The following is a 56401-nucleotide window of genomic DNA, read 5'->3' as shown; positions in this document are numbered from 1 at the left end:
CCGACGACGCCCGAGGGCTGACGCCGGCGGCCGGGTGATACGCGACGGACGCCCGTCGACGACCCCCGACAGCGGCGCCCGGCGGCAGATGCCGGCGTCCGGGTGACGCGCGACGGACACCTGACGACGGCGCCCACCTGGTGCGTGCGGGGCACCTGGCGCCGGGGGTGCCCCTAGATTGGTCCGTATGGGTCTGCCGGTGCTGTTCGTCCACGGTTCGCGTACGTCCCGCACGATGTGGCGGGCACAGCTCGAGGCCATGGACCGTGCCGGTATCGAGGCGGTCGCGGTGGACCTGCCGGGGCACGGTGGGCGCACGGACGAGGCGTTCACGCTCGACGGTGCGGTGGCGACCGTCGCGGGGGCCGTGGACGACCTCGGGGGCCGCGCGCTCGTCGTCGGGCTCTCGCTCGGCGGGTACGTGGGGATCGAGCACCGCGCGCGGTTCCCTGCGCAGGTCGCGGGTCTCGTCGCCGCGAGCTGCTGCACCGTGCCGGCGTCCCGGCTGCGCGTCGCCTGGCGCGTCGCGGCGGACCGGATCGAGCGGCTGCCGGACAACGGTGCGGCGCTCAACCGGGCGCTCGTGCGCAGGACGCTGCCCGCGGTCGGTATCGAGGACATCGGTGCGGGCGGGTTCGCGCTCACGACCATGACGGCGATCCTCGACGAGGTGGGGCGCGCGGATCCCTTGTCAGCGCTGGCGGCGACGGACTCTCCCGTGTGGTTCGTCAACGGGCGGTGGGACCATTTCCGGTTCGGGGAGCGCGAGTACCTCGCGGCCGCGCGTGCGGGTGGCGCGCGGGCCGAGCTCGTCGTGGTCCCGGGGGCCAAGCATCTCGTGAGCCTCGACCGGCCCGTGGCGTTCACCCGGGCCGTGCTCGCGGCCCACCACGAGCTGGACCGCTAGCTCAGACGAGCGTCAGGTCCCATGCCCTGGCCCCGCCGACGAGGGCCGCCGAGTTGGGGACGATCACGACGTCGTCGCCGAGGCGTTCGAGCGCGGACGGCGTGATCTGGCGCGAGTTGCCTCCGCCCAGGTAGAGCCGGTCCCACCAGAACACGGGGCGCAGCCCGTCGACGAGCGCGACGACGCGCCGTGACCACAGGCCGTTCCCGAGCCTCCGCCGCTCGACCTCGCCGATGTACTCGTCGTACGTGGTCCCGCGCCGCACGGGGGCGTGCGACCACTCGAGGTGCGGTGCGAGGCGTCCGCCGTGGAACAGGGCCGACCCCAGCCCGGTCCCGAGCGTGAGCACGAGCTCGAGGCCTGACGCCGCGACGACCCCGGCTCCGTGCACCTCGGCGTCGTTGAGCACGAGCGCGGGCATCCCGAGGCGTTCGCTCACCGCTGCCTGCACGTCGAAGCTGGCCCACTGCTCGACCAGGGCCGGGTCGACCCTGCTGCGCGGGCCCGAGCGCGTGACGTAGTGCGGGGTGTGCACGACGACGCCGCGACGGATCATGCCCGGCATGCCGACGGTGACCCGGGCCGCGGGGGGCAGACGGTCGGCGATCTGCGCGATGACGTCGACCAGGAGGGACGGCGGCAGGGGGTAGGGCGTCGGGACCCGGACGGCGGAGGCGTGCGCGGTCCCTGCGGCGTCGAGCACGTTGGCCTTGATGCCGCCCCCGCCGCAGTCGACCGCGAGGGTGCGCAGCTCGGTGGAGTCGGGGCCGGAGGTGCGTTCGGGCATGTCAGCACAGTATCGGGCGCTAGCGTAGGTGCACGTGACGAACGAGCAGCCTGTCCGTGTCCGCCTGGACCTCGCCTACCAGGGCACGGCCTTCGCCGGGTGGGCCCGCCAGCCCGGCCTGCGGACCGTCGAGGGGGCCCTCGAGGACGGGTTGGGGCAGATCCTGCGGGGCGAGCCGCCGCGCCTGACGGTCGCGGGCCGCACCGACGCGGGGGTCCATGCGCGCGGCCAGGTGGCGCACGTCGACCTGCCGCGAGCCGCGTGGGACGCGATGCCGGGCCGCTCGGACCGCACCCCGGGGGACGCGCTCGTCGCGCGGCTCGCGGGAGTGCTGCCGGGCGACGTCGTGGTGCACCGGGCGACGCCCGCACCGCAGGGGTTCGACGCGCGCTTCTCGGCGCTGTACCGCAGCTACACGTTCCGCATCGTCGACGACCCCGCACTGCGCGACCCTCTTCGCCGCGAGTGGGTCCTGTGGAACAGGAAGCCTCTCGACGCCGGCGCGATGCACGAGGCGCTCCAGCCGTTGCTCGGGATCCGGGACTTCGCGGCGTTCTGCAAGCCGCGGCCCGGTGCGACCACGATCCGCGAGCTCCAGCACCTGTCCTGGGAGCGGGCGACGGACGGACCCGACGAGGGGCTCGTCGTCGCGCACGTCCGCGCGGACGCGTTCTGCCACAACATGGTTCGCGCCCTGGTCGGTGCGTCGGTCGCCGTGGGGGAGGGGCGTCGACCCGTCTCCTGGCCGTCCGAGGTCCTGGCGGCGAGGCGCAGGGACGCGGGAGCCGGCGTCGTGCCGCCGCACGGCCTGGTCCTCGAGGCCGTCACGTACCCGCCCGACGACGAGCTCGCGGCCCGGGCAGAACGGGTGCGCGCGGTCCGCATGGACGAGGACGTCTGGGACGCGGCGGCGGTGCGGGCTCCGGAGGCCCCCCGGTCGTAGGGGGTTACGGCTCCTCGACGATGTGGATCGCGGCCTCCTCGGCGCTCGCCGCGGCGCCGTCGATCCCGGCGTCGTCGGCGTACGTGTCGTTGTCGCGCCCGTCGAGCGCGTCGGGGTCCGCGACGAGGCGGCCGGACCGCGTGGTGTCGGGCCGGTCGAGCGGGTCGGCATCCCAGTCCTCGGGCTCCTCGTCGGCGAGGCGCTGGTCGAGCGACTCGCCGTCCTCCTCGAGGCGCTCGGGGTGCGCGTAGGTCAGGGGGGCGCGCTCGGGCGGTGCGTACCCCTCGTCGAGCACGTCGTCGACGCCGCGGTCGACCAGGGTGTCGTCGCGCTGGAGCTGGTCGGAGTCGCCCTCGGTGCCGAGGGCGGGGTCGGTCCGGGTGGCTGGGGTGTCGTCGCTCATCCCTCCACACTGTCACCGCGGGGGCGTTCCTGCAGCCTGCCGGTCCCACCGGCTGCTCGCGGCAGGCCGGCTGCCCGACGGCGGAGCGCGCCGACGTGCGGCGGTGCGCCCGGGAGACGGTCACCCTGGGTGGGCTCGCGCGTCACCGTCGGGCGCCGGGAGCGTCACCCTGGGCGGGTAGGGACGTCACCGTCGGCGGTCAGGTGCGTCACCGTCGGCGAAAGGAGTCGTCAACCAGGGCCTCGGGCAGGGAGGATGAGCCCGTGGGTCACATCGACATCAGCGACATCAGCTACTTCCTGCCCGACGGGCGCCCTCTCCTGGCCGGGGCGACCCTGCGCGTCGCGGACGGCGCCAAGGTCGCGCTCGTCGGCCCCAACGGCGCCGGCAAGACGACGCTCCTGCGCATCGTCGCGGGCGACCTGTCCGCGCACGGCGGCACCGTGGGCCGCAGCGGCGGTCTCGGGGTGATGCGCCAGTTCGTCGGCCGTATCGACGACGAGCGCACGGTCCGTGACCTGCTCGTCGACCTCGCGCAGCCCTCGATCCGCGACGCCGCCCGCGAGCTCGCCGCGGCCGAGCTCGACATCATGACGGTCGACGACACCCCGTCCCAGATGCGCTACGCCCAGGCGCTGGCCGACTGGGCCGACGCGCGCGGGTACGAGGCCGAGGCCGAGTGGGACAAGGTCACCGACGAGGTCCTGTCGATCCCGTTCGAGCAGGCGCAGTTCCGTGAGGTCCGCACACTGTCGGGCGGCGAGCAGAAGCGCCTCGTCCTCACGGCGCTGTTCCGCGGCCCCGAGGAGGTCCTGCTCCTCGACGAGCCCGACAACTACCTCGACGTACCGACCAAGCGCTGGCTCGAGGAGAAGCTCGCGGCCTCGCCCAAGACGGTGCTGTTCATCAGCCACGACCGCGAGCTCCTGGCGCGGACCGCGACGCAGGTCGCGACCGTCGAGCCCACGGCCGCGGGCGGGACGATCTGGGTGCACGGCGGTGGGTTCGGCACGTACGCCGAGGCCCGGGCCGACCGGCGCAGCCGGCTCGAGGAGCTCCTGCGCCGCTGGGAGGAGGAGCACGCCAAGCTCAAGGACCTCGTCAACACCCTCAAGAACAAGGCAGCCTTCAACGACGGGCTCGCGAGCCGCTACCAGGCCGCCCAGACGCGGCTGCGCAAGTTCGAGGAGGCCGGGCCGCCGCAGGTCCTGGCGCACGAGCAGAACGTCAAGGTCCGCCTCACGGGCGGGCGCACGGCCAAGCGGGCCGTGACGTGCGAGCAGCTCGAGCTGACCGGGCTCATGGCGCCGTTCGACCTCGAGGTCTTCTTCGGCGAGCGCGTCGCGATCCTGGGGTCCAACGGTTCGGGCAAGTCGCACTTCATGCGGCTCCTGGCGCGCGGCGGCTCGGCCCCGGACGTCGAGCACCGGCCCGTCCTCGACGGCGCAGCGGGCGGGTCGGGTGCGGGGGAGAGCGCGGTCGTGCCGCCCGTGGCCCACACGGGCCGCGCCGTGCTCGGTTCCCGCGTGCGGCCGGGGTGGTTCGCGCAGAACCACGCGCACCCCGAGTTCGAGGGCCGCACGCTGCTCGAGATCCTGCACCGCGGCGACGGGGCCCGCGACGGCATGGGCCGCGAGCCGGCGAGCAAGGCGCTCGACCGCTACGAGCTCGTCGGTCAGGCCGAGCAGCGTTTCGAGACGCTGTCCGGGGGTCAGCAGGCGCGCTTCCAGATCCTGCTGCTCGAGCTCGGGGGAGCGACGCTCCTGCTGCTCGACGAGCCCACGGACAACCTCGACCTGCACTCGGCCGAGGCGCTCGAGTCGGGCCTGGCGGCGTTCGAGGGCACGGTGCTGGCCGTCACGCACGACCGCTGGTTCGCCCGTGGCTTCGACCGGTTCGTGGTGTTCGGCTCGGACGGGCGGGTCGTCGAGACCCCGGAACCGGTCTGGGACGTCGAGCGGGTCAAGCGCCAGCGCTGACGCACGGAGGCGCGGTGAGGAAGACCACACGGACGGCGGCGGGCCGGTAGCACGACCTGCGCGCCGCCGTCGGGCTCCTAAAATGGAGCAATGGCCGTCCCCAAGATCGTTCTCTTCTACGCCTTCACGCCGCTCGCAGACCCGCGCGCGGTGCAGCTGTGGCAACGCTCCCTCGGGGAGCAGTGGGGGCTGACGGGACGTGTCATCGTCTCCGAGCACGGCATCAACGCCACCCTGGGCGGGACGGTCGAGAACCTCAAGCAGTACGTCAAGACCACCAAGCAGTACCCGGGGTTCTCGGAGATCGACGTCAAGTGGTCGGACGGCACGGGCCGGGACTTCCCGCGCCTGTCGGTCAAGGTGCGCCCCGAGCTCGTGAGCTTCGGCGCGGCCGACGAGCTCACGGTCGACCAGGACGGCGTGGTCGACGGCGGCGCGCGCCTCGACCCGCAGGCGCTGCACGAGCTCGTGGCCGAGCGCGGCGACGACGTCGTGTTCTTCGACGGCCGCAACGCGTTCGAGGCCGCGATCGGCAGGTTCCGAGGCGCGGTCGTGCCCGCGGTCGAGACCACGCGCGACTTCGTGGCCGAGCTCGACTCGGGCGCGTACGACGACCTCAAGGGCCGCCCTGTCGTGACCTACTGCACGGGCGGCGTGCGGTGCGAGGTCCTGTCCTCGCTCATGCTCGCGCGCGGCTTCGAGGAGGTCTACCAGCTCGACGGCGGGATCGTGCGCTACGGCGAGACGTTCGGCGACCAGGGGCTGTGGGAGGGCTCGCTGTACGTGTTCGACGAGCGCATGCACGTCGAGTTCGGGAGCGAGACCGTCCCGCTCGGCGCGTGCAGCGAGTGCGGCGGCGCGACCGCCAAGTACGAGAACTGCGTCGACCCGGGCTGCCAGACGCTGCGCCTGTTCTGCGCCGACTGCGCGGGCGTCGCGCGAACCCTCCAGTGCGACCCGTGCGCCGACCTGCGCCCCGGCGCGTATCCTCGTCCTCGGGAAGGTGCGAGCACCGGCCTCTCCCACGACAACCACCGGGCAACCGCCTGAACCGGCGCCAGGGCGCCCGTGCGTGCGCCGTCGGGCACGCTGCTCACCGAGGTCTGGATCACCCTCGGTGTGACGCAGCATGTTTTGACCCTGCACGGGCCGTCCAGGTAGTCTGTTGAGTCGTTGTGCTTCCCCTTCGGTATCTCGTCACTTGTGCGCCCACTCGCTCCGTGACCTGGACACCTGTCAACCGAAGGCCAAACGACTTGTCGGACGCAGGCTCCTGCGCCGAAGACACCGAAGACACGAAACGAAGGCTACGACCGTGCGTACGTACACCCCGAAGCCCGGCGACGTCCAGCGTGACTGGTACGTCATCGACGCGACCGACGTCGTCCTGGGCCGTCTCGCCACCCACGTGGCGACCCTGCTCCGTGGCAAGCACAAGGCCACCTTTGCTCCGCACGTCGACGGCGGTGACTTCGTCATCGTCATCAACGCCGGCAAGGTCGCCCTGACCGGCAACAAGCGCGAGCAGAAGCTTGCCTACACCCACTCCGGTTACCCGGGTGGTCTTCGGGCGGTCGCGTACAGCGACCTGCTGGAGAAGCACCCCGAGCGTGCTGTGGAGAAGGCCGTCCGCGGCATGATCCCCAAGACCTCGCTCGGCCGCGCCCAGTTCGGCAAGCTCAAGGTCTACGCAGGCTCTGAGCACCCGCACGCCGCGCAGCAGCCGAAGACTTTCGAGATCACCCAGGTCGCGCAGTAGGCTCCGCCTGCTCGTAGACGAGAACTTAGGACGCGAGGACACACCAGTGGCCGAGACCACCGTCGACATCGACGTGCTGGACGAAGAGACCCCCAGCAACTACACCTCTGAGAGCGCAGCCCCCACGGGCCGTGGCCAGAGCATCACCGCCCCCGCGCAGGCCCTGGGCCGTCGCAAGGAGGCCATCGCCCGCGTGCGCCTGGTGCCCGGCACCGGCCAGTGGAAGATCAACGGCCGCACCCTCGAGGGGTACTTCCCCAACAAGGTGCACCAGCAGCTCGTGAACTCCCCGCTGAAGCTGGTCGACGTCGAGGGTCGCTTCGACGTCATCGCCCGCATCAACGGTGGCGGCACGTCCGGCCAGGCCGGCGCCCTGCGTCTCGGCATCGCCCGTGCGCTCAACGAGGTCGACGCCGAGCACAACCGCCCGGCGCTCAAGAAGGCCGGCTTCCTGACTCGCGACGCACGCGTCGTCGAGCGCAAGAAGGCCGGGCTCAAGAAGGCCCGTAAGGCTCCGCAGTACTCCAAGCGCTGATCCAGCGCTTGCGCACGACGGCCCCGGTGGACACAGTCCACCGGGGCCGTCGTCTTTTGTCAGGGATGCTGACGAGCGACCGGACCGGTCGGCTCGCAGCGGGGGCGGGGCAGGCCCTGGTGCCTGTACCGTCCCGTTGAGGGAGGAAAACTCATGGGACGACTGTTCGGCACCGACGGCGTGCGGGGGCTGGCGAACAGGGACGTCACGGCCGAGCTCGCGCTCGGCCTGGGCGTGGCTGCTGCAAACGTGCTGGGACGCACCGGGCAACCCGACGGGCACCGCCCGCGCGCCGTGATCGGCAGGGACCCGCGGGCGTCGGGCGAGTTCCTGGGCGCCGCAGTGACGGCGGGCCTCGCGAGCGCCGGGGTCAACGTGCTCGACGTCGGCGTCCTGCCGACCCCGGCCGTCGCGTTCCTCACGAGCACGCTCGACGTCGACTTCGGCGTCATGATCTCGGCCTCGCACAACCCGATGGCCGACAACGGCATCAAGTTCCTGGCCCGCGGCGGCATCAAGCTCGAGGACTCGCTCGAGGACGAGATGGAGCGCCAGCTCCACGCCGAGTGGGACCGTCCGCTCGGCGCCGAGGTCGGTCGCGTGCGCCGCGACACGGGGAGCGCCGGGGCCGACTACGTCGAGCACCTCATCTCGAGCATCGGCGCGACGGGCGACGCCCTGCCGCTCTCCGGCCTGCGGATCGCGGTCGACTGCGCGAACGGTGCCGCGAGCGACGTGGGTCCCGCGGCGCTGCGCGCGGCGGGCGCCGACGTCGTCGTCATGAACGCGAGCCCCGACGGGCGCAACATCAACGAGAAGTGCGGGTCCAACCATCCCGAGCAGCTCCAGGCCGTCGTCGTCGCGTCCGAGGCCGACTTCGGGGTCGCGTTCGACGGCGACGCGGACCGCTGCATCGCGGTCGACCACCGCGGCGTCCTCGTCGACGGCGACCAGATCATGGGGGTGCTCGCCCTCGCCGAGAAGGAGAAGGGCCGCCTCGCCGACGACACCCTCGTGGTGACCGTCATGAGCAACCTCGGGCTGATCCTCGCGATGCGCGACGCCGGGATCCGCACCGTCCAGACGGGCGTCGGCGACCGCTACGTGCTCGAGGAGATGCGCGCCAAGGGGTACACGCTCGGTGGGGAGCAGTCCGGGCACATCATCCTGTCCCAGTTCGCGACGACGGGCGACGGCGTGCTGACCGCGCTCCAGCTCGCCGCACGCATCCAGGAGTCCGGCACCAAGCTGGCCGACCTCGCGGGCGCTGTGCCCAAGCTGCCCCAGACGCTGCTCAACGTGCGCGGCGTGGACAAGGCGCGGGCTGCGACCGACGAGGTGCTCCAGGAGGCCGTCGCGGCCGCCGAGGTGCGCCTCGGCGAGACCGGGCGCGTGGTCCTGCGCTCCTCGGGCACCGAGCCGCTCGTGCGGGTCATGGTCGAGGCCGCGACGCAGGCCACGGCCGACGCCGTCGCCGAGTCCCTCGCGGGCGTCGTCCGGGACCGGCTGGCCCTGTGACGGCTCGACCCGCCGACGCCGGGACGGGAACCGGGTTCGCCGGTCCCGTCGACGAGTCGCTGAGGGACCAGGTCGCGGAGCACCTCGCACGGCACGAGGACGGCGTGCTCCCGATCGTCCAGGCGGGGCACCCCGTGCTGCGTCGTCCCGCCGCGCCCTACACCGGGCAGCTCGGGGACCTCTTCCCCCGGCTGGTCGAGGCCATGCGCGCGACCATGCACGCGGCCCCGGGCGTCGGGCTCGCCGCCCCCCAGATCGGGCTCGGCCTCGCGGTCGCCGTGGTCCAGGACGCCGGCGTCACCGACGCCGAGGACGCGGGCCTGCGGGAGCGGCACCCCGTGCCGTTCCGGGTGCTCGTCAACCCGTCCTACGCAGCGGTGGGGGACGAGCAGCGGGCCTTCTTCGAGGGCTGCCTGAGCGTCAGCGGGTGGCAGGCCGTCGTCGCGAGGCACCGGTCGGTGCGCCTGACCGGGCAGGACGAGCACGGTGCACCCGTCGACGACGTCCTGACGGGGTGGCCCGCGCGGATCGTCCAGCACGAGACCGACCACCTGCGGGGCGAGCTCTACCTCGACCGCGCAGAGCTGCGGTCGCTCGCCTCGAACGACAACATGTCGCGGTTCTGGGGCGGCACCCCGGACCCCACCGAGGCGTCCGAGGTGCTGGGCTTCCGCCTGCCCTGACGCGCCCGCGGTCCGGGACGTCGAGCGCAAGGTGCCAGAGCGTCGAGCACAGGACCCCGGAATGCCGAACACGTCGTCCGGAGGACGTCACAGCATCCCTCCGGGGGACCTCCCTAGGGGTGGATCTCCTTCCGGAGGATGACGTGACCGGCCTGACGATCCGGCAGAATCGTCCTCGGAAGGTGGGGGTCGACATCAGGGCAGACTGGGGGGTTTCCCCGATGGTGTCGGGCCTCCGTATCCGTAGGCTGGTCACAGGCGTCCACACGACGTCTGTGACCAGCCTGGTCCGCCCCGCCAGCCGACGAACAGAGGACCCGTGATCGAGGCCGTTTCGACCTTCTTGGAGAACCTGGAGATCTGGGTCCTCGCACTCGCGGCGTCCGCCTGGATCTACCCCGCCCTGTACGCGTTCGCGACGATCGACGGGTTCTTCCCGCCGATCCCCAGCGAGTCCGTCGTCATCACGCTCGCCGTCGCTGCCAGCGCCTCGGGGAACCCGAACCTCGTGCTCGTCCTGGTCATCGCCGCCGCAGGAGCCTGGACGGGTGACCAGATCGCCTACTCGCTGGGCCGCGGGATCGGGACCGAGCGCATCCGCTTCCTGCGGTCCGTGCGGGGACGCAAGGCCGTCGCCTGGGCCGACCAGGCGCTCAAGGCGCGCGGTGCAGCCTTCATCCTCGCCGCGCGCTACGTCCCCATCGGCCGGGTCGCGGTCAACATGACCGCAGGCGCCGTGGGGTACCCGCGGCGCCGCTTCATGGCGTACTCGGGCCTGGCCGCCGTCACCTGGGCCCTCTACTCGGTGCTCATCGGTCTCGTCGCGGCACAGTGGCTCGGGCACCAGCCGCTGCTCGCCATGGTCATCGGCGTCGTCATGGGCGTGCTGTCCGGCGTGATCGTCGACCGGATCATGAACAGCATGGCACGCAGGCGTCGGGCCCGGGAAGCGGCCCGCGAGGCCGCAGCAGGGGCGACCCCGATCCACGGCGAGGCGGCCGACCGGCCGGTGGCGACGTCGTCGGGCGTCGAGGGCGACCAGGACGCCGTCCGCCGCGCCTCCTGACCGCCCCCGGTCCCCTCAGACCTTGCGCAGGCGGGCGCGCTGGACCGAGTGGTCCGAGCCCTTCGTCAGCACCAGGGTCGCGCGACCGCGCGTCGGCAGGATGTTCTCCTCCAGGTTCGGCGCGTTGATCGAGTCCCAGATCGACTTGGCCTTCTCGACGGCCTCCTCGTCCGTGAGCGTCGCGTAGCGCTTGAAGTACGACTCGGGGCGCGCGAACGCCGTCCGGCGCAGCGACAGGAACCGGTCCACGTACCACTGTCGGATGTTGCGCGTGCGCGCGTCGACGTAGATCGAGAAGTCGAAGAAGTCGCTCACCGCGACTGCCTGGTCGTCGGACGGCCCCGGGCGAGCCGGCTGGAGGACGTTGAGGCCCTCCACGATCAGGACGTCCGGTCTGCGGACGACGGTCTCGGCCCCCGGGACGATGTCGTAGGTCAGGTGGTCGTAGACGGGGCTGCGGACCTCGGGCACTCCCGCCTTCACGCGGGACAGGAACCGGATGAGGGCGCGCCGGTCGTACGACTCGGGGAACCCCTTGCGCTCCATGAGCCCGCGGCGTGCGAGCTCGGCGTTCGGGTACAGGAACCCGTCCGTCGTGATGAGCTCGACCCGCGGGGTCTCCGGCCAGCGCGCGAGCATCTCGCGCAGGATGCGCGACGTCGTCGACTTGCCCACGGCGACCGACCCCGCGACGCCGATCACGTACGGCGTGCGGGTCGAGTTCTCGCGCAGGAACGTCGAGGTGGCCTCGTGAAGGCCGCTGGTCGCCGTCACGTAGAGGTTGAGCAACCGCGAGATGGGGCGGTAGATCGCGTCGACCTCCGCCAGGTCGATCGGGTCGCCCAGGCCGCGGAGCTTGACGACGTCCGCGTCCGTCAGCGGCAGCGGCGTCGACTCGGAGAGCCTGCTCCACGCCGCACGGTCCAGGTCGACGTACGGGGACGCCGTCGAGAGGTCGGGCAGGCGCCCGGACCCGGACGAGGCGTCCTGATCGGTCGCGGGAGCACCCTCGAGCGGAGGGACGGGCAGGTCGGAGGAAGGAACCACTCGGACGATTCTGCCGGACGCAGGACACCACCGTGAACACGAACAGGCCGGACCACTAACAAAGAACCGCGAGATGTCGCGGCTGCGAAGGCCCCAGAACGTCCGGCTAGACTCCGAAACCATGTGTGGAATCGTGGGTTACGCAGGCCCCCTTGAAGCGTCGGGGCGACCCCTCGACGTCGTCCTCGAAGGACTCGGCAGGCTCGAGTACCGCGGCTACGACTCGGCCGGGGTCGCGCTCGTCGCGCCCGACCGGGCAGACGTCGCGACGGCCAAGAAGTCCGGAAAGCTCGTCAAGCTCGTCGACGAGCTCCAGTCGCGTCCGCTGCCCGCCGCCTCCGCGGCGATCGGGCACACGCGGTGGGCCACCCACGGCGCACCGAACGACACCAACGCGCACCCGCACGTCGCGGACGAGGGACGCCTGGCCGTGATCCACAACGGGATCATCGAGAACTACAGCGGACTTCGCCAATCGCTCGTCGCCGACGGCGCGACCTTCCTCTCCGAGACCGACACCGAGGTCGCGGCCCAGCTCCTCGCCCGTGCGTACCGCCGCACCGGCGACCTGACCGAGGCGATGGCCGACGTCGCACGTCAGCTCGAAGGAACGTTCACCCTGCTCGCCGTCCACGCCGACGCCCCGACCACCGTGGTCGGCGCACGGCACGACTCGCCGCTCGTCGTGGGCCTCGGCGACGGCGAGAACTTCCTCGGCTCCGACGTCGCCGCGTTCATCGCGTCGACCAAGGACGCGCTCGAGCTCGGTCAGGACCAGATCGTCACCATCACCCCCGACAGCGTCGAGGTCGTCGACTTCCACGGCAAGCCCGCCGAGGCCACGCGCTTCACGGTCGACTGGGACGCCGCCGCGGCCGAGAAGGGCGGCTTCACGTCCTTCATGGACAAGGAGATCCACGACCAGCCGCAGGCCGTCGCGGACACCCTGCTCGGACGGACCGACGCCGAGGGGCGCCTGGTCCTCGACGACCTGCGCATCGACGAGGCCGTGCTGCGGACCGTCGACAAGATCATCGTCGTGGCGTGCGGCACGGCCGCCTACTCGGGGCACGTCGCCAAGTACGCGATCGAGCACTGGTGCCGCATCCCCGTCGAGGTCGAGCTGGCGCACGAGTTCCGCTACCGCGACCCGATCGTGAACGAGAAGACCCTCGTCGTCGCCGTCACGCAGTCCGGCGAGACCATGGACACCCTCATGGCCGTGCGCCACGCCCGCGAGCAGGGCGCCAAGGTCATCTCGATCGTCAACACGCACGGGTCGACCATCCCGCGCGAGTCCGACGCCGTCCTGTACACGCACGCGGGCCCCGAGATCGCCGTCGCCTCGACCAAGGCGTTCTTGTCGCAGATCACCGCGGCGTACCTCCTCGGCCTCTACCTCGCCCAGCTGCGCGGCAACAAGTTCCCCGACGAGATCCGCGAGATCCTCGACGACCTGCGCGAGATGCCGCGCAAGATCCAGACCGTCATCGAGCGCGGCGAGTACGTCAGCGCCGTGGCCCGCTCCATGAAGGACGCGACGTCGGTGCTCTTCCTGGGGCGCCACGTCGGGTTCCCCGTCGCCCTCGAGGGCGCGCTCAAGCTCAAGGAGCTCGCCTACATCCACGCCGAGGGCTTCGCCGCGGGCGAGCTCAAGCACGGCCCCATCGCGCTCATCGACGAAGGGCAGCCGGTCTTCGTCGTCGTGCCGTCCCCGCGCGGGCGCGACTCGCTGCACTCGAAGGTCGTCTCCAACATCCAGGAGATCCGCGCCCGCGGCGCACGCACGCTCGTGATCGCCGAGGACGGCGACGACGCGGTGCTGCCGTACGCGGACGAGATCTTCTGGATCCCGCAGTCGCCCACGCTGCTCTCGCCGCTGCTCGCGGTCGTCCCGCTGCAGATCTTCGCCATGGCGCTCGCCACGGCCAAGGGGCTCGACGTCGACCAGCCGCGCAACCTCGCGAAGTCGGTCACGGTCGAGTAGCCGACCGCCCCGCCCTCCGACGCGAGCCCGCCGTGCCCCCCCGCACGGCGGGCTCGCTGCGTCGGGGGCCGGCCCGGACCAGCGCATAGGGTGAGCGCATGATCATCGGGGTGGGTATCGACGTGGTGGACGTCGCGCGGTTCATGGACACGCTCGAACGGACGCCGCGCCTGCGGGAGAAGCTGTTCACCCCGGCCGAGCGGGACCTGCCCGCCTCGTCGCTCGCGGCCCGGTTCGCCGCCAAGGAGGCCATCGCGAAGGCGCTCGGCGCGCCCGGCGGCATGCGCTGGCAGGACGCGACGGTCCACCGGGTCGTCGGGGGAGCACCCCAGGTCGAGATCACCGGGACGGTCCAGGCGCGGGCGGACGAGCTGGGGATCGTGACGTTCCACCTGTCGATCTCGCACGACGCCGGGATCGCGTCGGCCATGGTGGTCGCTGAGGGCTGAGGGCTGAGGGCTGAGGGCTGAGGGCTGAGGGCTGAGGGGGCTCCGCCCCGGGGCTCCACCCCGCCGCGAGGCCCCTCGCCGTGCGCTCCGCCCGCGGGGCCCCTCGCCGTGCGTCCCGCCCGGGTGGGGCGCGAGGCTGAGGGGGCTCCGCCGTCGGGCATGCGGTGCGTGTCGGTCGAGCATGCGGTGGGCGTCGCGAGACGCCTCGAGGCGGACGCCCACCGCGTGCTCGGCACCGACGGGGTGCGGGGGACGGTCAGCCCTGCAGGGCCGGGATCACCTCGCGCTCGAACAGCTCGATGCCGCTGCGGTCGTACGCGGCCTCCGCGAAGTACGTGATCGCGTACGTCATGCCCGCGCCCTCGAGCTTCTGGAGGTTCTCGACGATCTGCTCGGGCGTGCCGACGAGCGGTCCCGAGCGGAAGTCGGCCACGGTCTCCTCGGCCTTCGCGGGGACCGTCTTGGCGTAGTGCTCGCCGATCCACCGCAGGCGGTCCTCGACGTCGGCCTCGGTCGCCCCGATGACCACGTTGTAGTTGGACGAGCGCGTGATCTCGTCGAACGGGCGCCCGATCGCCTCGCAGTGCCCGCGCAGCACCTCCGACTTGTGCGTGAAGCCCTCGAGCCGTCCGTCGAAGTTCGTGTACTGCGCGTGCTGGGCAGCGATGCGCAGCGTCTTCTTCTCGCCGCCGCCCGCGATCCACAGCGGGATGCTCGGTGCGCTGGTGCCCTCCGGGCCGACGCCGTCGAGGACCTGGAGCGGCTGCGGGTGGCACAGCGCGCCGTCGACCTGGAAGTACGTGCCGTCGAGCGTCGCCGAGCCCGTGCGCCACATCTGCTCCATGACCTGCACGCCCTCGTCGAGCGCGCCCAGGCGCGCACCGGCCCCGGGGAAGCCGTACCCGTAGGCGCGCCACTCGTGCTCGTACCAGCCGGCGCCGATGCCCATCTCGGTGCGACCGCCGCTCACGATGTCGACCGTCGCCGCGACCTTCGCGAGGTAGGCGGGGTTGCGGTACGCGATGCACGTGCACATCTGGCCCAGGCGCACGCGCTCGGTCGAGGCGGCGAAGGCGGCCATGAGCGTCCACGCCTCGTGCGTCGCCTCGCCCGTGGGCTCGGGCACGGTGTGGAAGTGGTCGTAGACCCACGCCGACTCCCACGCGTGACGAGCGCCCGGGAGGCGCTCGCCGGCCAGCGCGGTGTCCGCGTGGCGCGCGAGGGACCGCATGGTCTCCCACTGCTCGGAAGGGTCGATGCCGACGAGGTCCTGACGCCAGCCTTGCGGGATGAAGAGTCCGAATCGCATGGTCGCCAATCTAGCCCGGCGGGCCGGGGGTGCGTCGCGGCGGGTGCACCGGTGGGCGCCGGGGCAGGATGGGCCCATGATCGAAGCGTTCACCGCCGCCCAGGTCCGTGCCGCCGAGGAGCCGCTGCTCGCCCGGGGGATCCCGCTCATGGAGCGTGCGGCGTTCGCGCTCGCTACGGTCGTGGCGAAGGACCTTCGGAGCGGCCCGCGCGGGCGCACGCCCGACGGCGCAGCGCGGCCTCGGCGCGTGACCGGCCGACGGGTGGTGCTCCTCGTGGGATCGGGCAACAACGGCGGCGACGCCCTGTTCGCGGGTGCCTTCCTGGCCCGGCGCGGTGTCGCGGTCGAGGCGGTGTGCACGAGCGATCGTCCGCACGCCGAGGGGCTGGCCGCGCTGCGCCGCGCGGGCGGGCGGGTCCGCGACCTCGCAGGCCCGGCCGGCCGCCCGTCCTGGTCGCAGGTCGTGGACGGGGTCCTCGCGGCCGACGTGGTCGTCGACGGGCTGGTCGGGATCGGCGCGACGGGGGCGCTGCGAGGCGCCGCCGGGGAGCTGGTCGCGGCCCTCGCGGACGAGCGGTCGCGGCGGTCTCCGGGGCGGGGCGGGGCGAGGGACGGTCTCCCGCGGGTCGTCGCGGTCGACGCCCCGAGCGGCATCGGCGTCGACGACGGCTCGGTCCCCGGGCCGGTCCTCCCCGCCGACCGGACGGTCACGTTCGGCGCGGTCAAGCCCGGGCTGCTGCTGCCGCCGGCGTCGCACCTCGCGGGGGTCGTGACGCTCGTCGACGTCGGGCTCGAGGACGTGGGCGGAGCGGCGGGGCCGCTGGTGCGGCGCCTCGAGCGTGCCGACGTCGCTCGCCTGTGGCCCGTCCCCGGGCCGACGGACCAGAAGTACACGCGCGGCGTCCTGGGGGTCGTCGCAGGCACGCCCACGTTCCCGGGGGCCGCAGTCCTGGCCGTCACGGCCGCGGTCCGCGCGGGCGCGGGCATGGTGCGCTACCGCGGGCCCGACGACGTCGCGCACGTCGTCGTCTCCGCGCGCCCCGAGGCGGTTCCCGCCGAGGGCAGGGTGCAGGCCTGGGCTCTCGGTTCGGGGATCCCGGCAGCGGGGGAGCGCCCGGCGCTGCGGGACGGCGTCGGCGGGAGGAACGCGGACGCCGGGCAGCACGATCGGATCCGGTACGCGCTCGCGGTCGCGTGCGGGGTGCTGTCCGAGGACGTGACCGGACCGAGGATCCCCGCGGTGGTCGACGCCGGAGCCCTGTCGCTGCTCCCGGACCGCTGCCCGCCGTCGGTCGTCCTGACGCCGCACGCGGGCGAGCTCGCGACCCTCCTGCGCGCTCGGGGCGAGGACGTCGACCGCGAGGGGGTCGAGGCCGAGCCGTCCCGCTGGGCGCGCAGGGCGCACGACCTCACGGGCGCGACCGTGCTGCTCAAGGGTGCGGCGACGGTCGTGGTCGGTCCGGCCGGCGCATGGTCGCAGGCCGACGGGCCTGCGTGGCTCGCGACGGCCGGCGCAGGAGACGTCCTCACGGGCCTCCTGGGCGCCCTGCTGGCGGCGTACGGCGAGCGCGTGGTGCAGGAGCCCGGCCTGGCCGCAGAGCTCGCTGCTGCGGCCGCTACGGTCCACGGGTGGGCGGGTGACCGCGCGAACCCAGGGGGACCGGTCGCGGCGCTCGACGTCGCCGAGGCGCTGCCGGGAGTGATCGCGACCCTGCTCGCCGAGGGTGACGCGCCCGCCCGCCGAGGGTGACGGTGGCACCCGCCGAGGGTGACGAGACGAGGGGCCGAGGGTGACGCACCCACCCGCCGAGGGTGACGAGACGAGGGGCCGAGGGTGACGCATGCGGATCGAGGGTGACCAGGTCGTGGTCGAGGGTGACGTCGTTGCCGCCCTCGTGGCGCGATGTCTAGCGCTCGTCGACTCTGCCCGGCGCGCGCCGGAGTCGCGCGGCCGTGTGAGGGTGCTCGTCGGGATCGCGGGGTCACCCGGAGCGGGCAAGTCGACGCTCGCCGCGGACGTCCTGGCCGCGCTCGCGGGCGGGACGGTGCCCGGCGCCCCGGACGCCGGAACGGTCGAGGGGCCACCGGCTCTGCGTGACCACCGCCCGCCTCCGGCCGGGTCGACCGGGGTGCGAGCCGTCGTCGTGCCCATGGACGGGTTCCACCTCGCGGACGTCGAGCTCGGACGCCTCGGTCGCCGGGCCCGCAAGGGCGCGCCCGACACGTTCGACGCGCACGGCTTCGTGGCCCTTCTCGAGCGGCTCCGGGCGCCACGCCGAGGAGTCACGGTCTACGCCCCCGCGTTCGACCGTGAGATCGAGGAGCCCGTGGCCGGCTCGATACCGGTGGGGCCGGAGGTCGAGCTCGTCCTGACCGAGGGCAACTACCTTCTCCTCGGCGACGAGCACGACGACGGGCGGTGGACCCCGGTCCGGGACCTCCTCGACGAGACGTGGTTCGTCGACCTTCAGGACGCGACGCGCGTCGAACGACTCGTGGCACGGCACGTCCGTCACGGCAGGACGCCCGCCGCGGCGCGGGAGTGGGTGCTCGGCTCCGACGAGACCAACGCCCGGCTGGTGGCCTCGACACGAGACCGGGCCGACGTCGTCGTGCGTCCCTGAGCGTCACCCGACCAGCGCAGACGCCTGCGCCGGGGCAGCGGCTACCGTGGAGGCGTGCCGCCCCCCACGACCTCTCACGTCCCGCCGCGCCGTCGGCGGATCCCGTTCCAGCCGCTGCCCGTGCGGGACGGGCTCAACGCGACGCGCGTCGTCCTGCCGGCGAACGGCGACGGCAGCGTGGGGGCGCCCCGGTGGGAGACCGTCCTCGACCACCTGGTCCACCGCTTCCCCGACGACGAGCCGCGCCTGCGTGAGAAGGTCGCCGCGGGCGAGGTCGTCGACCACCTGGGGCGCCCGGTGACCGCCGAGACGGCCTTCGCGCAGCACGCGCGCGTGTTCCTCTACCGGGACCCACCGGTCGAGACGCGCGTACCTTTCGAGATCGAGATCCTGTACCAGGACGACGACCTGGTGGTCGTCGACAAGCCGCACTTCCTCGCGAGCATCCCGCGAGGCGCGTTCATCGCAGAGTCCGCGCTCGTGCGGCTGCGGCGAGATCTCGAGCTGCCCGAGCTCTCGCCCGCCCACCGCCTCGACCGTGTCACCGGCGGGGTCCTCGTCCTGACCGTACGACCCGAGGTCCGCGGTCCGTACCAGACGCTCTTCGCCGAGCGACGTGTGACCAAGGTCTACGAGGCCGTCGCGGGCGTCGACCCGACGCTCGACCTGCCGCGCGTCGTGCGCAGCCGCATCCACAAGGAGCGCGGCGTCATGCGTGCCTTCGAGGTGCCCGGCGAGCCGAACTCCGAGAGCCTCGTCGAGCTCGTGGACACCCGGGGGGCCGCGCCCGGCCCGGGCCAGGGGGCACCCCGCACGCTCGGCCTCTACCGCCTCACGCCGCACACGGGCAAGACCCATCAGCTCCGGCTGCACATGAACTCGCTCGGTCTGCCGATCCTGCACGACAACTTCTACCCGACGTTCTACGACGTGCGCCCCGACGACTTCAGCCGCCCGCTCCAGCTCGTCTCGCGCTCGATCGAGTTCGTCGACCCGCTCAGCGGGGAGCAGCGGCGGTTCGAGACGACCCGCCCTCTCCAGGAGTGGCCCTAGGGCCGACGGCGTCACCCTCGGCGGGTGCGTACGTCACCCTCGGCGGGGGCCCCGGTCACCGTCGGCGGGAGGCGTCCCGCAGGCGGGTGAAGGAACCGGTGAGAGAATCGGTGACCGTGAGCCCCTTCAGCGACCCCAGGCACGGATCCGCGGACGACTTCACCTCTCTCACGGCGGCAGGCGCCCCGCGCCCCGCCGACTACTTCCCGGCGCGCGCCGTGATCGACCTGGGCGCGATCCGCTCGAACGTCGAGGCCCTCGCGTCCCGCGCGAGCACCGCGCAGGTCATGGCCGTCGTCAAGGCCGACGCGTACGGCCACGGACTGCTGCCGAGCGCCCGGGCGGCGCTCGCGGGCGGCGCGACGTGGCTCGGCACGGCCCAGGTCTCCGAGGCGCTCGCACTGCGCGCCGCGGGCATCGGCCCGGACCAGGCGCGGGTCCTCACGTGGCTCTACGCCCCGGGTGCCCCGCTCCGGGCGCTCGTCGACGCCGAGATCGACGTCTCGGTCGCCTCGCTGTGGGCGATCGAGGAGGTCGCCGACGCGGCCCGCGCGGCCGGGCGCCCGGCTCGCGTGCACCTCAAGATCGACACGGGGCTGGGGCGCAACGGGATCGTGCCGGACCAGCTGCCGGCAGCGCTCGACGCGGCGCTGCGGGCCGAGTCGGAGGGTGTGCTGAGCGTCGTCGGGATCTGGTCGCACTTCGCGTTCGCGGACGAGCCCGAGCACCCGACCGTCCTGCACCAGGTCGAGGTCTTCGACGAGGCGGTCCGGACGGCCGAGGGCGCGGGCGCCCGGTTCGAGGTGCGCCACCTCGCGAACTCGGCGGCGACCCTGACGAACCCGAGCGTGCACTACGACCTCGTGCGCCCGGGCCTCGCGGTCTACGGGCTCTCGCCGGTCCCGCAGCTCGGGACGCCCGACGACTTCGGGCTGACCCCGGCCATGACGCTCGAGGCCGAGCTCGCGACCGTCAAGCGCGTCCCGGAGGGCCAGGGCGTGTCGTACGCGCACGCCTACACGACGTCGCAGGCGACGGTCCTCGGTGTGGTGCCCCTCGGCTACGCCGACGGCATCCCGCGGCACGCGTCGGGCGCCCTGCCCGAGCGGCCGGGCGGCCCGGTGCTCGTCGGCGGGCCGATCGACGAGGCCGGCGGGGTGGACGGCACGGGCCGTGTCCTGCACGTCGCGGGGCGGGTCTGCATGGACCAGTTCGTGCTCGACCTGGGCCCGTATGCCGCCGAGGAGGCGGGCGACGTCGTGACGTTGTTCGGTCCGGGGACGGGCCTCGCGCGCGGCGGAGCCCCGACCGCGGAGGACTGGGCGCTCGCCGCCGGGACCATCAGCTACGAGATCACGACGCGCCTGGGGGCCAGCGTGCCGCGCGTCTACCGGGACGGCGACGCGTCAGGCCCGACGGCGGAGCTCACCACGGGCGGTGACGCCGCCCTCGGGGGGCCCGCCCCGGCGCGGGCGGACCGCGCACAGGACCACACGCTGCGTGACCGCACGCACGACGACCAGGAGTGGCTGTCATGACCGACCTGACCTTCGACCTGCCCGACGCGGACGCGACCCGCGCGTTCGGACTCGCCCTGGCGCGCGAGCTGCGCGCGGGCGACCTCGTGATGCTCACGGGCGACCTGGGCGCGGGCAAGACGACCCTGACGCAGGGCATCGGCACGGGGCTGGGGGTGCGCGGCCAGGTCGCGTCGCCGACCTTCATCATCGCGCGCGTCCACCCGCCGCTCGCGGACGGCCCGTACCTGGTCCACGTCGACGCGTACCGGCTCGGTTCGCTCGACGAGGTCGAGGCCCTCGACCTCGACGCGAGCCTCGACGAGTCGGTCACGGTCGTCGAGTGGGGGCAGGACCTCGTGGAGTCCCTCGCGGAGGACCGCCTGGAGATCACGATCGAGCGCCCCCGGGGCGGCGTCGACACGTCTGCCACGGCCGCGGTGCCCCGGTCCGGCGAGTCCGACGCCCCTGACGAGGCCGACGACGAGGCCGAGGCGCCCGAGGCCGGGGTCCGTCACGTGACCGTGCGAGCCCTGGGTGACCGGTGGGCCGAGGTCGACGGGCTCGCGGACGCCCTGCGTGCGGCGGTCGAGGCCGCGGCGGAGCACACCGCGACGGAGCACGCCGCAGCGGGCTCGGCCGCCGGTGCCTCGTCCGACCAGGACCTGGCCGCGAACCGGCCCGCGGAAAAGTAGGCTGGGACCGTGGCAGTTCTCGCGCTCGATACGTCAGCCGCCGTCGCGGTCGCCCTCGTCGGGGACGGCGGTGAACGGCTCGCTGTGCGCTCGGCGGACGAGCGCCGCCGGCACGCCGAGACCCTGGCCCCGCTCATCAGCGAGGTGCTCGCCGAGGCCGGGGTGGACCGCACCGCGCTGACCGCGGTCGTCGCGGGCACGGGGCCGGCCCCCTTCACGGGCCTGCGGGTCGGGCTGGTCACGGCGCGCACGCTCGCGCTGTCGCTCGGCGTCCCGGCGCTCGGCGTCTCGGGGCTCGACGCGATCGCGGCGCAGGCCGTGAGCGACCTGGGGCTGACGCCGGGCGAGGAGGTCCTCGCGACGGCCGACGCGCGCCGCCGTGAGGTCTACTGGGCGCGCTACCGCGTCGTCGCGCACGAGGGGCCGCACGCGACGCCGGTCGTCGAGCTCGTCGCGGGGCCGGACGTGGGTCCGGCCGCGGGGCTGGCCGACCAGGTCGAGGGTGCCGTGGTCGTGGGCGAGGGCGCCGCCCTCTACCCCGATCACCTGCCGCTCGCCGAGGACGCCCCACTCGTCCCCGACGCGGTCGTGCTGGCGCGGCTCGCGATCGCGCGACGCGACGCGGGTGTCGAGCAGCCCACCGAGCCGTTGTACCTGCGCCGCCCCGACGTCCAGGAGCCCGCGGCCCGCAAGCGCGCGACCGACGCACCCCCGGCCGATCGGAAGGCGAGCGGGGCGTGAGCGCGCACTACGAGGTCAAGCTGCGGCCGCTGCGCGCGGCGGACCTCCCGCGCGTCGTGCGGCTCGAGCAGGAGCTGTTCGGGCCGAGCGCCTGGACGTACGGGATGCTGGCCGAGGAGCTCGGCGCGCTGGGCCGCTGGTACGTCGCGGCCGAGCCCGTCCGGATCTACGCGGCGGGTCCGCAGGACCTCGTGGGCTATGCGGGCCTGTGGTTCGACGGTGACGTCACGCAGGTCATGACGATCGGGGTGGACCCGCAGTACCACCACCTGGGCATCGGCTCGGTGCTCCTGACGGCGCTGATCGACCGGTCGCGCCAGGTCGGGGCGAGCGCGGTCCTGCTGGAGGTCGCGGTCGACAACGACGCGGCGCTGGCCATGTACGGCAAGTTCGGGTTCGAGCAGCTCGGCATCCGCAAGCGGTACTACCAGCCCGAGGACGTCGACGCCTACACCATGCGCCTCGAGCTGACCGACGAGTCCGCACCACCTGCTCCGACGGGCGGCGAGAGCGGCGTGCTCCCCGACGAGCCGGGCGTCGCGTGAGCGCTCGGGACGTGGTGCTCGTCTCGGCACGGGCGCTGCACGACGAGCTCGCCGCGCGCACCGGCGACCTGGTCCTGCTCGACGTCCGCTGGGCGCTGGGTGTGACCGACGGCCACGAGCAGCACCTCGCGGGGCACCTGCCCGGCGCGGTGTTCGTGGACCTCGAGACCGAGCTCGCCGCACCACCGTCGCCTGCGCGGGGGCGCCACCCGCTGCCAGACGTCGCCGACCTCCAGGCGGCGGCCCGCCGCTGGGGCGTGCGCGCGGGGTCGCGCGTGGTCGCGTACGACGCCGTGGGTGCCACGTCGGCCGCACGCGCCTGGTGGCTCCTGCGCTGGGCGGGCCTCGAGGACGTCCGCCTGCTCGACGGGGGCCTGGGCGCCTGGACCGACGAGGGCTTCGCCGTCGAGACGGGCGACGTGGTCCCGGTCCCGGGCGACGTCCTCCTGTCCCAGGGCGAGCTCCCCACGCTCACGCCCGACGACGCGGCGCACCTGGCGTCGTCGGGCAGCGGGCTGCTGCTGGACGCCCGGGCGGGCGAGCGCTTCCGTGGCGAGGTCGAGCCCGTGGACCCGCGCGCGGGGCACGTGCCGGGCGCGGTGAGCGCGCCGACGACCGGCAACCTGGGGCCTGGCGGACGGTTCCTCGACGAGGCGGCGCTGCGCGATCGCTTCGCGGGCCTGGGCCTGGGCGACGGCACCCACGGTCGGGTCGGTGTGTACTGCGGCTCGGGGGTCACGGCCGCGCACGAGGTCGCGGCCCTCGCGACGATCGGCGTCGACGCCGCGCTGTACGCGGGTTCGTGGTCGCAGTGGTCGAACGACGAGACCCGCCCGGTGGCCACGGGGGCCTGACCGGACGGGTCCTGGGGTCGTGCAGGGCGGTCGCGACGAGCTGGGCGCCGGAGCAGGGTTGCGCCGCGCCGCCCGGGGGCCTCAGCGTCGTCGACGCTGCGACCGCAGGGGGCCTAGAGGGTCTCGGAGGCCTGGTCGAACGTGAGGCGCGTCTGGCGGGGGTACGTCGCACCCTCGCCGGCGGGGGTGCCGACGTTGATGACGACGAGCGAGTTCCAGCCGTTCTCGCCGAAGAACTCGGCGTCGATGCCGGCGGCGTCGAACCCGCCCATGGGGCCGACGTGCAGACCGGCGGCGCGCAGGCCCACGATGAAGTAGCCGACCTGGATCAGCGCCGACGTGCGGGACATGCCGGTGCGCGTCTCGACGCCGGCCGCCTCGAGGTTCTCCTTGGCGCCCTCCATGTGGGGGGCGAGGACCGGGAGGAACTCGTGGAAGTTGGGGTCGGCCGCGGCGACGATGGTCAGCGGCGCGGCGAGGGTCTTGGCCTTGTTGCCGTCGGCCATGTGCTCGACGAGGCGCGCACGGGCCTCGGGGTCGCGGACCACGAGGAGGCGCAGCGGGACGGTGTTCATGGCGGTCGGGCCCCAGCGGACCAGGTCGTAGGCGGCCTGGATCTTCTCGTCCGGGACCACCTCGTCCTCGAAGGCGTTGACGGTACGTGCCTCGCGGAACAGGAGGTCGGCGACCTGGGCGTCGATCTCGAGGAGGTCGTCGAACGCGGCGTCGATGGGGGTGAAGGTCTCTGTGCTCATGCCTCGGTCAACAGTTGAAGGATCAATCACTCTTCCCGGCGGGCGCCGTGACGTGCGACACATCGCCTCCGGCGGGCCCGGCCGCGGGCTGGTCACGGCCCGCCCGCGCCTGGCCGGTGCCGCGGCGCGCACGACGACCTCCCGCGCACGACTACCCTGGGAACCATGGTTTCTGGCGGTTCCTCTGACACCCTCGGCGCGCCCCTGGTCCTCGGGATCGAGTCGTCCTGCGACGAGACGGGCGTCGCGCTCGTGCGCGGACGCGAGCTCCTCGTCGACGCGGTCGCGAGCTCCATGGACGAGCACGCCCGCTACGGCGGCATCATCCCCGAGGTCGCCTCGCGCGCCCACCTCGAGGCGATGATCCCCACGATCCAGCGCGCACTGGGCCAGGCCGACGTCGACCTGTCCGAGATCGACGCGATCGCCGTGACGGCCGGGCCCGGCCTCGTGGGCCCGCTCACGATCGGCGCCTCGGCCGCCAAGGCCCTGTCGATCGGCCTGAACAAGCCGCTCTACGGCGTCAACCACGTGATCGGCCACGCCGCCGTGGACGAGCTCGTCCACGGCGAGCTCCCCGAGCGCGTCATGGCGCTCGTGGTCTCGGGCGGGCACTCGTCGCTGCTCCTCGTCGACGACATCGCGACGGACGTCACCGAGCTCGGCTCGACGCTCGACGACGCCGCGGGCGAGGCCTTCGACAAGGTCGGCCGCCTGCTCGGCCTGCCCTACCCGGGCGGCCCGCACATCGACCGCCTCGCGCGCGAGGGCGACCCGACCGCGATCCGGTTCCCGCGCGGCCTCACGGCCCGCAAGGACCAGGACAAGCACGCGTACGACTTCTCGTTCTCCGGGCTCAAGACCGCTGTGGCCCGGTGGGTCGAGGCCCGCGTCGACAGCGGCCTCGAGGTGCCCCTCAACGACGTCGCGGCCTCGTTCGCCGAGGCCGTCGCCGACGTCCTCACGGCCAAGACCATCGCGGCCTGCCGGCGGCACGGCGTCGAGACCCTCGTGGTCGGCGGAGGCTTCAGCGCCAACTCCCAGCTGCGCGACATGGCGGCCGAGCGCTGCGCCGCGGCCGGGATCGACCTGCGCATCCCGCCGATCCGCTACTGCACCGACAACGGCGCGATGATCGCCGCGCTCGGGTCCGCCGTCGTGCGGGCCGGGGTGGCGCCGTCGGGCCTGGACATCCCCGTCGACTCGTCGATGCCGCTCACGACCGTCTCGGTCTGAGCCGGGACGAGAACGGGGTCGAGGTCGCCATCCACGCGATGACGACCTCGACCCCGTTCTCGACGGCCGGGACGGCAGGGACGGCCGGGGTGAGCCCAGCGGTCAGCGCGCGGGGCGCAGCAGGAACGTGAACTCGTCGGCGTCCGCCGCGGCGTGGTGCCCTTCCTCGTCCTGGACGGCGACCGTCTCGAGGCCCGCCTCCGCGGCGAGCGCCCGGAACCCGTCCTGCGTGTACCAGTGGATCGTCCAGAGCCGCTCCTCGACCGTGCTCGCCCCGTCGAGGACCCGCTCGTAGCGCAGCGCGCTGCGCTGGGTCCGCGTGGGCTCGTCGCGGTCCTCGGCCACGACCCCGACCCGCAGGACGGCGCCGTCCTCGCGCGTCGTCTCGCGGGAGACGCCGACCGCGTCAGGGGGAGTGGGGGACGGGACGAACAGCGGGACCAGGGCGGTCCCGTCGTCGGTCAGGTGGGACCGGATGCCGCGCAGCGCCGCGAGGGCCGTGTCGTCGTCGGGCAGGAGGCAGAACGTGGGCCCCGCGAGGTAGATCGAGCGGTACGTGTGCGGCAGGTCGAGCGACTCCATGCGCTGGTGGTGGAGCGTCACGTCGAGGCCCTGGACGGCCGCGAGCTCGCGGCACCGCTCGAGCATGTCGGCCGACGAGTCCACGCCCTCGACGTCGAGCCCCAGCGAGCGCAGGACAAGGAGCGGGTCGCCGTCGCCGCAGCCCAGCTCGAGGGCCGGCTCGCCCGAGTCGAGCACGAAGCGCGCGTAGCGCTCCGGATCCTCGTAGCCGGACTTCAGGGGAGCGTAGAGCTCGGCGACGATGCCCGTGTAGAAGTCCGCAGGATCCATGCGCCCCATCGTCTCAGCAGGGGCAACGCATTTTCCGGACCGGCGCGCGGGGGCGGCAGGACCGCGAGCGCGCACGGTCGGGCGGCCCGCGCGGGCACCGTGGCGACGTGCGCGGGGTGCCGCGCGTCGCCGTCGGGCGCCTTCAGAGCGGGCGGCCCGCCCGCATCTCCGCGACGAGCGCCCGCACGACGGCGTCGAGCTCGCCCCCGTTGCGCCGCGCCACTGCCCGCTGCCGCTGGTAGGAGGCGCCCCGGCGCAGGATGAGGCGCACGTCGTCGAGCTCGGCGAGGCACCCGAGACGTGCGGCCACCGGTTCGAGCTCGACCAGCAGCTTGCTCACGGCCTCGGTCACGAGCTCCTCGTTGCCCGCACGGTCGAGGATGATGATCGCGTCCATGCCGTAGCGGGCCGAGCGCCACTTGTTCTCCTGCGCGAACCACGCCGGGATCGTGGGCAGCTCCTTGCCCTCGTCGAGCAGCGTCGACAGGTGCTCGACCAGGCAGTGGTTGAGCGCGGCGAGCGCGAGGACCTCGGTCAGGTTGGTCGCGCCGTCGCAGATGCGCGTCTCGAGCGTCCCGAAGCGTGGGGACGGCCGCAGGTCCCAGCGGACCTCGTCGAACTGGTCGATCACGCCCGTGTGCATCATGTCGCCGACGTAGCCCTCGAGCTGCTCCCACGTCTCGAACTGGAAGCCCAGGCCCGCGGTCGGGAGCTGCTGGAACATGAGCGCACGGTTCGACGCGTAGCCCGTGTCCTTGCCGCCCCAGAACGGCGACGACGCCGAGAGCGACTGCAGGTGCGCGAAGTACCCCAGCATGGCGCGCGAGATGGGCAGCACCTTCGCGCGGTCCTCGATCCCCACGTGCACGTGCACGCCGTAGATGAGCATCTGCCGCCCCCACCACTGCGTGCGGTCGATGAGGGTCGCGTAGCGCTCCTTGTCCGTGACCTTCTGCTGGGCCCAGCGCGCGAACGGGTGCGTGCCCGCGCTCATGAGCTCGACGCGCAGCGGGTCGGTCAGGACGCGGATCTCCTCGATCGCGGCCTCCAGGTCGCGGCCGGCGTCGCCGACCGTGCGGCACACGCCGCTCACGACCTCGACCGTGTTGAGGAGCAGCTCCTGGCGGATGTGCGGGTGCTGGGTGCCGTCGGTGGGCTCGACGGCGTCGAGCACGGTCTGGGCGACCTGGCGCAGGTCGCCCGAGTCCTTGTCGACGAGCGCGAGCTCCCACTCGATGCCGACGGACGAGCGCTCGGACCGGGCGAAGGGAAGGTGCACCGATCAGCCCCTCTCTCCAGGTGCGGGGGTGTCCAGGACGCTCGTGCCGTCGGGCCGGGTCAACGGCTCGACGACCAGGACCTGCTGCGATCCGCCGACCCGGGTCAGGACGACGGTCGCCTCCGCGGTACCGCGCAGGTCGAGCTGCTTGCGGAGCTGCTCCGGCACGACGGCCGTGCCCCGCTTCTTGATGGTCAGTCTCCCGACGCCCCGCTCCCGCAGGTACGCCTTGAGCTTCTTGAGGCTGAAGGGCATGACGTCCAGGACGCGGTACCCGGTCGCAAGATCAGCGCCGTCGGCGCTGCCCACGACTGCGCGCGGGGCGGGGTGGTCCGTCGTGACGTATGCGATGGTCCGGTCCAGCAGGCGGCCGCCGAGCTCCGCGGCGGCGTGTGCCACGAGCCCGGCGCGGATGATCGCGCCGTCGGGCTCGTACAGGTAGTGCCCGACGGCGCCGACGTCCGGCACGGGCTCGTCGTCGCCCTGGTCGTGGCGCAGGGTGCGCGACGTCGTGCGCCGGTCGCCGTCCGCGTCGGTCGTGGTACGCAGCACGAGGGCCGTGCGCCCGGGGCCGTCGGGGGCCAGGGGGCCGAACCACAGCGCGGCCTCGACGACGTCGCCGTCGACCGAGACCCACTGCGTCTCGGCGTCGGTGGGCAGGCCCGCGTGCGGGATGCCGGGACCGACCTTGATCCCGACCGCGGGCACGACCGAGCGCAGCGCCCACACGTCGTCGAGCGGGGGAGCGTACGAGCGCGGGTCGAAGATGCGGGTGCCCGATCGCGTGCGCCGGGCCGGGTCGGCGAACACACCGTCGACGCCCTCCGCGACGAGGTCGATGCTCAGGCCGTCGGCGTGGCGGACCTCGGCCTCGGGGAAGTGGCGCAGGTTGACCGTCGCGATCGAGGCGGTGACCTCGTCGATGTCGGTCGCGAGGACCTGGAGCCCCGTCCCGGCGAAGGTCATCGAGTCCGCGCCGATCCCGCACGTCAGGTCGGCCACCTTGGTGACCCCGGCCGCGTGGTACCGCCGCGCGTGGTGGGCCGCGACCACGAGCCGGGTCGCCTGCTCGAGGCCGTCCTGGGTGAAGAGCATGCCGTCGGCGAACGCGTCGAACTTGAGGTGCGCCTTGGCGCGCAGGCGGGACTGGGTGAGGGCCGCCGCGGCGAGCTCGGGGTCGACGCCCTGGGCGCGCAGGCCGGTCGCGAGCACCATGGCCTGGCGCTCGTCGTAGGGCGGGAGCGCGCTGAGGAGCGACCATCCCGCCGGGCTGAGCAGCTTGGTCAGTGCCGACGCGTCCATGCGTCGATCTTTCCACGCCCGGCGCGCGTTGGCACTCGCCTTGACCGAGTGCTAATGCGGACCTAGATTGAGCGTAGGTCGTCCCCACCCCCGGGTGAGGGCGACAAGAGCGACACCCGCCGGTCCGGCACCCGCGACGACGGACGGCAGGCAGCGCTCGACACCTACCCGTTGCAGTTCTCACAGCGAAACGGAGGTCCGACGTGTCGGTCCCCATCAAGCCGCTCGAGGACCGGATCGTCGTGAAGGCCCTCGAGGCCGAGACCACGACCGCATCCGGCCTGGTCATTCCGGACACCGCCAAGGAGAAGCCCCAGGAGGGCGAGGTCCTGGCCGTTGGTCCGGGTCGTATCGACGACAACGGCAACCGCGTCCCGCTGGACGTCGTCGTCGGCGACAAGGTCATCTACAGCAAGTACGGCGGCACCGAGGTCAAGTACGGGGGCCAGGAGTACCTGGTGCTCTCCGCACGCGACATCCTCGCCGTGGTCGTCTCCTGATCTTCTGATCACGGGCTGACGTCCAGCAGCACTGCTGGTGACGAAGGGCCCCGCAACCTGTCGGTTGCGGGGCCCTTCGTCGTGTCCGGTGCCGGCTGGATCTCGAGGCCGGCGCGGGCGCCGGGGACGTGTGGTGGGTGCTGACGGGTGCTGACGGGTGCTGAGGCAACTGACGCTGCTGAAGGCTGCTGACGGCTGCCGGCGGTGGCGGCATGGTCTACGTGGTGCGGTCTGCGTGGTGCGGACCGACTGGACGCGGACCGACTACGCGGACCGACTGGACGCGGACCGACGGGACGACCCGTCAGCCGGTCTTCGCGACGCCGGCCAGGATCGCTGCGCGCTCGTCCTCGCTCAGGCCGCCCCAGACCCCGTAGGGCTCACGCACCTTGAGGGACTGCTCGCGGCACTGCATCATCACCGGGCACGAGGCGCAGATCGCCTTGGCTGCCTCGGCGCGTCGTCGTCGGGTCGAGCCTCGCTCGCCCTCCGGGTGGAAGAACAGGGTGTCGTCCTGGTCACGGCACGAGCCCTGGTACTGCCATTCCCACAGTTCCATGACCGGTCCGGGGAGCCTCGAGATCTCTGTCATGGAGCACAACCTACAAGCGTTGCAGAAGTTGTTCAAGTGGCTGGGGTGGGCAACTTCGTGAACCGGTTCTTGGTGGTCTGCATCGATTTGCGTCTCGGGTGGCGCGAACCGCACTCGTTTCAGGAGTAGTTCAGGCGATCCGGTCATCACGGACTGAGACACGCCGCGTCCGAAGTGGCGAGTGAATGAACCGGTCGGCAGAATCGGGTGCATGACTTCACTCCGGTCCGCCCCGAACCCCGGCGGGCCCCGACGGAAGGCGACCGAGGCACCAGCTCTCGCCGTCGCGGCCGTCGCCAAGAGGCTGGGCGTCGCCCCGGCCACCCTCCGCACCTGGGACCGTCGGTACGGTCTCGGGCCCTCCGAGCACACCGCCGGTTCCCACCGGCGGTACACCGCCGACGACGTCGCGCGGCTCGTCGTCATGCGCCGCCTGACGCTCGAGGGGGTCGCCCCGGTCGACGCCGCGCGCGCAGCGCTCGACGCCGACGAGGCCGAGCTGGCCCTCGAGATCGAGGTCGGGCACAGCGAGGCGGACGACGACGCGGACGACGACGCGGACGACGACGCCGACGGCGCGGACGGCCCCGACGGTGACGGTGACCCCGAGCCGGGCACCGACTCCTCCTCGGCGGCCGACACCCCGCCCGGCGGGGTCCGGCTCCTGCGCTCGGTGCCGCGGTCGGCCGACGACGAGCCCGTGCGTCTCGGCGCTCCGCGCCCGACGAGCGTGTCCGACGTCGTGGACGCCGCCATCGCGTTCGACCAGAAGAAGTGCGACCAGCTCCTGCGCATCGCACCCGGCACCGACCCCGGCCACTGGTGGTCGACGCTCGTCGAGCCCGCGCTGCACCGCATCGCCGAGCGGACGTTCCTCGCGTCCCCCGGCGAGATGCCCGAGGTCGTGTTCTCCAACGCGACCCTGGCCGCCCTGCGTGAGTACACGCACGCGTCCGAGGAGGCGCTCGTCGCGGGAGGCGGGCCTCCGCCCAACCACCCGAGCCGCATGCGCCGGATCGTCCTGATCTTCGCGGCGCCGGGCGAGCAGGTGCCGCTCGCGGCGCACGCCCTGGCCGCAGCGCTCGGCGCGCAGGGGGCCATGGCGCGCATCGTCACGGGCTCGGCCACGGCGCACCGCTCGCTCGAGCTCGTCACCATGGTCCGCCCCGCGGCCATCGCGGTCGTGACCATGCAGCCCCGGCCCGTGCTCGACGTCGTGCAGACGTTGCACGAGGCCAACCCGGACCTGCCGATCTTCGTCGGCCTCGCGAACGACGAGGCCGCGGCGAGCCTGCCCTACGCCTCGACGGTCCAGCGCGTGCGCAGCTTCACCGGTCTGCTCCACGAGGCCCTCGCCGTCGTGCGGTGACCTGCACCACGCGCAGGCTCCCGGCTGTCTCCCGGCCGTCCCGTTGGCGGGACGGCCGGGAATATGCGGGAGGCCCTGAGCGTAGAATCTTGATGTGACCGACTCTCTCGCAGCCCCCGCACACGACCCCTTCGGCTTCACCGGACTGACGTACGACGACGTCCTCCTGCTCCCGAACGAGACGGACGTCATCCCGAGCGAGGTCGACACGACCGCCCGGCTGACGCGCGAGATCACCATGTCCGCACCGCTGCTCTCGGCGGCGATGGACACCGTGACCGAGTCGCGCATGGCGATCGCGATGGCCCGCCAGGGTGGGATCGGCATCATCCACCGCAACCTGTCGATCGAGGCGCAGGCCAAGGAGGTCGACCTCGTCAAGAGGTCCGAGTCCGGCATGATCACCGACCCGGTCACGGTCGGCCCCGAGGCCACGCTCGCGGAGCTCGACGCGCTGTGCGGCCAGTACCGGGTGTCCGGTCTGCCCGTGGTCGAGCCCGACGGCAAGCTCGTCGGCATCATCACCAACAGGGACCTGCGGTTCGTCAACCCCGCGGACTTCGCCGAGCGGCGCGTGTTCGAGATCATGACGCCCATGCCCCTCGTGACGGCTCCGATCGGCATCGCGCGCGACGACGCCGCCGCGCTCCTGGCCAAGCACAAGATCGAGAAGCTCCCGCTCATCGACGCCGAGGGCCGTCTGGGTGGCCTCATCACGGTCAAGGACTTCGTCAAGACGGAGCAGTACCCCGGCGCGACCAAGGATGGCGAGGGTCGTCTGCGCGTGGGGGCGGCGATCGGGTTCTTCGGTGACGCGTGGACCCGTGCGACCGCGCTCGCCGAGGCCGGTGTGGACGTCCTGGTCGCCGACACCGCGAACGGCCACGCTCGCCTCCTGCTCGACATGATCCGCAAGCTCAAGGCGGACCCGGCGTTCAAGGACGTCCAGGTCGTCGGCGGAAACGTCGCGACCCGTGCGGGCGCGCAGGCGCTCGTCGACGCCGGGGCCGACGGCGTCAAGGTCGGCGTGGGCCCGGGCTCGATCTGCACGACCCGCGTCGTCGCGGGCGTCGGCGTCCCGCAGGTCACCGCGATCTACGAGGCCTCGCTCGCGTGCCGCCCTGCCGGTGTCCCGGTCATCGGCGATGGCGGCCTGCAGTACTCGGGCGACATCGCCAAGGCGCTCGTCGCGGGTGCGGACACCGTCATGCTCGGCTCGCTCCTCGCGGGCTGCGACGAGAGCCCGGGCGACCTCGTGTTCGTCAACGGCAAGCAGTTCAAGCTCTACCGCGGCATGGGCTCGATCGGTGCCATGGCCTCGCGCGGCAAGAAGGTGTCCTACTCCAAGGACCGCTACTTCCAGGCCGACGTCGCGAGCGACGACAAGATCGTGCCCGAGGGCATCGAGGGGCAGGTGCCCTACCGCGGCCCGCTCGGGGCGGTCGCTCACCAGCTCGTCGGTGGCCTGCACCAGTCGATGTTCTACGTCGGCGCGCACACCATCCCGCAGCTCCAAGAGCGCGGCAAGTTCGTGCGCATCACGCCGGCCGGGCTCAAGGAGTCGCACCCGCACGACATCCAGATGACGGTCGAGGCTCCCAACTACACGGGACGCTGACCTCGCGGCCCGGGCAGGACCCGGGCACGGGACGAGACGACAGGACGGGCGCGACCCTTGCGAGGGTCGCGCCCGTCCTGTCGTCGGGTCAGGTCAGTCGCGGAACGTCTCGATCCGCGCGCCGAGCTCGATGAGCCGCTCCTGGAGCTGCTCGTAGCCGCGAGAGATGATGTCGACGTTGCGCAGCACCGAGGTGCCCTTCGCGGCGAGCATCGCGAGCAGGATCACGACGGCGGGCCGCAGAGCCGGCGGGCAGCTCACCTCGGCGCCCGACCAGTGGGTCGGGCCGGTGATGTCGAGCCGGTGCGAGTCGAGCAGCCGGACGTCGGCGCCGAGACGCGTGAGGTCCGTCAGGTGGATCGCCCGTCCCTCGTAGACCCAGTCGTGGATGAGGGTGTGCCCGCTCGCGCACGCCGCGATGACGGCGAAGAACGGCAGGTTGTCGATGTTGAGCCCCGGGAACGGCATGGGGTGGATCTTGTCGATCGGCGCGTGGAGCTCGCTCGGGTGGACGGCGACGTCGACCAGGCGGGTGCGGCCGTTGAGGGCCAGGTACTCGGGGGAGAGCGAGTAGCGCAGGCCCATCTCGGACAGCGTCGCGAGCTCGATCTCCATGAACTCGATCGGCACGCGCGCGACCGTGATCTCGGAGCCCGTGACGATCCCGGCGGTCAGGAGGCTCATGGCCTCGACGGGGTCCTCGGACACCGCGTACTCGACGTCGGCATCGATGTCGGTGCGTCCGTGGATGCGCAGCGTCGTGGTGCCGATGCCCTCGATGCGCACGCCCAGGAGCTCCAGGTAGAAGCAGAGGTCCTGGACCATGTAGTTGGGGCTCGCGTTGCGGATCGTGGTCACGCCGTCGCGAGACGCGGCGGCCATGATCGCGTTCTCCGTGACCGTGTCGCCGCGCTCGGTCAGCACGACGCTCAGGTCCTGGGTGCCGGGGGTCGCGACGACGGCCTCGTAGTTGCCAGAGGCCGCGGTGACCGACAGCCCGAACGGGCGCAGCGCGATCATGTGGGGCTCGACGGTCCGGGTGCCCAGGTCGCAGCCGCCCGCGTAGGGGAGGGAGAACTCGTCCTGGAGTCCGAGCAGGGGGCCGAGGAACATGATGATCGACCGGGTGCGACGGGCCGCGTCGACGTCGATCGAGGCGAGGTCGAGCTGCGCGGGCACGACGATCTCGAGGTCACGGCCGTCGGTCGACCAGGTGGCCTGCACGCCGATGCTGCGCAGGACGTCGACGATGCGGTCGACCTCCACGATGCGGGCGACGCGGCGCAGCGTGGTGCGTCCCCGGTTGAGGAGCGAGGCGCACAGCAGGGCGACCGCGCCGTTCTTCGAGGAGTTGACCTCGATGCGGCCCGAGAGCACGTGACCGCCGCTGACCCGCAGGTGGGAGTGCTTGGGTGCGCCGAACGAGATGATCTCCGAGTCGAGCGCGGCGCTGATCCGGGCGAGCATGTCGAGGCTCACGTTCTGCGAGCCCTGCTCGATCCGGTGGATCGCGCTCTGGCTCGTCCCGAGACGCTCGGCGAGCTGGGCCTGGGTGAGGCCCTTGTTCTGGCGTGCGCCGCGGATGAGGGCGGCGACCTGTGCGAGGTGCTGGGGTGCTTCGTCGACCATGGTCATGAGCCGACGATAACTCATGGATGAGATATTGGCGCGCCGGTCTTGAGGTGCCGGGTCGGCTTCACGGGATCATCACGAGGAGCCCATACGTTCTATGAGGTTTTTCGCGGACGGACGCCCGTGGCTCAGGACGGCCAGGCGGTGCTGGCCCCCGCGCCGACGTACCCCTGCCCGGCGCGCCAGGTGTTGAAGTTCTCCGCCCAGGCCCGGTGGGCCGTGATCTGGTGGCGGTGCAGCGAGTCGAGGTCCTGCTCGGCGAGCTCGGGGAAGACGCGGGTCATGGCATCGAGCACGTCGAGCGTCGCGAGGACGTCGACGTCCGCGGTGTGGAGGTTGCCGCCGTCGGTCACGCCGTAGTGCACGCACAGGTCGCCGAGCTTGCGCTTGCCCTTGCGGAAGCGGTCGAGCGAGCGGTCGAGCACGAGCGGGTCGATCACGGGAGTGACCTCCCGCCCCAGCCGTTCGCCCAGGGTCGGGAGGGCGTGGCGTGCGAGCTCGGCGTCGAGCAGCGACAGGTCGAACGCCGCGTTGAACGCGACGACCGGCACACCGATCGCGAGGTCCGCGGCGATGAGCGCCGCGATCTCTTCGAGGGCTGGTCCCGGTGCCACCCCGTGGGCGACCGCGTGCTCGGTCGAGATGCCGTGGATCGCGGCCGCCTCCGCGGGGATGGGGACGCCGGGATCGACGAGCCAGGTCCGGACCTCGGTGCTCTGCCCCGGGACGCGCCGCACGAGCGCGGCGGTCACGATGCGGTCGTTCGTGACGTCGACCCCGGTGGTCTCGGTGTCGAAGCCCAGCAGCGGTCCGGTCGTCCAGCTCATCGTCGTGCTCCTTGCGGTCGTCCTGTGGGTGGTGGCCCGGCGGTCCTCGCCGTTCGCGACCGTCCCTGGTCTCTGCTGGTGAGCATGCCAGCGGCCACTGACAGCCCTGCCGGGCGGTGCTGCTGGGACGCTGCGGTCCATCGCGTGGCGCGCGAGGGCGTGACCGCGTCCGGGGCCGGTATCCTCGTCGGGTGAGCAACGAGATCGAGATCGGTCGTGGCAAGCGCGGACGGCGCGCCTTCTCCTTCGACGACATCGCCGTGGTCCCCTCCCGGCGTACGCGTGACCCGGAGGACGTGTCGGTGGGGTGGCAGATCGACGCCTACCACTTCGACCTGCCGATCCTGGCGGCCCCCATGGACTCCGTGATGAGCCCGGCGACCGCGGTCGCCCTGGGCAACGCGGGCGGCCTGGGCGTGCTGGACCTCGAGGGCCTGTGGACGCGGTACGAGAACCCGGAGCCGATCCTCGCGGAGATCGCGACGCTCGACGCGGTGAGCGCGACGCGTCGCATGCAGGAGGTGTACGCCGAGCCGATCAAGGCCGAGCTGATCACCCAGCGCCTCAAGGAGATCCGGGAGTCCGGCGTCACGGTCGCGGGCGCCCTGTCGCCGCAGCGCACGCAGGAGTTCTACAAGACCGTCGTCGACGCCGGGGTGGACCTGTTCGTCATCCGCGGCACCACCGTCTCGGCCGAGCACGTGTCGGGCAACGCGGAGCCGCTCAACCTCAAGCGCTTCATCTACGAGCTCGACGTCCCGGTCATCGTCGGCGGGGCCTCGACCTACACGGCGGCGCTCCACCTCATGCGCACGGGCGCCGCGGGCGTCCTCGTCGGCTTCGGTGGCGGCGCGGCGCACACGACCCGCGTGAGCCTCGGCATCCACGCGCCCATGGCGACGGCCGTCGCGGACGTCGCGGCCGCGCGTCGTGACTACCTGGACGAGTCGGGTGGCCGCTACGTGCACGTCATCGCCGACGGTGGTGTGGGGCGTTCGGGCGACCTGGTCAAGGCCGTCGCGTGCGGTGCGGACGCCGTGATGCTCGGTGCCGCCCTGGCGCGTGCGACCGAGGCGCCGGGCAAGGGCTGGCACTGGGGTTCCGAGGCGCACCACCCGCAGCTGCCCCGCGGGGAGCGCGTGAGCGTCGGCACGGCCGGCACGCTCGACGAGATCCTGTTCGGCCCGGGTCGCCAGGCCGACGGCACGCTCAACCTCGTGGGTGCGCTCAAGCGTGCGATGGCCACGACGGGCTACTCGGACCTCAAGGAGTTCCAGCGCGTCGAGGTCGTCGTCTCGCCCTACCAGCCGCGCTGATGGCTCCGGGCCGCATCCGCGACGGGGTCGGGCTGACGAACGCCCTGGGCGCGGGTGCGCCCTCGGGCGTCGAGCCGGGCCCCGCGCAGGCTGACGGCGTGGTCGAGCCGTCGGGGGGCGGCGCCGTCGGTCCGTTCCGCGTGGGCGGTGTCGACTTCCGCGAGATCACGGACGACGACGTCGAGCAGGTCGTGGCCCTCTGGGAGGCGTGCGGCCTCGCGCGGCCCTGGAACGACGCGCACCTCGACGTGGCGGACGCCCGGACGGCCCCGTCCTCGACCGTCCTCGTCGCGCACGGGGACACCCCGGGCACCGTCGTCGCGACGGCCATGGCCGGGTTCGACGGGCACCGCGGTTGGGTCTACTACGTCGCCGTGGTGCCCGACCTGCAGGGCACGGGGCTCGGGCGTGACGCGGTGGTCGCCGCGGAGGCGTGGCTCGCGTCGCAGGGGGTGCGCAAGGTGCGCCTCATGGTGCGCACGACCAACACACAGGTCCTGGGCTTCTACGAGCGGCTCGGGTACGTCGACGCCGAGTGCACGGTCCTCGGGCGCGACCTCGTCTGAGGTGCCGGGGCCCCGACGAGGCCGGTCGGGCGACGACGAGCCGCCCGGCCGACCTCGGGCTCGACACCCGGCCTCGTCAGATGGTCGACCAGCCACCGTCCGACATGAGGAGCGCGCCGTTCACGTTCGCGGAGTCCTCGGAGAGCAGCCACGTGATCGAGGCCGCGAGCTGCTCGGCGGTCGCGGGGGCGGGCACGGTCGCCTGCATGATCGGCCCGAGACGCTTGGCGCCGAGCTCGGAACGGAACGGCGCCTCGATGTTTGTCGCGACGGCTCCGGGGGCCACGGCGTTGACGCGCACCCCCGCGGGGCCGTAGAAGAGCGCGGTGCTCTTGGTCAGGCCCACGACCGCGTGCTTCGAGGTCGCGTACGGGGTGCCCGAGGCACCTGCGCGGATGCTGGCCTCGCTCGCGACGTTGACGATCCGGCCGTGACCGGCCTCGACCATCGCGGGCAGCACGGCGCGCATGAGCTTCATGGGTGCGGTCACGTTGATGCGCATGACGCGCTCCCACAGGGCGTCGTCGATCTCGGCCGTGGGGACGAACGAGTCCATGATCCCGGCGTTGTTGACGAGGCCCGTGATGCGTCCTTCGCCGGCCTCGACGATGCTGGCGATCACGGCGTCGTCGGACACGTCGCCCACGACGGTCAGGAGCGGGGCTTCGCCGCTCTCGGTGGCCAGCGCGGCGAGGCGGTCGGCGTCGAGGTCGCTCGCGATGACGCGCGCGCCCTCGGCGAGGAGACGGGTCGCGGTGGCCTTGCCGATGCCGGAGCCTGCGCCGGTGACGACGACGGTCGCGCCGGAGAATCGGTTCGGGATGGTCGACGTGCTCATGATGGGGTCCTTCCGCCGGGTCGAGGTGCCTGGTCTGGCTCCTGCTACCTTTCTAGCACTCAGTGTCATAAAGATGTTCCCGAGGAGATGTGATGTCGCAGACACCCGCACGCCGTGGGCGCCCTGCCACGGTCGACCCGGCGCACGTCGCTGCGACGGCCTTGCGCCTGTTCACCGAGCAGGGATTCGGGAACGTCACGATGGACGACGTCGCGAGCGCGTGCGGCGTCGGGCGACGGACCCTCTTCCGCCTCTTCCCGTCGAAGGCCGCGATGGTCTGGGGCGGCTCGGGGGAGGCTCGCGACGCGATCACCGAGGTGCTCGACGCGAGCAGACCCGCGAGCCTGGCCGAGGCGCTCGACGTGGTGCGCGCCGCGTTCGTCGCGTCCTCGACCTTCCCCGACGACGCCCTCGAGGTCACGCGTCAGCGGCTGCGGCTCATCGGGTCGGACGACGAGCTGCTCGCCTGGGGCACCTCGCGCATCGGCACGTCGGCCGCGCTCGTCGAGTCCTTCCTGGCCCGCGCCGAGGACGGGTCCCAGCCGTCGCTGCGCGCGCGGTCGCTCGCCGCGGCGTGCTCGGCCGCGAACTTCGCAGCTCTCGTGTGGTGGGCCGAGGCCGCTCCCGAGCGGGACCCGGCCCAGGTCGTCGACGACGCCCTGGCGCACCTCCTCGACGGAGCGCGCACCTGGGCGGCGCAGGACTGACCGCAGCGGCCCGGCGCGATCCCGGCGTCGCCCGGCGCGGCCCGGCGCCCGCCGGCCCGGAGGACGTCGTACCCGGCACGCCGGGCGAGACCTGCCAAAGGGGATTGTGTGAAGGATGTTCTGCGCAGGGGTACCGCCGCGTAACCTGTCACGCATGGCAAGCGAAACATCGGACGGCAGCGCCGCCATCGACGGCCTCCTGGACCCGGAGCACCCCTCCGCCACGTACGTCCTGGAGCCCGACGTCGTCGCTCCCCTCGTGGCCCGCATCGTCACCTCCCACACGGCGGGGGAGCACCGTTCGGTCCTCCCGTTCACCGGGGCGCCGCTCGCGTCGATCCCCCTGTCCTCGGTCGAGGACGTCACGCTCGCGGTCGAGCGTGCGCGCCGGGCCCAGCGTTCCTGGGCGCACACCACGGTCGCCGAGCGCGCCGCGGTGCTCCTGCGCTTCCACGACCTGGTCCTCGAGCGGCAGGCCGAGATCCTGGACCTGCTCCAGATGGAGACGGGCAAGTCGCGCCGCAGCGCGTTCGAGGAGGTCGGCGACATCGCCCAGGTCACGCGCCACTACGGCGTGCGGGCCGCGCACTACCTCGGCGAGCGGCGAGTCGGCGGGATGCTGCCCGTCCTCACGCGCGCGAGCGTGCACCGCCGTCCGGTCGGCGTGGTCGGGGCCATCGCACCCTGGAACTACCCGCTCACGCTGGCCCTCGCCGAGGCGCTGCCCGCCCTGGTCGCGGGCAACGCCGTGGTGGTCAAGCCGGACCCCCAGACCACGCTGACGGCCCTGTGGGCCGCCGAGGTCCTGGAGGAGGCCGGGCTGCCCGGCGACCTCCTGCTCGTCGTGGCCGGCGGCGGGGAGATCGGCGCGGCCCTGACGGGGCTCGTCGACCACATCGCGTTCACGGGCTCGACGGCGACGGGGCGCAAGGTCGCCGCGCTGGCGGGCGAGCGGCTCATCGGGACCACGCTCGAGCTGGGCGGAAAGAACCCCCTGTACGTCGCGGCGGACGCGCACGTGCCGTCCGCGGCGCTGGGCGCCGTGCGTGCGTGCTTCTCCAACAGCGGCCAGCTCTGCGTCTCGATCGAGCGGCTCGTCCTGCACGAGGACGTCGCCGAGGAGTTCCTCGACGCGTTCGTCCCGCTCGTGCGCGAGCTGAGGCTCGGTACCGCGCTCGACTACTCGGTCGACATGGGCTCGCTCACGTCCCAGGCGCAGCTCGACCGCGTGGTCGCCCACGTCGACGACGCGCTCTCGCAGGGCGCCCGCGTGCTCGCAGGCGGTGTGCACCGCGCCGACATCGGCCCGTTCTTCTACGCGCCCACGGTCCTCGACCACGTGCCGTCCACGGCCGAGTGCGCGCGCGAGGAGACGTTCGGCCCGGTCGTCACGGTGACCCGCGTACCCGACGACGCGGCTGCGATCCGGGCGATGAACGACTCGGACCTCGGGCTCAGCGCGAGCATCTGGACGCAGGACACCGCGCGCGGACGCCGACTCGCGGCGCAGGTCGATGCCGGGGCCGTCAACATCAACGACGGGTACGCGTCGGCGTTCGGCTCGGTCGCTGCGCCCATGGGCGGGTTCAAGAGCTCGGGCGTGGGGCGTCGGCACGGGCGCGAGGGGATCGAGGCGCTCACCGAGGCGCAGACGATCGTGGTCCAGCGGGGGGTCTCGCGCGGGCTGAGCTTCGACACGCTCTACGCGCAGCCCGCCGACCGTGCGAGCCGCCTGCTCACGACCGCCTTCGCGGTCATGAAGAAGCTGCGCCTGCCGTAGCGGCGGGGGTCGCGTCGAGCGAGCCCAGGACGTCTGTGACCGCGGTCTCGCGCGCGCCCAGGTGCACGGGTTCCCGGCCCGTCACGGCGTCCCAGGCGGCCTTGAGCGAGGCGGGCACCTCGCGCACCCGGTACATCACGGCCTTGGCCGGCTCGACGCTTTCGGCCGACACCCCGACGCCCACCGCGTCGATGCCTGCCTGCGTGCACGAGAACAGGGCCCGGGGCAGGTGGTAGTCCTGCGTGAGGACCACGGCCTCGGTGACGCCGAAGACCTCGCGCGCCCGTACGCACGTGTCGTGGGTGTCGAACCCCGCGAAGTCGCGGACGACGCGTCCCGCGGGCACACCGTGGCCGACGAGCCAGTCGAGCATCGCGGTCGGCTCGTCGTAGTCCTCGCTCGCGTTGTCCCCGCTCACGAGGATCACCTCGACCGTCCCGCGCTCGTACAGCTCGCGCGCCGCGTCGAGGCGCCGCGTGAGGTACGTCGAGGGCGTGCCGTCGGGGCGCAGGCCCGCGCCGAGGACGAGGGCTACCGGACGCGCGCGCACGTCCTCGATGCCGCGGTGCGCGCGCAGCTGCCCGCTCACCTGGACCCACGCGACGGGGGCTGCGACCACGAGGACCAGCGCGGCGGCTCCGACGACCGCGGCGCGCCCGCGGTGGCCGCGCAGCCACGACGGTCCGGGCCGGCGGCCCCGGCCCGGCCCGGGGCCCACGGGAGTCTCAGCGGTCGTGCCGGTCGTCCCAGCCCTGCCCGACGCCGTCTCCGGGGGCGTGGCCCCGTCCGTCCCCTGCTCGCTCATGTCGGGGAGCCTACTGGCGTGAGCCTCCGCCAGGTGCGTGCCCGCGCGCGGTGAGACCAGCGAGCTCGGTCCGCAGGTTCTGCTCGGCGCGCTCCTGCCAGCGGTCGCGCCCGAGCGAGGTCCGGAAGAGCGACGGGAGCGCGAGGAGCTGCTCGAGGACCGCGGCCCGGCCCGCCACGAACTGCTCGTCGGGCACGTGGGCGTACTCCGCGCGGACCTGCCGGACGTAGCGGGCGTACCGGTCGGGCGCGCTGCCGAGGATCGCGAGGTCGGCGTCGCACACGAGCGCACCGGCCTCGTCGTCGGGGGCAGGGTCGTGCGTCGCGGTGAGGCGGACGAGCCGGGCGACCTCCGCGACGTCGTCGTGCGTGAGGTGTGTCCCGCCCGGGGCGAGGGCCCTGTCTCCGGGGAGCGACGCCGTCGGGCGGGGGAGGAGAGGGGACAGGCGGTCGACCGCGAGCGCGGCCGACGCCTCCTCGTCGTCGCCCGCGACGCCCTCGTGGACCGCGTCGTGGAACCACAGCGCGAGCTGCGCGTGCAGCGACGTGCCCGACGGCGCAGGCTCGGCGGGGGAGGGCACTCCCGGCGAGCGGCCCTCCAGGACCGCGAGGGAGTCGAGCACGTGGACCAGGTGCGCGGGCCCGTGGTATGCGCGGTGCGGCTCGTGCCAGCGGGCGACCAGGTCCTCTCCCACCTCGCGCGCACCCGGGAGCCCGCGCACCAGGGAGTCCCACCGGGACAGCAGGGCTGCGGCCTTGGCCGCCCCGCGCTCGCGGGCCGGGACGCGCAGCCCCGAGGCCCGCAGCCGCACGATGAGCTCGCGCCCCGACACGTCCTGGGCCCCTGCGGCGACGCAGTCCGCGTGACGCCCGGCCGGGACGTCGTAGTGGTCGAGGTCGAACGCGCGCCGCCCGAGCCCCAGGCGCTCGGCGAAGTCGTGCAGCTCGTCGAGCGAGGAGTCCGAGACGAGGTGGGACCACGAGGTCCCGTGGGCGGGCCAGGTCGGCGGGTCGATGAGAAGAGCCACGCCTCGACCCTAGAGGGTCGAGGCGTGGCTCGGGTCGTGCGCGGGCAGTGCCGTGCCCGCGCACGGTCCCGTCGCGCTGTGCTCGGGTGCGCGACGGACGGCGGTGGAGAGGTCAGGACTCCTGCGGCACGTCCGGCTCTGCCTGCTCGGCAGGCGAGGACGGCTCGGGAGCCGACCCTGCTGCGCCTGCGGACGCCGCCGGCGGGAACGTGACGGGCTTCCCGGCCTTCTCGGTCTCCTCGACGATCTCCACGCTCAGGCGGGCGATCGCGAGCTCCTCCATGGTCGGCACGACCATGACCAGCGTGCTCGTCCAGTCGGGCGAGATGACGCGCGGCTCCTTGCTGCGGACCGCGTTGCGCTCCGGGTCGACCGCGATGCCGAGGCCTGCGAGGCCCTCGACGACCTGGGCACGCACGATGTCGTCGTTCTCGCCCACGCCGGCCGTGAACGCGATGACGTCGATGCGACCCAGCACGGCCATGTACGCACCGATGTACTTGCGCAGCCGGTGGATGTACACGTCGAGCGCGAGCTTCGCGTCCTCGTCGCCCGCGGCGATCAGGTCGTGCAGCGCGCGGAAGTCGTTCTCGCCCGCGATGCCCTTGATGCCCGAGCGCTTGTTGAACAGGTCGTCGAGCTCGTCGATCGACATGTTCGCGTTGCGCGCGAGGTGGAAGATCACGGCGGGGTCGATGTCCCCGGTGCGGGTCCCCATGACCAGGCCCTCGAGCGGCGTCAGGCCCATCGACGTGTCGACCGCGATGCCGCCGCGCACGGCCGAGGCCGACGCGCCGTTGCCGAGGTGCAGCACGATGATGTTCAGGTCCTGCAGCCGGCGGCCCAGGACGCGCGCGACCTTGCCCGACACGTAGTGGTGGCTCGTGCCGTGGAAGCCGTACCGGCGCACGCCGTACTTCTTCGCGGTCTCCTTCTCCAGGGCGTACGTCGAGGCGGCCTCGGGCAGCGACGAGAAGAACGCCGTGTCGAACACCGCGACGTGCGGGACGTCGGGCAGGAGCTCGCGGGCGACCGCGATGCCCGTGACGTTCGCCGGGTTGTGCAGCGGGGCGAGGGGAGCCAGGTCCAGGATCTGACGCTCGACCTCGTCGTCCACCAGGACGGGGCGGGAGAACTGCGCACCGCCGTGGACGACGCGGTGACCCACGGCGTACACGTTGGCGTCGGCGAGGCGCGGCCCGACCTCGTCGAACAGCGAGAGCGCGATGCGCAGCGCCTCCGCGTGGTCGCGGACGGGCTCCTCGCGCGTGGTCGTGTTGCCCGCGAAGCGGTGCTTGATGACACCGTTCGACTCACCGATGCGCTCGATGGTCCCCGCGGCGATGGCCTCGCCGCCGACCGGGTTGACGAGCTGGTACTTGAGCGAGGACGACCCCGAGTTCATCACGAGGACCGAGCCGTGAGCGCCGTACGCCGAGTACGGGTTCGAGCGCTCGTGCTCCGGGAGGACGGTCATGCGGGTGCTCCGTTCGTGCCGGGCTCGGTGGTCGAGCCCGCCTGTGCCTGGATGGCCGTGATGGCCACGGTGTTGACGATGTCCTGGACCAGGGCACCGCGAGAGAGGTCGTTGACGGGCTTGTTGAGGCCCTGGAGGACGGGTCCCACAGCGATCGCGCCCGCCGAGCGCTGGACCGCCTTGTAGGTGTTGTTGCCCGTGTTGAGGTCGGGGAAGATGAAGACCGTCGCCTTGCCCGCGACGTCCGAGACCGGCATCTTGGACGCGGCCACGGACGCGTCGACCGCGGCGTCGTACTGGATGGGGCCCTCGACGAACAGGTCGGGGCGACGGCTGCGCACGATCTCGGTCGCGGAGCGCACCTTGTCGACGTCGACGCCCGAGCCGGACTCGCCGGTCGAGTAGGACAGCATCGCCACCCGCTGGTCGATCCCGAACTGGAGCGCCGTCGCGGCCGACGAGATCGCGATGTCGGCGAGCTGGGTGTCGGTCGGGTCCGGGTTCACGGCGCAGTCGCCGTAGACCAGGACGCGGTCCTCGAGGCACATGAGGAACACCGACGACACGACGGACACGCCCGGCATGGTCTTGATGATCTCGAACGACGGCTTGATGGTGTGCGCCGTCGTGTGACGCGCACCCGAGACCATGCCGTCGGCCAGACCCAGGTGGACCATCATCGTCCCGAAGTACGACACGTCGGGGACGATCTCGCGCGCGCGCTCGACCGTCATGCCCTTGTGGGCGCGCAGCCTCGTGTACTCCTCGGCGAAGCGCTGGACGAGCTCGGGGTCGTGCGGGTCGATCACGGTCGCCGCGTCGATGTCGAGACCCAGCTCGGTCGCCCGCGCCCGGATCGACTGCTCGTCACCCAGGATCGTCAGGTCGGCGACCTGGCGACCCAGCAGGGTCGAGGCCGCGCGCAGGATGCGGTCGTCGTCGCCCTCGGGCAGCACGATGTTCTTGCGGTCCGCGCGGGCCCGCGAGAGCAGCTCGTACTCGAACATGAGCGGCGTGACGACCTCGGGGCGCGGCACGTCCAGGCCCGCGAGGAGCGCGGCGCCGTCGACGTTCTGCTCGAACAGCGCGAGCGCCGTGTCGACCTTGCGCTGCGACTCCTTGGACACCCGGCCCCGCACCCGCGACGCGGCGCTCGCGGAACGGAACGTCCCGAGGTCCGTGCGGATGATCGGCAGGCTCGGGTCGAGGGCCTCGACCAGGCGACCGGTCGAGTCGGTCGGGTAGAAGCCGCCGTTGAGGACGATGCCCGCGAGGGACGGGAAGTTGCGGGCCTGGTGCGCGGCGAGCAGGCCGATGAGGATGTCGCTGCGGTCGCCCGGGGTGATGACCACGGCGCCGTCGACGAGTTTCTCGAGCAGGTGCTCGAGCGACATGGCCCCGACGAGCAGGTCGAGGACCTCGCGGCCCAGCAGCTCGGGGTCGCCGAGCGCGAGCTCGCCGCCCACGGCCTCCATGATCGCGGCCACGGTCGGGGCGTTGAGGAACGGGTCCTCCGGGATGGCCCACCCGGGCAGCGAGCCCGACGCCGAGTGGGCGCCATGACCCTCGGGCGTGATCGCCGTGAGCTGGGCGCGCACCTGGTCGATGCTCTCGGGCCGGCACCGGTTCGCGACGACCGCGATCGGCTGGGCGTGGTTCGAGCGGAGCTCGTTGACGCTGACCTCGGTGAGGTTCGCGATGGCCTCGGGCGTGCGGTCACGACCCGAGACGACCAGGAGCACCGGGGCGCCCAGGTTGGCTGCGATGCGGGCGTTGAACGCGAGCTCGGTCGGGCCGGCGACGTCGGTGTAGTCCGTGCCGACGATCACCACGAAGTCGCACTGCCTGGCGACCTCGTGGTAGCGGGCGACGATCTGGGCGAGAGCCGCCTCGGGGTCGGCGTGGACGTCGTCGTACGTGACGCCCATGGCCTCCTCGTAGGTGAGGTCGACGCCGTCGTGCGCGAGCAGCAGCTCGAGCACGTAGTCGCGGTCTGCGGAGCCGGGTGCGGCGGCGGAGCCGGCCCCGTCGACGGGGACGGTGGCCCCCGCGACGGAGCTCGGGGCGGTCCTCGTCACGGGCCGGAAGACCCCGACCCGCTGGACCCTACGGGTCAGCAGGTCGAGGACTCCCAGCGCGATCGTGGACTTCCCCGTCTCGCCCTCGGGTGAGGCGAGGTAGATGGATCGGGCGGTGCTGGTCACTCGTTGTCGCCTCCGGTAGCGGCGGCCGCGTCGTACGACGGGCCGCTCCCTTCTGTCGCGGTGTCGCCCGCGTCGGGCCACACCCAGTCACGGACCGAGGGGATGTCCTCGCCGTGCTCTCTCGTGTACTGCCGTGCTTCGAGGCGGGCGTCCACCATCTTCTGGCGCAGACCGGCCGCCTTCGACCGCAGCGAAGGCACGCGGTCGATGACGTCGATCACCAGGTGGAACCGGTCGAGGTCGTTGAGCATGACCATGTCGAACGGCGTGGTGGTCGTGCCCTCCTCCTTGTAGCCGCGCACGTGGATGTTCTCGTGCCCGTTGCGGCGGTAGGTCAGGCGGTGGATGAGCCACGGGTACCCGTGGTACGCGAAGACCACGGGCTTGTCCGTGGTGAAGAGCGTGTCGAAGTCACGGTCGGAGAGCCCGTGCGGGTGCTCCTTCTCGTCCTGAAGGCGCATGAGGTCCACGACGTTCACGACGCGCACCTTGAGCCCGGGCAGGTGCTGGCGCAGCAGGTCGGCCGCGGCGAGCGTCTCCAGGGTCGGGACGTCGCCCGCGCAGCCGAGCACGACGTCGGGGTCCTCGCCCGGCACCTCGGTGCCGGCCCACTCCCAGATGCCCAGGCCCCGGGTGCAGTGCGCGACCGCCTGGTCCATGGTGAGGAAGTTCGGCGCGGGCTGCTTGCCCGCGACCACGACGTTGACGTACTGGCGCGAGCGCAGGACGTGGTCGTAGGTCGAGAGCAGGGTGTTGGCGTCCGGCGGCAGGTAGACGCGGACGATCTCGGCCTTCTTGTTCACGACGTGGTCGATGAAGCCCGGGTCCTGGTGGCTGAAGCCGTTGTGGTCCTGGCGCCACACGTGGCTCGAGAGCAGGTAGTTGAGGCTCGCGATCGGGCGGCGCCACGGGATGTCGTTCGTGATCTTGAGCCACTTGGCGTGCTGGTTGAACATCGAGTCGATGATGTGGATGAACGCCTCGTAGCACGAGAACAGGCCGTGGCGGCCCGTCAGCAGGTAGCCCTCGAGCCACCCCTGGCACTGGTGCTCGGACAGCATCTCCATGACGCGACCCGCACGCGCGAGGTGCTCGTCGACGTCGGGTCCGAAGAAGTCAGCGTTCCACTGCTTGTCCGTGACCTCGTAGACGGCCTGCAGGCGGTTCGACGCGGTCTCGTCGGGGCCGAAGATCCGGAAGTTGTCCGGGTTGAGGCGCACGACGTCCGTGAGCCACTGGCCCAGGACCCTGGTCGCCTCCGAGAGGCCGCCGCCCGGCGCGCTGACCTCGACCGCGTAGTCGCGGAAGTCGGGCAGGCGCAGGTCCTTGAGCAGCAGCCCGCCGTTGGTGTGCGGGTTGTCGCTCATGCGCAGCGTGCCGGGAGGCGCGAGCCGCGCGACGTCCGTGTCGAGGCGGCCCTCGTCGTCGAACAGCTCGTGGATGCGGTACGAGTCGAGCCAGTCCTTGAGGTCCTGCAGGTGCTCGGGGGTGTCGCGCGCGCTCGCGAGCGGCACCTGGTGCGAGCGCCACGAGTCCTCGGTCTTCTTGCCGTCGATCGACTTGGGTCCGGTCCACCCCTTGGGGGTGCGGAAGACGATCATGGGCCAGGCCGGGCGCTCGTCGTTGCCCGCCGCGGCGTCGGCCTTGATCTGCGCGATGTGGTTGAGCACCTCGTCGAGCAGGACCCCGAAGCGGCGGTGGACCTCGTAGTGGTCCTCGCCGTCGAACCCGCCCGTGAAGAAGTACGGGGTGTGTCCGTAGCCGATCATGAGGTCGCGCAGCTCGTCGTCGCTGATGCGCCCGAGGATCGTGGGGTTCGCGATCTTGTACCCGTTGAGGTGCAGGATCGGCAGGACGACACCGTCGTTGACCGGGTTGACGAACTTGTTCGAGTGCCAGCTCGTGGCCAGGGGGCCGGTCTCCGCCTCGCCGTCGCCCACGACCGCGGCGACCAGCAGGTCCGGGTTGTCGAACGCGGCACCGTAGGCGTGCGAGAGCGCGTAGCCGAGCTCGCCGCCCTCGTGGATCGAGCCGGGCGTCTCCGGGGCGACGTGCGAGGGGATCCCACCCGGGAACGAGAACTGGCGGAACAGCCGGCGCAGGCCCTCGGTGTCCTGGGTGATGTCGGAGTAGACCTCCGAGTAGGTGCCCTCGAGGTACGAGTTCGCGACGAGCCCGGGGCCACCGTGGCCGGGGCCCGTGACGTAGATCGTCGACTGCTCACGCTCGACGATCGCGCGGTTGAGGTGCGCGTAGAGGAAGTTCAGGCCGGGCGTCGTGCCCCAGTGGCCGAGGAGGCGTGGCTTGACGTCGTCCCGGGTGAGGGGCTCGCGCAGCAGCGGGTTCGACAGGAGGTAGATCTGGCCCACCGACAGGTAGTTGGCGGCCCGCCACCACCCGTCGACGCGCGCGAGCGTCTCCTCGGAGAGGGGGGAGACCTCGGCGGATCGCCAAGGGGTTCCTTCTGTCGGACGCGAGGTGGTCGTAGTCATCGCACGCTCCAGCTGTACCGGGGAATGGTGGCACCTTCATACAACCTCATCGATGGGTGCAACGCATGGTTTCGACGGCCCCACGGGATGTGAGGTGCGTCGGTCGAGGCAGAAAAGGACGAAGGTCCCGACCGCTGCGTCGGGAGGTCCCGGGACGGGCGGACCGGTCCGCGGGAGTGGTCTGGGTCACGTCGGGGGTCGGGGATTCTCCCGGGCCACCCCCGCCCGGCTACCGTGGAGTCGTGTCCGACCAGGCCCCCTCTCGCCCCGGCTTCTGGGCTGTCGCCCGCAGCCCCCGCATGATCGGCTTCCTGCTGCTCTTCCTCCTCGCGGCGGGCGTGTGCGGCCGTCTCGGGGTGTGGCAGCTCGACCGCGCCTACCAGCGGGCCGAGCTCGCCGAGCAGCACGAGATCGCCGAGGCCGAGGCCGCCGGTCCCGAGGGCCTCGGCGTGCTGCTCCCCCCGCAGTCGACCTTCCCGGGCGAGCTCGTGGGACGCCAGGCCTGGGTCGAGGGCGAGTACGAGCCCGAGGGGCAGCTCCTGGTCGCGGGTCGCGCGCTCGACGGTCGCACCGGCTACCTGGTCCTGACGCCGCTGCGCGTGAGCGACGACGGCACGGGCGGCGAGTCCTGGGCCGACCTGTCCGGCCCGCCCGTCGTCCCGGTCGTCCGCGGCTGGGTCCCGACGACGGACGCGCCAGCCCTCGCCGTGCCCTCGGGCGAGGTGCGGCTCACCGCCTACCTCCAGGCCTCCGAGGCCGCCGGGACCGGCGGCCTGCCCGAGGGGCAGACCGACTCGATCTCCTCGGCGGCGCTCGCCAACGTCTGGGGCAACCCGATCTACGGCGGGTACCTCGTGCTCATGGAGTCCGACCCGGCGCAGCTCGCCGCGGCCGACGGCGGCCCTCACCTCCTGCCCCGACCCACGATCGAGGGCGGCAACGGGGTCAACGTCCAGAACGCGTTCTACGCGCTGCAGTGGTGGATCTTCGGGCTGTTCGCCGTCGCCCTCTGGGTGCGGCTCGTGCGCGACGAGGCGGCGGGCGGGCGCAAGCGCTCGGACGGCGTCGGCGGCGGGATCGCCGGTCTGCCCGACCTGCCGCGGTCGCCGGGCGGAGAGGGCCCCGGCGCCGGCGCCTCCGAGGTGTCCGGTGGTTCCGACGGGGCGGGCGCTTCCGAGGAAGCCGGTCCGGCCGAGCGCTCCGGCGGGGCTGAGCGCTCCGGCGGGGCTGCGGGCACCGGTGCGACCGGAGGGGCCGCGTCGAGCAGCGCGCCGGTCAGCCGTCCGACGGTGTGAGCTCGAGCAGCATCTCGACGGTCCCCGCGTCGTCGACCTGGACGAAGCCGAGGTTCGGCGCGGCCACGCCGTAGTCGGAGAACGTCACGGGGATCGAGCCGCTGACCTGCGCCCCGCTGCCCGTGGTCCGGGCCTCGAGCGTCGCGGTGACCTCGTGCGGGACGCCCTTGATCGTGAGGGTGCCGGTGGCCTGGACCGTCGCGGTGCCGGTCGCCAGGCCGGAGAGGTCGACGGGGGTCGTGAGGACGAAGGTCGCGGTCGGGTGCTCGCCGGTGTCGAGGATGCGCAGGAACTGCCGGTCGCGCCCGGAGTCGTCGGTCTCGATGGTCGTCATGTCGACCTCGATGCTCGCCGCGGTGAGGACGCCGCCCTCGACCGTGACCTCGCCGCGCACGTCGCTCGTGCGGCCGACCACGGTCACGTCCTGCCCGGAGAGCACCTCGTCGACGCGGTAGCCCGCCCGGGAGTCGGTGTCGACGGCGTACACGCCGTCCTGGACGCCGTCGACGGTCGAGCCCGAGGCGTCGGCAGCGGCCGAGGAGGCGTCGCTGGGCGCTGCGGAGCCGATCGACAGGGGAGCGGCCTCGGTGCCGGCCTGCGAGCGGGCGTAGACCCACGTGCCACCGAGCAGGAGGAGCGCGCACAGCATCGCGATCCCGACGGTCAGCGTGATCGTCTTCTTCATGGCCCCTCGTATCCTCGTTGAACGTTCAACCAATCCTGAGGGGTCTTCCTGGGGAATCCCTGGAAGACGGGCGTCGCGTCTGCTGTGCGTCCGGACGTGCGCCGAGGACCTCGTCGTCCCGGCAGGTCGTCGGCGTGCGCCGGGACCGGTCGGACCCGCGAGAGCGTACCGGCAGGTCAGGACCTCGCGGGACAGGGTTCAGGGCGTGGCCGGGTACACCGGTCACGCCCTGAACGTCCGTGCGAGGGGTCCGGCTACTCCTGCTGCCAGGAGCTCCAGAGCCGCGCGTAGTCCCCGCCCGCCGCGACGAGCTCGTCGTGAGGCCCGATCTCGGTGATGCGCCCCCCGTCGACGACCGCGACCCGGTCGGCGTCGTGCGCCGTGTGCAGGCGGTGCGCGATCGCGACGACCGTGCGTCCTTCGAGGACGGCGTTGAGCGAGCGCTCGAGGTGGCGGGCCGCACGCGGGTCCAGCAACGACGTCGCCTCGTCGAGGATCAGGGTGTGCGGGTCGAGCAGCACGAGCCGCGCGAGCGCGACCTGCTGTGCCTGCGCGGGCGTGAGCACGTGACCGCCCGAGCCCACCTCGGTCGCGAGCCCCTCGGGGAGCGCCTCGACCCAGTCGCGGGCGTCGACCGCGGTCAGCGCGGCGCGCAGCGCGTCGTCGTCGGCGTGCTCGTCGGCCAGGCGCAGGTTGTCCGCGAGCGACCCGACGAACACGTGGTGCTCCTGCGTGACCAGCGCGACGTGACGTCGCAGGTCGTCGAGCGGGAGGTCGACCAGCTCGACGCCGCCCACCGTGACCGAACCGCCCGTGGGCGGGTGGATGCCCGCGAGCATGCGCCCGAGCGTGGACTTGCCCGCCCCGGACGGGCCGACGACCGCCAGGCGCTCACCGACCGCGAGGTCGAGGTCGATCCCGTGCAGCACGTTGTGCCCCTCGCGGTACGCGTACTCGACGTCCCGCGCCACGACGTGCTCGTCCGTGGGCATCGCGTCCCCGGCCTCGCGGTCGCTGTCGACGAGCTTGACGCCCACGATGCGCGCGAGGGACGTCGCGGCGACCTGGATCTCGTCGAGCCAGAAGATGAGCTCCCAGACGGGCCCCGCGAGCTGGAACGCGTACATGGCGATGGTCGTCACGGCGCCGATCGTCGCGTGCCCCGTCGAGAGCAGGTAGCCACCCCACACGATGACCGCGACGGGGGCGAGCACGAACGTGAAGTCGACCGCGGGGAACAGGACGGTGCGCAGGTTCAGCGTGTACTTCTCGGCCGCGAAGGCCTCGCGCAGGTCCGCCTCGACGCGTGCCCGGCGCCGGGCACCCAGGCGCAGGGCGTCGACCGTGCGAGCACCCTCGACCGACTCGGTGATGGTGCCGTTGAGCGCCGCGTACGCCGCGGACTCGCGCTGGTAGCCGGGCGAGGCGCGCCGCAGGTACCAGCGCGAGACGACGACCATGAGCGGGACGCCCAGGAACAGCGACACGGCCACGAGGGGCGAGGTGAGCATGCTCGCGACGACCGTGAGCAGGATCGTGACGACCGCGACGATGAGGCGCGGGACGCCGAACCGCACGGCGTGCTGGATGCGGTTGACGTCGTTGGTCGTGCGCGCGACGAGGTCTCCCGTGCCGGCACGCTCGACCGTCGACAGCGGCAGCGTCGTGACCGTCTCGAGGAAGTCCTCGCGCAGCTCGGCGAAGACCGTCTCGCCGAAGATCATCGAGGACTTCTGGGCGTAGCGGATGAGGACGGCCTGGACGAGCACCGCGGCCACGCCGATCGCGATGACCTGGTTGACGTAGGTCGAGGTGGTGCCCTGGGCGACCGCGTCGACGAGCCGGCCCAGGATCCAGGGGCCCGCGAGCCCCGCGATCGCGGCGACGGTGTGCAGGACCGCGAGACCGATGAGCGGCCTGCGGTGCTCGCGGACCAGGTAGGCGGTGTGCTGGCGGACCTGGGAGGCGTCGGCGACGGGGAGCTTCATGACACGCCCTTCGAGGCGTCGGTGAGCTCGGCGGAGCCCGTGGGCAGGTGGTCGTCGTCGGGGTCGGCGGGCGTCTCGTCCATCGAGCGCCCGACGACGGCGCGGTAGCGCGCGGCCTCCTCGCCCTGGTGCGCGGTCAGGGGCCGGTGCAGGAGCTCGCGGTGCGTGCCGTGCGTGGCGACGCGGCCGTCCTCGACGAACAGGACGTCGTCGACGTGGTCGAGCACGAGCGGGCTCGCGGTCACGATGAGGGTGGTGCGCCCGCGCCGGACCTCGGCGAGGCGTTCGGCGATGCGCGCCTCGGTGTGGGCGTCGACCGCGCTCGTGGGCTCGACGAGGAGCAGGATCTCCGGGTCGGTGAGGATCGCGCGGGCCAGGGCGACGCGCTGACGCTGACCGCCGGACAACGAACGACCCTTCTCCGGGAGCTCTCCCGCGAGCCCGTCCGGGACGGAGTCGAGCACGTCCTGCGCGTCGGCGATCATGACGGCGCGCAGGAGCTCTGCCTCGAGGTTCCCTCCCCGCACGTCGATCTCCTCGCCGAGCACGCCCGAGAACAGGTGGGGCGTGGCCTCGGCGACCACGATGCGCTCGCGCACCACGTCCTTGTCGAGGTCGGAGAGCCGGATCCCACCCAGGTGCACGGGCGTGCCCGCCTCCGCGACGTCGTCGAACCGGCCCATGCGCGTGGCGATGCGCGCCGACTCGTCCGGGTCCACGCTCACGAGCGCGACGACGCGGCCGGGCGTGAGCTCGACACCGCTCGTGTCGTCGACCAGCACCGACCCGGCAGGTGGCGCGGACGCCGTGCCCGGGGTCGCGCCCGTCGCGGGGACGACCGAGAGCACCTTGACGAGCTTCTTCGCGGCCACGTGGGCGCGCGTCGTGATCTGGAGCGTCTGGGTCGCGATCTGCAGCGGCCACGACAGGAACGCCGCGTACCCGTAGAACGCGACGAGCTGGCCCGGGCTGATGTCCCCGGCCACGGCCGCGTGCGCGCCCAGGTACAGGACCAGGGCGACGAACAGGCCCGGCAGCAGGACCTGGAGCCCGTCGAGGTAGGACTGCGTGGTCGCGACGCGCACGCCCGTCTGGCGGACGGCCTGCGACTGGGTGCGGTAGCGGTCCGTGAAGACCTTCTCCCCGCCGATGCCGCGCAGGATGCGCAGGCCCGACACGGTGTCCGCGCCCAGGGTGGTCAGCCGACCCGACGCCTCGCGCTGCGCGGCCTGGCGCTGCTGGAGCGGCTTGACGAGGAACGCGAGGATGCCCGCGACGACCGGCAGCCCGAGGACCACGACGAGGCCGAGCTGGAGCGAGGTGCTCAGCATGATCCCGGCGACCACGGCGTACGCCATGAGGGAGCCCGCGAAGCGAGCCGCGATCGCGTAGACCTCGCCCACCCGCAGCGCGTCCGACGCGACCGCCGAGACGACCTCTCCCGTGGGGAGCTCGTCCGTGATCGTGTGCCCCGAGCGCGCGACGGTGTCGCCCACGAGCTGCGACGTGGTGAAGGCCGACCGCAGCCAGTTCTCGATGTCGTAGCGGTGGCCGAGCGCTGCCGCCCCCACCTGGACCAGGCCGATGCCCAGCATGACCGCGGCCCAGCCGAGCAGGACCGCACCGAAGCCCTCGTCGAGGCCCTCGTCGAGCGCACGGCCCAGCACGTAGGGCATGACGGCCTGGCACACGAACGTGACCATGCCGAGGAGGACGGCGACCAGGAGGATGCCCCACTGGCGGCGCGCGAGCCACCAGAGGAAGGCACCGGGGCCGGTGAGCGGAGGGGTGCCCGGGTCGGGGAGGGGGAGGGGTCGCACGGTCACTAACATTAGGTGTGGCCACCGACACCGGGCCACGGATTTTCGCTCAGCGTAAGGAAACCTTCCCATGACCACGCCCGACCCCGCCGGCTCGCAGAAGACCTCCGACGCCGTGGCGGACGCCCCGTCGCAGGAGGTCGTCGACCGCGCCGTCCGCAAGGCCCGCGGCGCTCTCCAGCGCTACCGCGTGATGGCCCTCATCACCGGTGTGATGCTCCTCATCCTGTGCGTCGAGATGATCGTCAAGTACGGCGTCGGTGCGTTCGTCGACGTCGACGGCGTGATGCGCTTCGTGGGCTGGATCCCGTTCGCGCACGGCTGGGTCTACGTGGTCTACCTCGTGACGGTCCTGGACCTGTGGTCCAAGATGCGCTGGAGCTGGGGCCGCCTGGCGACCATGGTCTTCGCGGGCGTCGTGCCCGTCATGTCCTTCATCCTCGAGAAGAAGGTCCACCGCGAGGCCGAGGCCAAGCTCGACGCCCTCGTGGAGCAGTACGCCCGATGACCTCGCTGCCGCCGCTGGTCGCCCCCTCGACCGAGCCCCTGTCCCCGCAGGAGCTGGCCCGCTACTCGCGGCACCTGGCCCTGCCGGGGATCGGGGTCGAGGGCCAGCAGCGGCTGCGCGCCGCGCGCGTCCTGGTCGTGGGCGCGGGCGGGCTGGGCAGCCCCGCGCTGCTCTATCTCGCGGCGGCCGGCGTCGGGACGGTCGGCATCGTCGACGACGACCGCGTCGAGCTCTCCAACCTCCAGCGGCAGGTGATCCACGGCGGTTCCGACGTGGGGCGGCCCAAGGTCGAGTCCGCGCGCGACGCGATCGCCGACGTCAACCCGCACGTGAGCGTCCGGGTGCACGAGCACCGCCTCGACGCCTCGAACGTCCTCGACGTCCTCGACGGCTACGACCTGGTCCTCGACGGGACCGACAACTTCGCGACCCGCTACCTCGTGGGCGACGCCGCCGAGGTCGCGGGCATCCCGTGCGTCTGGGGCTCGATCTTCCGCTTCCAGGGCCAGGTCAGCGTCTTCTGGTCGGTGCCTCCTGTCGGGGAGGGCGTGGTCTACCGTGACGTGTTCCCTGAGCCGCCGCCGCCCGGCACCGTGCCCGACTGCGCGACCGGCGGAGTCCTGGGGGCCATGTGCGGGACCGTCGGCTCGGTCATGGCGACCGAGGCGATCAAGCTGGTCACCGGTGCGGGGAGCACGCTCCTGGGCCGCCTCGCGGTCTACGACTCGCTCGAGCTCACGTGGCGCCACCTCACGGTCCGGGCCGACCCCGCGCGCGTCCCCGTGACCGCGCTCCTGGCGGGCGACCACGCCTACGAGGCGTTCTGCGGGTTCGCCCCGGCGGACGTCGCGGTCCCGGCCGCCGTCTCGTCCGGGAAGGTCTTCTTCCCGGGCCCGACGGCGGACGGTCGTCTCGCGGTCGACCTCGCCCGGGGGGCAGGGGAGCCGGGCGGGGCAGGGGCTGCCGGTACGGGCGGGCGCCCGGTGCCCGCGACGAGCGACACCTCCGGTGGGCCGGTCCCGGGGACGGGAGCGACGCCGTCGGGCAGCGACCCGGCGAACGGGCGGACGGACGACGGAGCGACGCGGCCGGTGGGGTACCCGGTCGCGGCGACGCCCACGAGCCTGACGGCGCGCGAGCTCGCCGACCGCCTCGCCGACCCCGACGACGACCTCCTGCTGCTCGACGTCCGCGAGGACTGGGAGACGCAGATCGTCGCGATCGACGGCGCGCTCGTCGTGCCCAGCGGGGTCTACGCGGGGCCCGGCGCGGGCGCGGCGCTCGCGGACCTGCCACGTGGCCGGACGGTCGCGGTGCTGTGCAAGGTCGGGGGCCGGTCCGACCGGGTCGCGGGCCTCGCGCGGGCCGCAGGCGTGGACGCGCGCAACGTCGAGGGCGGGGTCCTGGCCTGGGTGCGGGACGTCGACCCGGGACTCCCGACGTACTGACCGTCGACCCCGTCCGCCGAGGTAGACCCGTGCGCGCGAGGTAGACCCCCGGGAGGTCTACCTCGCGCACACGGGTCTACCT

At 72.8% G+C, this 56401-nt stretch carries 50 protein-coding genes; 30 read left to right on the top strand and 20 right to left on the bottom strand.

Going from position 1 to position 56401, the window contains the following annotated elements:
- Positions 1–187: 187 nt before the first annotated feature.
- Complete coding sequence (locus ACFVQ3_RS11525; protein ID WP_387638926.1) at positions 188–907, top strand: alpha/beta fold hydrolase; 720 nt, start codon at positions 188–190, stop codon at positions 905–907.
- A 1-nt stretch (position 908) separates the two neighbouring features.
- Here the strand turns inward: ACFVQ3_RS11525 and ACFVQ3_RS11520 are convergent, their stop codons facing one another.
- Positions 909–1694: an ROK family protein gene (locus ACFVQ3_RS11520; protein WP_387638924.1), complete on the bottom strand. Its 786-nt coding sequence runs from the start codon at positions 1692–1694 to the stop codon at positions 909–911.
- Between the two features lie 34 nt (positions 1695–1728).
- Between ACFVQ3_RS11520 and truA the strand changes: the two genes are divergently transcribed.
- Positions 1729–2637, top strand: a complete 909-nt coding sequence (gene truA / locus ACFVQ3_RS11515) for a tRNA pseudouridine(38-40) synthase TruA (RefSeq protein WP_387638921.1) — start codon at positions 1729–1731, stop codon at positions 2635–2637.
- 4 nt (positions 2638–2641) lie between these two features.
- Here the strand turns inward: truA and ACFVQ3_RS11510 are convergent, their stop codons facing one another.
- Complete coding sequence (locus ACFVQ3_RS11510; protein ID WP_387638918.1) at positions 2642–3040, bottom strand: DUF5709 domain-containing protein; 399 nt, start codon at positions 3038–3040, stop codon at positions 2642–2644.
- 263 nt (positions 3041–3303) lie between these two features.
- Here ACFVQ3_RS11510 and ACFVQ3_RS11505 point away from each other — a divergent pair, with 263 nt between their 5' ends.
- The 7 genes from ACFVQ3_RS11505 to ACFVQ3_RS11475 all read left to right on the top strand — a co-directional run bounded on the left by ACFVQ3_RS11505 (position 3304) and on the right by ACFVQ3_RS11475 (position 10580).
- On the top strand, positions 3304–5019 hold the full coding sequence (locus ACFVQ3_RS11505) for an ABC-F family ATP-binding cassette domain-containing protein (protein WP_387638916.1): 1716 nt from the start codon (positions 3304–3306) through the stop codon (positions 5017–5019).
- 90 nt (positions 5020–5109) lie between these two features.
- On the top strand, positions 5110–6069 hold the full coding sequence (locus tag ACFVQ3_RS11500; protein WP_387638913.1) for a rhodanese-related sulfurtransferase: 960 nt from the start codon (positions 5110–5112) through the stop codon (positions 6067–6069).
- 265 nt (positions 6070–6334) lie between these two features.
- Positions 6335–6778, top strand: a complete 444-nt coding sequence (rplM, locus tag ACFVQ3_RS11495) for a 50S ribosomal protein L13 (protein ID WP_030151909.1) — start codon at positions 6335–6337, stop codon at positions 6776–6778.
- 46 nt (positions 6779–6824) lie between these two features.
- Positions 6825–7313 (top strand): 30S ribosomal protein S9, encoded by a 489-nt coding sequence (rpsI, locus tag ACFVQ3_RS11490; RefSeq protein ID WP_036571959.1) that lies wholly within the window; start codon positions 6825–6827, stop codon positions 7311–7313.
- Positions 7314–7466: 153 nt separating this feature from the next.
- On the top strand, positions 7467–8831 hold the full coding sequence (gene glmM, locus ACFVQ3_RS11485; protein ID WP_387638910.1) for a phosphoglucosamine mutase: 1365 nt from the start codon (positions 7467–7469) through the stop codon (positions 8829–8831).
- Positions 8828–9514, top strand: a complete 687-nt coding sequence (locus ACFVQ3_RS11480) for a peptide deformylase (RefSeq protein WP_387638909.1) — start codon at positions 8828–8830, stop codon at positions 9512–9514. Before glmM ends, ACFVQ3_RS11480 begins: the two co-directional genes overlap by 4 nt.
- 319 nt (positions 9515–9833) lie before the next feature.
- On the top strand, positions 9834–10580 hold the full coding sequence (locus ACFVQ3_RS11475) for a DedA family protein (RefSeq protein WP_387638907.1): 747 nt from the start codon (positions 9834–9836) through the stop codon (positions 10578–10580).
- Between the two features lie 15 nt (positions 10581–10595).
- Here ACFVQ3_RS11475 and coaA read toward each other — a convergent pair whose 3' ends face one another.
- Complete coding sequence (coaA, locus tag ACFVQ3_RS11470; RefSeq protein WP_387639045.1) at positions 10596–11543, bottom strand: type I pantothenate kinase; 948 nt, start codon at positions 11541–11543, stop codon at positions 10596–10598.
- A gap of 205 nt (positions 11544–11748) precedes the next feature.
- On the opposite strand from coaA, the gene glmS reads away from it, so the two are divergent.
- Together glmS and ACFVQ3_RS11460 are read left to right on the top strand one after the other, a co-directional pair.
- On the top strand, positions 11749–13614 hold the full coding sequence (gene glmS, locus ACFVQ3_RS11465) for a glutamine--fructose-6-phosphate transaminase (isomerizing) (protein ID WP_387638904.1): 1866 nt from the start codon (positions 11749–11751) through the stop codon (positions 13612–13614).
- Positions 13615–13712: 98 nt separating this feature from the next.
- The gene (locus ACFVQ3_RS11460) at positions 13713–14063 is read left to right on the top strand and encodes a holo-ACP synthase (protein ID WP_387638902.1); all 351 of its coding nucleotides are present in this window, start codon (positions 13713–13715) and stop codon (positions 14061–14063) included.
- Between the two features lie 256 nt (positions 14064–14319).
- Here ACFVQ3_RS11460 and ACFVQ3_RS11455 read toward each other — a convergent pair whose 3' ends face one another.
- Positions 14320–15372: an LLM class F420-dependent oxidoreductase gene (locus ACFVQ3_RS11455; protein WP_387638899.1), complete on the bottom strand. Its 1053-nt coding sequence runs from the start codon at positions 15370–15372 to the stop codon at positions 14320–14322.
- Between the two features lie 76 nt (positions 15373–15448).
- Between ACFVQ3_RS11455 and ACFVQ3_RS11450 the strand changes: the two genes are divergently transcribed.
- From ACFVQ3_RS11450 to ACFVQ3_RS11415, 8 genes are all read left to right on the top strand, one after another.
- Entirely contained in the window at positions 15449–17122 is a 1674-nt protein-coding gene (locus tag ACFVQ3_RS11450; RefSeq protein ID WP_387638897.1) for an NAD(P)H-hydrate epimerase, read from the top strand.
- Between the two features lie 91 nt (positions 17123–17213).
- Positions 17214–17996 carry a nucleoside/nucleotide kinase family protein gene (locus tag ACFVQ3_RS11445; protein ID WP_387638894.1) on the top strand — a complete coding sequence of 261 codons (783 nt, stop codon included), beginning with the start codon at positions 17214–17216 and terminating at the stop codon, positions 17994–17996.
- Positions 17997–18050: 54 nt separating this feature from the next.
- Positions 18051–19049, top strand: coding sequence for a pseudouridine synthase (locus ACFVQ3_RS11440; RefSeq protein WP_387638891.1), 999 nt, complete (start codon positions 18051–18053; stop codon positions 19047–19049).
- A gap of 218 nt (positions 19050–19267) precedes the next feature.
- Entirely contained in the window at positions 19268–20587 is a 1320-nt protein-coding gene (gene alr / locus ACFVQ3_RS11435) for an alanine racemase (protein ID WP_387639042.1), read from the top strand.
- Positions 20584–21261: a tRNA (adenosine(37)-N6)-threonylcarbamoyltransferase complex ATPase subunit type 1 TsaE gene (tsaE, locus tag ACFVQ3_RS11430; RefSeq protein ID WP_387638888.1), complete on the top strand. Its 678-nt coding sequence runs from the start codon at positions 20584–20586 to the stop codon at positions 21259–21261. The genes alr and tsaE overlap by 4 nt, the downstream gene beginning before the upstream one ends.
- A 9-nt stretch (positions 21262–21270) precedes the next feature.
- Entirely contained in the window at positions 21271–22002 is a 732-nt protein-coding gene (gene tsaB, locus ACFVQ3_RS11425; protein ID WP_387638886.1) for a tRNA (adenosine(37)-N6)-threonylcarbamoyltransferase complex dimerization subunit type 1 TsaB, read from the top strand.
- Positions 21999–22547: a ribosomal protein S18-alanine N-acetyltransferase gene (gene rimI / locus ACFVQ3_RS11420; RefSeq protein WP_387638884.1), complete on the top strand. Its 549-nt coding sequence runs from the start codon at positions 21999–22001 to the stop codon at positions 22545–22547. Before tsaB ends, rimI begins: the two co-directional genes overlap by 4 nt.
- A complete protein-coding gene (locus ACFVQ3_RS11415) occupies positions 22544–23401 on the top strand; it encodes a sulfurtransferase (RefSeq protein WP_387638882.1) in 858 nt (285 codons plus the stop codon). Before rimI ends, ACFVQ3_RS11415 begins: the two co-directional genes overlap by 4 nt.
- Positions 23402–23514: 113 nt before the next feature.
- Here the strand turns inward: ACFVQ3_RS11415 and ACFVQ3_RS11410 are convergent, their stop codons facing one another.
- Complete coding sequence (locus ACFVQ3_RS11410) at positions 23515–24156, bottom strand: malonic semialdehyde reductase (protein ID WP_387638879.1); 642 nt, start codon at positions 24154–24156, stop codon at positions 23515–23517.
- Positions 24157–24321: 165 nt separating this feature from the next.
- On the opposite strand from ACFVQ3_RS11410, the gene tsaD reads away from it, so the two are divergent.
- Positions 24322–25392: a tRNA (adenosine(37)-N6)-threonylcarbamoyltransferase complex transferase subunit TsaD gene (gene tsaD, locus ACFVQ3_RS11405; RefSeq protein WP_387638877.1), complete on the top strand. Its 1071-nt coding sequence runs from the start codon at positions 24322–24324 to the stop codon at positions 25390–25392.
- A gap of 102 nt (positions 25393–25494) precedes the next feature.
- Here the strand turns inward: tsaD and ACFVQ3_RS11400 are convergent, their stop codons facing one another.
- The 3 genes from ACFVQ3_RS11400 to ACFVQ3_RS11390 form a co-directional block, all read right to left on the bottom strand.
- The gene (locus ACFVQ3_RS11400) at positions 25495–26244 is read right to left on the bottom strand and encodes a class I SAM-dependent methyltransferase (RefSeq protein WP_387638874.1); all 750 of its coding nucleotides are present in this window, start codon (positions 26242–26244) and stop codon (positions 25495–25497) included.
- Between the two features lie 142 nt (positions 26245–26386).
- Positions 26387–27523 (bottom strand): glutamate--cysteine ligase, encoded by a 1137-nt coding sequence (locus ACFVQ3_RS11395; protein ID WP_138825488.1) that lies wholly within the window; start codon positions 27521–27523, stop codon positions 26387–26389.
- Positions 27524–27526: 3 nt separating this feature from the next.
- Positions 27527–28825: an SAM-dependent methyltransferase gene (locus ACFVQ3_RS11390; RefSeq protein WP_387638871.1), complete on the bottom strand. Its 1299-nt coding sequence runs from the start codon at positions 28823–28825 to the stop codon at positions 27527–27529.
- Between the two features lie 203 nt (positions 28826–29028).
- On the opposite strand from ACFVQ3_RS11390, the gene groES reads away from it, so the two are divergent.
- A complete protein-coding gene (gene groES / locus ACFVQ3_RS11385; RefSeq protein WP_030151887.1) occupies positions 29029–29325 on the top strand; it encodes a co-chaperone GroES in 297 nt (98 codons plus the stop codon).
- Between the two features lie 304 nt (positions 29326–29629).
- Here the strand turns inward: groES and ACFVQ3_RS11380 are convergent, their stop codons facing one another.
- A complete protein-coding gene (locus tag ACFVQ3_RS11380) occupies positions 29630–29917 on the bottom strand; it encodes a WhiB family transcriptional regulator (RefSeq protein ID WP_030151886.1) in 288 nt (95 codons plus the stop codon).
- A 211-nt stretch (positions 29918–30128) separates the two neighbouring features.
- Here ACFVQ3_RS11380 and ACFVQ3_RS11375 point away from each other — a divergent pair, with 211 nt between their 5' ends.
- The gene (locus tag ACFVQ3_RS11375) at positions 30129–31286 is read left to right on the top strand and encodes a MerR family transcriptional regulator (protein WP_387638867.1); all 1158 of its coding nucleotides are present in this window, start codon (positions 30129–30131) and stop codon (positions 31284–31286) included.
- 94 nt (positions 31287–31380) lie between these two features.
- The gene (gene guaB / locus ACFVQ3_RS11370) at positions 31381–32904 is read left to right on the top strand and encodes an IMP dehydrogenase (protein ID WP_387638865.1); all 1524 of its coding nucleotides are present in this window, start codon (positions 31381–31383) and stop codon (positions 32902–32904) included.
- 93 nt (positions 32905–32997) lie between these two features.
- On the opposite strand, the gene ACFVQ3_RS11365 is transcribed toward guaB, so the two are convergent.
- Both ACFVQ3_RS11365 and ACFVQ3_RS11360 read right to left on the bottom strand, forming a co-directional pair.
- Positions 32998–34539 carry a UDP-N-acetylglucosamine 1-carboxyvinyltransferase gene (locus tag ACFVQ3_RS11365; RefSeq protein WP_387638862.1) on the bottom strand — a complete coding sequence of 514 codons (1542 nt, stop codon included), beginning with the start codon at positions 34537–34539 and terminating at the stop codon, positions 32998–33000.
- Positions 34540–34664: 125 nt separating this feature from the next.
- Positions 34665–35363, bottom strand: coding sequence for an exonuclease domain-containing protein (locus ACFVQ3_RS11360; RefSeq protein ID WP_387638859.1), 699 nt, complete (start codon positions 35361–35363; stop codon positions 34665–34667).
- 191 nt (positions 35364–35554) lie between these two features.
- Here ACFVQ3_RS11360 and ACFVQ3_RS11355 point away from each other — a divergent pair, with 191 nt between their 5' ends.
- Together ACFVQ3_RS11355 and ACFVQ3_RS11350 are read left to right on the top strand one after the other, a co-directional pair.
- The gene (locus tag ACFVQ3_RS11355; protein ID WP_387638856.1) at positions 35555–36679 is read left to right on the top strand and encodes a GuaB3 family IMP dehydrogenase-related protein; all 1125 of its coding nucleotides are present in this window, start codon (positions 35555–35557) and stop codon (positions 36677–36679) included.
- A complete protein-coding gene (locus ACFVQ3_RS11350; protein ID WP_387638853.1) occupies positions 36679–37245 on the top strand; it encodes a GNAT family acetyltransferase in 567 nt (188 codons plus the stop codon). The genes ACFVQ3_RS11355 and ACFVQ3_RS11350 overlap by 1 nt, the downstream gene beginning before the upstream one ends.
- A gap of 76 nt (positions 37246–37321) precedes the next feature.
- Here the strand turns inward: ACFVQ3_RS11350 and ACFVQ3_RS11345 are convergent, their stop codons facing one another.
- On the bottom strand, positions 37322–38083 hold the full coding sequence (locus ACFVQ3_RS11345; protein ID WP_387638851.1) for an SDR family NAD(P)-dependent oxidoreductase: 762 nt from the start codon (positions 38081–38083) through the stop codon (positions 37322–37324).
- Positions 38084–38175: 92 nt separating this feature from the next.
- Here ACFVQ3_RS11345 and ACFVQ3_RS11340 point away from each other — a divergent pair, with 92 nt between their 5' ends.
- Together ACFVQ3_RS11340 and ACFVQ3_RS11335 are read left to right on the top strand one after the other, a co-directional pair.
- A complete protein-coding gene (locus tag ACFVQ3_RS11340) occupies positions 38176–38790 on the top strand; it encodes a TetR family transcriptional regulator (RefSeq protein ID WP_387638848.1) in 615 nt (204 codons plus the stop codon).
- Between the two features lie 154 nt (positions 38791–38944).
- Positions 38945–40570, top strand: a complete 1626-nt coding sequence (locus tag ACFVQ3_RS11335; protein WP_387638845.1) for a succinic semialdehyde dehydrogenase — start codon at positions 38945–38947, stop codon at positions 40568–40570.
- On the opposite strand, the gene ACFVQ3_RS11330 is transcribed toward ACFVQ3_RS11335, so the two are convergent.
- The 5 genes from ACFVQ3_RS11330 to ACFVQ3_RS11310 form a co-directional block, all read right to left on the bottom strand.
- Entirely contained in the window at positions 40545–41375 is an 831-nt protein-coding gene (locus tag ACFVQ3_RS11330; protein WP_387638842.1) for a vancomycin high temperature exclusion protein, read from the bottom strand. The two genes, ACFVQ3_RS11335 and ACFVQ3_RS11330, sit on opposite strands and share 26 nt — an antisense overlap.
- 10 nt (positions 41376–41385) lie before the next feature.
- Positions 41386–42402 (bottom strand): DUF4031 domain-containing protein, encoded by a 1017-nt coding sequence (locus tag ACFVQ3_RS11325; RefSeq protein ID WP_387638840.1) that lies wholly within the window; start codon positions 42400–42402, stop codon positions 41386–41388.
- Positions 42403–42514: 112 nt separating this feature from the next.
- Complete coding sequence (locus ACFVQ3_RS11320) at positions 42515–43879, bottom strand: acetate/propionate family kinase (RefSeq protein ID WP_387638837.1); 1365 nt, start codon at positions 43877–43879, stop codon at positions 42515–42517.
- Positions 43876–46083: a phosphate acetyltransferase gene (gene pta, locus ACFVQ3_RS11315; RefSeq protein ID WP_387638834.1), complete on the bottom strand. Its 2208-nt coding sequence runs from the start codon at positions 46081–46083 to the stop codon at positions 43876–43878. The genes ACFVQ3_RS11320 and pta overlap by 4 nt, the downstream gene beginning before the upstream one ends.
- Entirely contained in the window at positions 46080–48575 is a 2496-nt protein-coding gene (locus tag ACFVQ3_RS11310; protein WP_387638831.1) for a phosphoketolase, read from the bottom strand. Before ACFVQ3_RS11310 ends, pta begins: the two co-directional genes overlap by 4 nt.
- A gap of 242 nt (positions 48576–48817) precedes the next feature.
- On the opposite strand from ACFVQ3_RS11310, the gene ACFVQ3_RS11305 reads away from it, so the two are divergent.
- A complete protein-coding gene (locus ACFVQ3_RS11305) occupies positions 48818–49870 on the top strand; it encodes an SURF1 family protein (RefSeq protein WP_387638828.1) in 1053 nt (350 codons plus the stop codon).
- Here ACFVQ3_RS11305 and ACFVQ3_RS11300 read toward each other — a convergent pair.
- From ACFVQ3_RS11300 to ACFVQ3_RS11290, 3 genes are all read right to left on the bottom strand, one after another.
- A complete protein-coding gene (locus tag ACFVQ3_RS11300; protein WP_387638825.1) occupies positions 49851–50555 on the bottom strand; it encodes a YceI family protein in 705 nt (234 codons plus the stop codon). The two genes, ACFVQ3_RS11305 and ACFVQ3_RS11300, sit on opposite strands and share 20 nt — an antisense overlap.
- A gap of 254 nt (positions 50556–50809) precedes the next feature.
- The gene (locus tag ACFVQ3_RS11295; protein WP_387638823.1) at positions 50810–52543 is read right to left on the bottom strand and encodes an ABC transporter ATP-binding protein; all 1734 of its coding nucleotides are present in this window, start codon (positions 52541–52543) and stop codon (positions 50810–50812) included.
- Entirely contained in the window at positions 52540–54375 is a 1836-nt protein-coding gene (locus ACFVQ3_RS11290; protein ID WP_387638820.1) for an ABC transporter ATP-binding protein, read from the bottom strand. Before ACFVQ3_RS11290 ends, ACFVQ3_RS11295 begins: the two co-directional genes overlap by 4 nt.
- 58 nt (positions 54376–54433) lie before the next feature.
- Between ACFVQ3_RS11290 and ACFVQ3_RS11285 the strand changes: the two genes are divergently transcribed.
- Positions 54434–54871, top strand: coding sequence for a DUF3817 domain-containing protein (locus ACFVQ3_RS11285; protein WP_377677941.1), 438 nt, complete (start codon positions 54434–54436; stop codon positions 54869–54871).
- On the top strand, positions 54868–56319 hold the full coding sequence (moeB, locus tag ACFVQ3_RS11280) for a molybdopterin-synthase adenylyltransferase MoeB (RefSeq protein WP_387638816.1): 1452 nt from the start codon (positions 54868–54870) through the stop codon (positions 56317–56319). Before ACFVQ3_RS11285 ends, moeB begins: the two co-directional genes overlap by 4 nt.
- The last annotated feature ends 82 nt before the right edge of the window (positions 56320–56401 follow it).

The organism is Oerskovia sp. NPDC057915 (assembly GCF_042887685.1).
Lineage (GTDB): Bacteria > Actinomycetota > Actinomycetes > Actinomycetales > Cellulomonadaceae > Oerskovia.
The sequence above is the reverse complement of the archived record's forward strand: the minus strand, read 5'-3'. Positions and strand labels throughout refer to the sequence as shown.

Bases quoted from the DNA above. Each gene is read 5' to 3' on its own strand.
- ACFVQ3_RS11410 (WP_387638879.1), bottom strand. From the start codon at position 24,156: ATGAGCACAGAGACCTTCACCCCCATCGACGCCGCGTTCGACGACCTC.
- ACFVQ3_RS11400 (WP_387638874.1), bottom strand. From the start codon at position 26,244: ATGGATCCTGCGGACTTCTACACGGGCATCGTCGCCGAGCTCTACGCT.
- ACFVQ3_RS11390 (WP_387638871.1), bottom strand. From the start codon at position 28,825: ATGGACGCGTCGGCACTGACCAAGCTGCTCAGCCCGGCGGGATGGTCG.
- glmS (WP_387638904.1), top strand. From the start codon at position 11,749: ATGTGTGGAATCGTGGGTTACGCAGGCCCCCTTGAAGCGTCGGGGCGA.
- ACFVQ3_RS11375 (WP_387638867.1), top strand. From the start codon at position 30,129: ATGACTTCACTCCGGTCCGCCCCGAACCCCGGCGGGCCCCGACGGAAG.
- tsaE (WP_387638888.1), top strand. From the start codon at position 20,584: ATGACCGACCTGACCTTCGACCTGCCCGACGCGGACGCGACCCGCGCG.
- ACFVQ3_RS11510 (WP_387638918.1), bottom strand. From the start codon at position 3,040: ATGAGCGACGACACCCCAGCCACCCGGACCGACCCCGCCCTCGGCACC.
- moeB (WP_387638816.1), top strand. From the start codon at position 54,868: ATGACCTCGCTGCCGCCGCTGGTCGCCCCCTCGACCGAGCCCCTGTCC.
- ACFVQ3_RS11380 (WP_030151886.1), bottom strand. From the start codon at position 29,917: ATGACAGAGATCTCGAGGCTCCCCGGACCGGTCATGGAACTGTGGGAA.
- ACFVQ3_RS11335 (WP_387638845.1), top strand. From the start codon at position 38,945: ATGGCAAGCGAAACATCGGACGGCAGCGCCGCCATCGACGGCCTCCTG.
- ACFVQ3_RS11320 (WP_387638837.1), bottom strand. From the start codon at position 43,879: ATGACCGTCCTCCCGGAGCACGAGCGCTCGAACCCGTACTCGGCGTAC.
- ACFVQ3_RS11295 (WP_387638823.1), bottom strand. From the start codon at position 52,543: ATGAAGCTCCCCGTCGCCGACGCCTCCCAGGTCCGCCAGCACACCGCC.
- ACFVQ3_RS11360 (WP_387638859.1), bottom strand. From the start codon at position 35,363: ATGAGCTGGACGACCGGACCGCTGCTGGGCTTCGACACCGAGACCACC.
- ACFVQ3_RS11455 (WP_387638899.1), bottom strand. From the start codon at position 15,372: ATGCGATTCGGACTCTTCATCCCGCAAGGCTGGCGTCAGGACCTCGTC.
- ACFVQ3_RS11520 (WP_387638924.1), bottom strand. From the start codon at position 1,694: ATGCCCGAACGCACCTCCGGCCCCGACTCCACCGAGCTGCGCACCCTC.
- ACFVQ3_RS11525 (WP_387638926.1), top strand. From the start codon at position 188: ATGGGTCTGCCGGTGCTGTTCGTCCACGGTTCGCGTACGTCCCGCACG.
- ACFVQ3_RS11290 (WP_387638820.1), bottom strand. From the start codon at position 54,375: ATGTTAGTGACCGTGCGACCCCTCCCCCTCCCCGACCCGGGCACCCCT.
- ACFVQ3_RS11300 (WP_387638825.1), bottom strand. From the start codon at position 50,555: ATGAAGAAGACGATCACGCTGACCGTCGGGATCGCGATGCTGTGCGCG.
- ACFVQ3_RS11285 (WP_377677941.1), top strand. From the start codon at position 54,434: ATGACCACGCCCGACCCCGCCGGCTCGCAGAAGACCTCCGACGCCGTG.
- glmM (WP_387638910.1), top strand. From the start codon at position 7,467: ATGGGACGACTGTTCGGCACCGACGGCGTGCGGGGGCTGGCGAACAGG.
- ACFVQ3_RS11310 (WP_387638831.1), bottom strand. From the start codon at position 48,575: ATGACTACGACCACCTCGCGTCCGACAGAAGGAACCCCTTGGCGATCC.
- ACFVQ3_RS11500 (WP_387638913.1), top strand. From the start codon at position 5,110: ATGGCCGTCCCCAAGATCGTTCTCTTCTACGCCTTCACGCCGCTCGCA.
- ACFVQ3_RS11450 (WP_387638897.1), top strand. From the start codon at position 15,449: ATGATCGAAGCGTTCACCGCCGCCCAGGTCCGTGCCGCCGAGGAGCCG.
- ACFVQ3_RS11350 (WP_387638853.1), top strand. From the start codon at position 36,679: ATGGCTCCGGGCCGCATCCGCGACGGGGTCGGGCTGACGAACGCCCTG.
- ACFVQ3_RS11460 (WP_387638902.1), top strand. From the start codon at position 13,713: ATGATCATCGGGGTGGGTATCGACGTGGTGGACGTCGCGCGGTTCATG.
- ACFVQ3_RS11345 (WP_387638851.1), bottom strand. From the start codon at position 38,083: ATGAGCACGTCGACCATCCCGAACCGATTCTCCGGCGCGACCGTCGTC.
- ACFVQ3_RS11340 (WP_387638848.1), top strand. From the start codon at position 38,176: ATGTCGCAGACACCCGCACGCCGTGGGCGCCCTGCCACGGTCGACCCG.
- ACFVQ3_RS11330 (WP_387638842.1), bottom strand. From the start codon at position 41,375: ATGAGCGAGCAGGGGACGGACGGGGCCACGCCCCCGGAGACGGCGTCG.
- tsaD (WP_387638877.1), top strand. From the start codon at position 24,322: ATGGTTTCTGGCGGTTCCTCTGACACCCTCGGCGCGCCCCTGGTCCTC.
- ACFVQ3_RS11445 (WP_387638894.1), top strand. From the start codon at position 17,214: ATGCGGATCGAGGGTGACCAGGTCGTGGTCGAGGGTGACGTCGTTGCC.
- ACFVQ3_RS11365 (WP_387638862.1), bottom strand. From the start codon at position 34,539: ATGACCATGGTCGACGAAGCACCCCAGCACCTCGCACAGGTCGCCGCC.